We start from the raw sequence: 57,671 nt of genomic DNA on the forward strand, positions 1-57,671 counted from the left end.
AAAAGAATTTCTTAAAAAATATCCGCATTTAGAAACCCTTCCTCAGATCAGTTTATTGGATTTGAATAAAGATTTTGATGAATCCATTGATATCTGCTTTTTGGACGGAGCTTCTCTGCCGACAGATTTAGCACTGCTTAAAATTTTGGCGAAAGGTAAGAACAGTTATTTTGAAATCGGAACCTGGAGAGGAGAGAGCGTTTGGAACGTTGCAAAAGTAATTGATGACTGTACCACGCTTAATCTTTCAAAAGAGGAGATTGTTGCCTTGGGCATCGATAAAAAATATGCAGAACTTCACGGAATTGTTTCAAAAAAAAATCAGGATATTCTTCATTTGGAAGGAAATTCAAAGGTTTTTGATTTCAGAGGTTTGGATAAAAAATATGACCTTATTTTCATCGATGGCGATCATTCTTACGAAATGGTAAAAAATGATACGGAAAAGGTTTTTGGCAATTTAATTCATGAAAATTCTATCGTTGTATGGCATGATTACGCTTTTAATCCTGAAAAAATACGATACGAAGTTTTTCAGGGAATTTTAGATGGTATGCCGAGTAATTTTCATGAAAATTTGTATCACGTTCAAAATTCTTTGTGTGCGGTTTTCATGAAAGGAAATTTTAAAACGAAAAAATTTCAGAGTTTAAATGAACCTGAATTTTTATTTGAAGTTAACTTGAAAATTAAAAAGTGAGATTTTTAATCATAATTCCTGCCCATAACGAGGAGGATCATCTGCCGTTTACTTTAGAATCTTTAGAGCGTCAAAGTTGTAAAGATTTTAAAGTGATGGTGGTGAATGATGGTTCTACAGACAAAACAGCTGAGGTTATCAAAGGGTTTACTGACAGAGATTCCCGATTTGAGACCATTAATCTTCAGAAATCAGCGCATCAACCGGGTTCAAAAGTGGTAAATGCGTTCAAAAATGGTTTAAAAACTCAGAATATCAATGATTTTGACGTCATTTGTAAGTTTGATGCCGACATTATTCTCTCTGAAAATTATCTTCAGTCTGTACAAAATGCTTTTCAAAATAATCTGACATACGGTTTGGTTGGCGGATTGCTGTACATTGAAAAAAATGGCGAATGGATATATGAAGGGAATTCCAATAAACACCATGTAAGGGGGCCTATGAAGGCGTACCGAAAGGAATGTTTTGAAGCGATGGGCGGTTTGAGAGAAACCCTGGGCTGGGATAATATAGATTCTATTCTGCTTGAAAATTTAGGCTGGAAAGAAGTTGTTTTGCCTGAACTGCATGTGAAATTGATTAAAGTAAAAGGAGCAGATTACACGGTAAAAGCTTCTGATTATTACGGAAGATATTTCTACTTTTTAGGGTTAAGGAGGTTCTTAGCGTATGTGGCTTCTGCAAAGGAGGGAATGAAAAGCAAATCGGTTTCTTTTTTCTTTCAGATCGTAAAATCATACGAAGAGTGCCGCTCTCAAAAATTAGAATTAAAAATTTCTGAACAGGAAAGAAAAGTAATCAACGGTCAACGCTGGAAAATGCTGAAAAATAAGTGGTTGGGAATGTAATCGTTTATTTCATTTGTGAAAATATCTTATAAGTCCCGAAGGGACGATTTAGAGTTAGGATAGGATGATAATCCTATCATTACAACAACCAACGATGAAAGATGCTGAAAAAGAAATGGCTTAAAATGTAATGATTCGTGCCATTTGTGAAAAATTTGTGTCATTAGTGTTTAGAAATAGAATTGAGAAAAATAGCCTACATAGAAATTGATACCCACGCTGAAATTGCTCAGAGTTTCCTGGACGTAATGAAAGATTCTACGGGATTTTCTGTGGATTATTATTTTTCAAAAAAGATAAAAGATCAGATCGACGATTATAATGAAGATGTGTTTTTATCGGATAGTTCTATGATTTTGGAGCAATTGAAGGTGAAAAAATACGATCTTATTATTGTAGGAACTGTTCATCGATATTTTAATACTTTTCAGACTATCGCGGAAAAATATAATACTAGTTTTATTGTTCATAATATTAATTTTACTACAATTTCAAAATCAGACTTAATTAAAAATATTTTTAAAGAAGATCTTATTTATCGTTTAAAATTATGGTGGAAAGAAGGACTTTTTTATACTTCAAAAACGTATCGAAAAGCTAAAAATCTCTTGGTTTTAGATGAAGAATTGGCATCAGTTTCATGTCAATTTCTGCCTATTTTTTATACAAAAAACGATGCTTTCACGGAAAATAAAGTTCTGACGGTTGTTATTCCTGGCGGAGTTTCGCAGAAAAGAAGAGATTATTATTCTATTTTTAGTAAGATTAAGGAATTAGAAAATAGCATTAAAGAAGGAAAATCAGAGATTAAGTTACTGCAATTTGTCTTTTTAGGAAAGGCGTCAGGAAATGAACTTACGGAGCTTATTAATTTGGAAGGTAGCGTAGAATATATTTCAATTCAATACTTTTCCGAGCGGGTTTCGCCTGAGGGTTTTGAGGGTTGGATGCAGAAAGCGGATGTTTTATGGTGCCCGATTCAGGAGGAAACAACCTTTTTTAGTCAAAAGGAAATTTACGGAAAAACAAAGATGACCGGAAATCTTGGAGACGCGATTAAATATGGTAAATCGGCTGTTTTTCCTGCGAATTATTCATCAAAATTGGATTTCATTATTCCTGAGCAAAAAGATATTCTGGAACAATTCCGAATAGTAAAGCAAGCGTCTTTTGATTTCCAGAAGAATTATAACAAAAAGAAGGTTCAGCAGGAGTTAGAAAACGTGCTGAATCGTCTGATTTTTACTTAAATTTCAATACACTTTTAATGAATTTCATATTCAGGTAATCCTCAATCGGAAATACTTTGGTAAAATAATTTCCAATATAGATCAGAATTAAAACAACTGATGGTTTGTAGATCAGATTGATGAAATTATTGCTGAATGTCGGAAGAACAATCGCCACGGTGATTGCCAAAGTACAGATAATCGACACGAAGATCATTTCAATCGTCAAAGGTGAAACTTTAAACATAAAGTAATTGAAAGCGATTTTAATGACGTTATAAGTCGTTAATGAAATGGCTGTAGACAAGGCAATTCCGATCAGTTTCAGGTCTGTATTTTTAATGAAATAATAGTTGAGCCCAATTGTTAATCCAGCCAATAAAAGCATCACCACAATATTGAATCTGTAGTATTTTGAAAGCGAAATGATATTTCCATTGAATCCTGTTGCAAGGTCGATCAGTACGGCAGAGCCCCAAATCCAGACTACAGGTTCGTATTCTCTCAGCATCACCCCATTTTTAGGCATAAACTGAGTCAGAAAAGGGAATCCGACCATAATACATGAGAAAAGAACCGCTCCTAAAAAATATAAGGTTAAAGACGTTTTTTTATGAAATCTGTCCAGTTCTTCCATATCACCGTCAGCTAACGTTTTGCTGATAATAGGTGCGGAAATATTGAATAATCCTAATTGTGGAATTGAGATCAAAGAGATTAAAGCATATAGAACGGCATAGATTCCATTCTCTTCCATTCCCAAGAATTCACCAATCATAAAGCTGTTGATCGCTAAGTAATTTCCAAATGTTCCTAAAAATCCAAAGAAACTGTAATTGAAAAATTCTTTCCAGAAACCATCTTTCTTGAAATACTCTGTACTGAAGTCTAACTGAATTTTTTCAAGCTTATTCGTGTAATAAATGTATCCGAAAAGCATTAATGAAAACATTCCGAAGAAAAAAGCAAATGCGAGTTGTTGAGACAAAGCAAAATAAAAGAACAAACAAAATGCTCCAAGATTCGCAATTTTAGGAAAAAGATTATCGAAAATATTGGAAACTACAATTCTTTTATAATTGGAGGTGTATTTATTGAAAATAGCACAGAATGATAAAATTAAAATTAAGGGTAAAATCAGTTCCTTGATCTTCCAGGCTTCCAGATTTTTAAATTTCGGAAAGAAATAAGGAAGAATAAAAAATACGACAGTAAAAACAACAAAATTAATTAAAATAGCGATTAAAGAAAGCGAAAGCATATTCTGCTTTTTACCATCCTGATCTACTTTATGGAAAAATTTCACATTGGAGTAGGAGATCCCTAAAACCACAAAAGGTACCAGCATTTCTGCCGTAGGCAGGATGTAACGTAGTTTTCCGTAAAATTCAAAGTCATTCGGGAAAATAAAAATCGCCGAAATGGTACCCAACAAAAAGCCAATATAACCGATGATGGAATATTTGAATCCTTGTCTTGCAACTACGCTCATATTTTAGTTTTAATTGTTATTTAGGTATAAAAATAATGTTGTTTATATACTCGGTTTTGTTTTTTTCGTCGTTTATGTTTTTTATAAGAATTTCTTCTGTTAGTTTTTCAAGCCCGAAAGTATGCCTGTTGAGATATTTTGCATCATATCCCCAGGATTCAACCTCGGAAATCTCATTCCAGATCGGAGTTTCATGGTGTCTTTGTTCCATTTCCACCATTAGGGTCGGCAGAAATTGTTGAATGGTCTTTTTGGCGCCGTTCAGCGTTTTCATTTCATTGCCTTCAACATCTATTTTGATGAAATCCAGCCTGGTGAAATGCTCAATCGCCGCCCAGTCATCCAGTTTGATCACTTTTACTTTTTCGGTATAGCTTTTTTCTTCGCCCTTTTCCTTGTAAGAAGTGTTTAGAGTTCCTCTTGAGGCAATGGCTTTTCCGTTGATAACGGGAACTTTAAATTCCGCTGTCGTATTTTCGTCAGAAAGTGCGAGTGGCAGAACTCTCATCATAGGAAAAAGTCTTTTTAGCCTTCTGTAAAGCTTTTTATTAGGCTCAAAAGCATATATATTATCGCTGGTGAGTTTATTTTCCAGCTGATATAAAAATGTTCCCACATTAGCGCCAATATCAAATATTACCGCATTTTTCGGAAGAAATTCCTTTATCCATACTAATTCCGGCTCTACATTACGTTTGGAAAAATTATCCTTTGTAAGGTGATTTAAGCTCTTAAAATATCTTTTTTTGTAAAAGCTAGGACTGATGTACTGTAGCTTTTCTGCAATTTTTTGGTATAAAGACATCTCTGGAATTTTTTGACGATTCGCAAAGATAATCAAAAATGTTAAACTAATGTTAAAAGAAGGTAAATCTAATGATTTGATTTTCAATAAGAAATCAATTAGTTTGAATTTTTTATCAATTAATTTTTAATGGATGGATCGCGGCTATATGAAAGGAGTATTAAGAAAATCGTTAAATGGTTTCATTAATTTGAAGATTTTAGTTAAATTTTTAATTGTACTTTCATCTAAAACTTCTTCATCTTTCAGATTGTATACAATAATAAAGTTTTTCAGTTTTAAATATTCTGCCATGGGATCTTCTTTTTCAAACCCTTGAGGTACTTTTTTCAGCTTATCTGCCTGATCCAATTCTGGAAAATGTTTCTTGAATTCTTTATTATTTAAAATTTTAATAAAATCATCTCCATATAAAGAAATTTCTTTTCGCACTTCTTTTAAAATAGAAGATTCAGGCATGTAGATTCCTCCGGCAATAAAAGATTTTCCGGGTTCCAAATGAAGATAATATCCACCTTTCTGACTTCCTTTTCCCATCCCCAATGAGGCTCCGAAATTGGTTTTGTAAGGAATTTTATCTTTTGAAAACCGGGTGTCGCGATAAATTCTGAACAATGATTTTTTAGCATCTATTTTTCTCAGTTCTTGATCAAAATCAGCCATGTCATGAATAAGATCCTCAAGAAATGAAATGACATTCTGTTGTGATTCCAGATACAGATCTTTATTTTCATTGAACCATTCTCGATTATTATTTTTAGTAAGTTTCTTTAAGAAATCAAAAGTTTTTGGTGATAGGGTAGCGGACATGTTTTTTATTTAAACATCAAAAGTAAATAAAAGTCTGTATACTTTAAGCGATAATATTTTTAATTATCTCTAATGTTCAATAGGGAAAATAAGGAAATTGATAACAAATAAGGCTTTCAATTTTTATTAAAATAAAAATAAAAAAAATGTGGTTTTTCTGCGGAAATTATAAAAGGGTTATGGGTTTTGAATATTAAATTATTGTTTCTGTAATAATAGTTAAAAAGAAATCCAAATAATAATTGTATCTTTGCAAAAATTTTAAAATATTTAATGAATTTATTTACGGAAACCAATTTAAGTCCTGACATTCTAAAGGCGATTGGCGAACTGGGTTACGAAAGCCCGACAGAAATCCAAAAACAGACTATCCCTTTCATTCTTTCAGATATTCGCGATCTAATCGCACTTGCGCAGACAGGGACAGGCAAAACAGCAGCGTTTTCGCTTCCGATTTTGGATATGATTGACGAATCGAGTCGCAAAATCCAATTATTGGTGCTTTGTCCGACACGAGAATTATGTCTTCAGATTACAAAAGACATAAAAAATTATTCTAAGTACATGAAGGACATCAAAACTACAGCAGTTTATGGTGGAAGCAGTATTATGGATCAAATCAGATCTTTGAAGGATAAACCGCAGATTATTGTGGGAACTCCTGGGAGAGTAATTGATTTAATTAACAGAAAAGCGTTAGACTTTTCAGCAATTCATTGGTTGGTTTTAGACGAGGCTGATGAAATGCTTTCAATGGGTTTCAAAGACGAATTGGAAACAATCTTGAGTGAAACACCGGAGACAAAACAAACTTTCTTATTCTCTGCTACAATGAGCAAAGAAGTAGAAAGAATTTCTAAAAATTATCTGGATAAACCACACAGAATTTCTGTAGGTTCTATTAACGAGGTTAAGAAGAACATTAAGCATGAATATTATGTGGCTGGATACCGCCAGAAAAAAGAGGCTTTGAAGAGATTAATTGATTCAAACCCTAACCAGTATTCAATTATCTTCTGTAGAACAAGAATGGAAACTCAGGAAGTTGCTGATTTCTTGATGCAGAATGGGTATGCGGCAGATGCACTTCATGGTGATCTTTCTCAGGCTCAGAGAGATACGGTAATGAAGAAGTTCAGATTGAAGAACATTGATATTCTTGTAGCAACAGACGTTGCAGCAAGAGGATTGGATGTAAACTCTCTTACTCACGTTATCCACTATTCTTTACCTGATGATCCGGAAGTATTCGTTCACAGAAGTGGTAGAACGGGTAGAGCAGGAAGAGATGGTGTTTCAATTGCTTTGATTAAGCCTGAAGAAAGCAGAAAATTAAAACAAATCAAATCAGTTACCAAAATTGAGATCAATGAAGCCAAAATTCCAACAGGAGAAGAGGTAATCAAAGCTCAGGTGGGTGGTGTTTTTGAAAGTCTTTTAGAAGAGCATGAAGATTTCTTTGAATTTGATGATTCTTTGATTCCTGATCTTTCAGCGTTTACAAAAGAGGAATTGGTTCACAAGTTACTTCAGTTCCAATTGAAGGATTTGGCAGCTTATTATAAAGACAGACACGATCTTATCGAGCAGAAGCTGAGCAGCAGAGATGACGATGGAGGCAGAAGAGACAGAAGAGATCGTGACAGAGGTAGAGACCGCGACAGAGGTGAAAGAAGCGAGAGAGGTGACAGAAGAGAGCGTGGTGGAAAACCAAGAAGAAAAAATGAAAACATGGTAAGATTCTTCTTTAATCTTGGTAAAAAAGATCAGTTGAAGAAGCTTGATGTTTTGGATATCATCAACAAAGCGACATCAAACGGTAAAACGAAAAAAAGAGCGGAAATTGGAGATATTGAGATTTTAGAGAAATTCTCGTTCTTTGAAGTGGAAAAATCGTTCAAAGGAGACCTTTTGAGCAATATTCAATCCATGAAATTCAGAGGTAAAGATATGAGGGCTGAGGAAGCTAATTAAACTCATATTCAATAATATAAACCGGCCTTAGAGCCGGTTTTTTTGTATGCTAATGAAGTGTGAATCCAATGTTAACAAAACTTAATATTATATAGTTTCAGGTAAGGTGGTTTTTTAGGAAATTTGCAGTCAAAATTATAAAAACTTTACAATGGGAATTGGTAATATTTTCCACGCTTTTCAACCGAAAGATAAAATCTTTTTTGTGCTTTTCGAAAAAGTAACAGAAAATCTGGTAGCAATGTCTGAGGAATTCAATCACGGAATTAAAGATTTCGATCTTAACGATGATTCTATGTTGAAAAAGATGAGCGATTATGAGCATAAAAATGATGAGCTTACTCACGAGATCTTCGTGGAGTTAGGGAAAAACTTCATCACTCCTTTCGACAGAGAAGACATCCACACGTTAGCAACAGGATTAGATGATATCGCAGATTATATCTACGCATCCACAAAATATATCTTCCTTTACAAGTCGCCGGAAATGAAGGCGTATTCAGATTTCTCTTTATTGATCCATAAAGCATGTCTCGAAATCCAGAATGCCATGAAAAACCTTAAAGGGTTTAAGAACATGGAGCAGGTAAAAGAAGCTTGTATAAAAGTAAATTCTATTGAAAACATCGCAGACGACCTTCTTTCAAATTCTATGGTAGAGTTGTTCGAAACAAACGATGCGATTAACATTATTAAAATTTCATCTGTACTTAATTATCTGGAAGTAGTAACTGACAAGGCTGAAGATGTTGCCAATACGATTGAGAACATCATGATTAAATATGCTTAATTTAATAATTATAATTAAACAATGGAATTTCCGATTTTACTTATAGTTATTATTGCTTTGGCTTTGATCTTCGATTACATTAACGGTTTTCACGATGCAGCCAACTCAATTGCGACTATTGTTTCTACAAAAGTTTTAACTCCGTTCCAAGCCGTTCTTTGGGCAGCACTTTGGAATTTTGCAGCTTTTTTCATCGCTGCATATATTATCGGAGAATTTAAAATTGGTAATACAATTGCCAAAACAGTTAATGAAAATTTTATCAATCTTGAAGTAATATTTTCAGGTCTGGTTGCAGCCATTGCCTGGAATCTGTTAACATGGTGGTTCGGTATCCCGTCGTCATCATCCCATACCTTAATTGGCGGGTTTTTAGGAGCTGCTTTAATGCATGCTTTTATGATGGATTACCATGATGTTTCTGCAGCACAACCTGCTTTAGGAACCTGGGCTACTTTAAAAGAAGCCGCTCATCAGGTAACCACGCAGAGTGTAGTGAAATTTGATAAAGTAATTCCTATTTTCCTGTTCATTTTCATGGCACCGATTATAGGGATGGTTATTTCAATCATTATTACATTAATTATTGTTCACCTGTACAAGAGATCAAACCCTCACAAAGCAGACCAGTCTTTTAAGAGATTACAGCTGGCTTCTTCAGCACTGTTCAGTCTGGGGCATGGCTTGAATGATGCTCAGAAAGTAATGGGTATTATTGGGGCAGCAATGATCTATTATCATGTGAATATGCTTCAGGATCCTGTATATCTTAATATTGAATCTGCAGGTCGTTTCGACTATTTTGCAGAGCACTATATCTGGGTGCCTTTGGTTTCTTTCATCGCCATTGCATTGGGTACAATGAGTGGAGGTTGGAAGATCATTAAAACAATGGGAACCAAAATTACAAAAGTAACTTCATTAGAAGGGGTAAGTGCCGAAACAGCAGGTGCTATTACTTTGTTTATTACAGATCACTTCGGTATTCCTGTTTCTACAACCCATACGATCACCGGTTCTATCATCGGTGTTGGTTTAACGAAAAGAATTTCTGCAGTAAGATGGGGAATTACCGTAAGCCTTCTTTGGGCCTGGGTTCTTACAATCCCTATTTCAGCTATTGTGGCAGGGCTTACGTATCTTGTCGTAGCATTTTTATCCTAAAAATAAATTTTTTCAAAATAAAAAAAACTTTGCTCAATTGAGCAAAGTTTTTTTTATTTAAAATGGTTTAGTGAATATTTAATTTTTAATGGTATTGTTTTATTTATATTTTACTATAATCTGTTTATTTATGATTAATTATTGTTTTAGTACGATTTATTTGTAAATTTCTAAATTTGTTTACAGATAAAATACATTAAAATGAAAAACAGATTTATTTCTTTATTGACATTGCTTACTATTACGTTTGGTTATAGTCAGGTAGGAATTAATACTCAAAGTCCTCAAGGGGTTTTCCATGTGGATGCAGGTAAGAATAATAATGAGACCGGTGCTCCCACTATCGATCAGCAGGCAGATGATTTCACGATATTAAAGTCGGGAGACGTAGGCATAGGAACTACTGCTCCTACCGCCAGATTGCATATCGTCTCAAAGTCCGGTTCTGTAGTTAGAATAGAAGACGGTACTCAGGGGGAGAATAAAATATTAGTCTCTGACAGTGATGGAAATGCTTCCTGGCGCAGTTCTTCAGCAACCCGGCCTGTTGTTTTCGGAGTGCTTCCTGGAAGTACGCCAAACGTCACGAGTTCCACGGATGTTTATCTCAATACAAATATTACGCTGCCACCCGGTAGTTGGATGGTATCTATGGGAACCACCGTTTGGAAGGCGGTTGCTAACACAGCTGCTTCGTGGTTTATCTTTACGCTTGCTGATAGCGCAACTGCCTATGCTGCAACAGCAGATGTCGATACCGCCCATTCTGGCGCTCAGATCGGAGTTTTAGGGGCTCCAAACAGTAATACATTTTCTTTTGGCAGTGGAAGTCTAGCAATTACTAACAGCGGTACATCCAATAAAACGTATTACTTGTGGGCAAGGCGTGTTGAGGGTGATGCAACGATGAGATCTCCGATGTCTTCATCTGTACTTGAAAGATATTTTTATGCGATCCCAACTAATTTTTAATAAAAAAGAGTATTTAACAGAATCAAACTTTTTTAATTATGAGTTAGCAAATATATAAATTCAATAGTTTTATTTTATTTAAAAAAAAGCATTAAAATGAAAAGCAAATTATTTTCTATACTTGCATTGCTTATTATTAAGCTTTGCTTAGGTCAGGTAGGACTTAATACCCAAAATCCTCAAGGTATTTTCCATGTAGATTCCGGTAAAAATAATAATGACTCCGGCGTTCCGACGCCAGATCAGCAAGGAGATGATTTCACCGTATTAAAATCGGGAGACGTAGGAATAGGAACTACAGATCCTTCTGCCAGATTACATATCGTTTCAACGTCTGGTTCTGCGCTGAGAATTGTAGATGGGAGTCAGGGTGAGAATCAGATATTGGCATCCAATTCCGAGGGCTATGCCTCGTGGATAAGCTCTACAGCGGCCAGAAAAACAATTTCAGGTACGATTCCGGCAAGCTCCGCTATTTTGTCATCTAATTCCTTTGTATACCTGAATGCAAATATTATACTGCCACCGGGTAATTGGCTTGTGATGTTGGGAACCACATTAGTTAAAGCTTCTGAAGCTCCTTCTGTATCTTGGATTCACTTTGCATTATCAAATAGTGCTACCTCATTCAGTAATACTGCGGATATTGATTTAGCTCGTTCAGGAAGACAAATGGCATCGGCCTCTGCCCCTTCAGGAAGTAAATATTCTTTTGCCAAGGGCGTATTGTGTGTAAGAAATTCCGGAACAGTGGATAAAGCCTATTATGTATGGGCGAGACGCAGTGATGGTGATGTGGTTATCAACGGAATATTGTCTTCTTCAGTAGAAGAACGATACCTTTACGCCATTCCTGTCAATTAGTTTTACTCCCCAAAAATTGATTTTGTGATTTACAATAAAGTATGATATCTTAATGTAAAGGTTAGAATCAATTTTGGAATTTCCTGGATAGTGTACAAGTTAGAGTCTTTACAGATCAATCAGAATAAATTTCAGGTTGGGTTTTCTTAAAAAGCGCAAAGATTTTATCAACGATAAATTGATCATCAGCATAATAAACGAAAATATTTGATTTTCCCCCTACGTCCTAAAACAGAATATTTTTATTAAATCCCGGGTCTTTGCGTTTTGCCAATAAACTTGAACACGCTCTAAAATAATTATCAAAATCTTATTAAAGTGTTTGGACTTTCATTGACTGTCTAATTCTGTTTAAAATATGCAATTTAAAATCTTAACTTACTGAAAACGGTTATCATTTTTATTTTATAAAGCCCTGAAAAATTGTATTTTTGTTAAAACTATTAGAATTTATGGAATTTTTAGACAGATACCAACAAATTGTAGCTGATGCCATTGCCAGATATACTTTTAAAGATAAGCCTACAGAACTATATGATCCAATGAATTATATTATTTCTCATGGTGGAAAACGTCTGCGTCCGATCATGGTTTTAATGGCTTGTGATCTGTTTGGGGGCAATTTAAAAGAAGCCATCAAACCTGCTTTGGCCATTGAGTTTTTCCATAATTTCACCCTGATCCATGATGATATTATGGATGAAGCGCCTTTGAGAAGAAATAAACCAACGATTCATACCTTACACGGAATCAATGTTGGAATTCTTTCGGGAGACGGATTAATGTTGAAAGCGTATAAGTTTTTCGAAGATCTGGAGCCGGAAATTTTTAAGGCTTGTATCAGAATTTTCACGCACACCGGATTACTTTTGTGTGAAGGTCAGCAATATGACATCAATTTTGAAACTCAGGATAATGTGACTTTTGATGATTATATCAGAATGATTACCTACAAAACAGGTGTTTTAAGTGCTTCTTCATTTGAAATTGGTGCAATGATCGCAAAAGCGGATTTCAAGGATGCTAAGGCTATCTTTAACTTTGGAAAACATATTGGTATAGCCTTCCAGATCATGGATGATTACCTGGATGTATTCGGAGATCAGTCGCAATTCGGTAAAAAACATGCGGGCGATATTTACGAAAATAAAAAAACGGTATTATACCTTTTAGCGCGTGAACATGCCACAGAAGAGGAGCTGAAGGAGCTGGATTATTGGTATTCTAAAAAAACCGATAATATCGATAAAGTATACAACGTTGAAAAAATCTTCAGAAGAACAAAAGTAGACGAAAAAGCATTGCGTTTGATCGAAAAACACAACGAGATTGGTCAAAGCTATCTTCAGAAAATTGATATTCCGGAGGAAAAGAAAAAACCGTTTGCAGAATTGGCCAACTATTTATTGAGAAGAGAGAGTTAAATTAGGTTATAGTTTATAGGTTGCAGATCACAGTTTCCTGCAACCTATAAACTGCAATCTCATACCTACACAATGAAATTCAGGACAGAAGTTATTTTAAAAGAATCGGTAAAAAAAATAGAGGTTGAGGATAAAATATTTTCAATAGGTTCTTGTTTTGCTTCAGAAATGTCGGATTTGTTTCTGCAAGGGCAGCTTCAGTCGATAAACAATCCGTTTGGGACTATTTTTAACCCGTTTTCGATTAATAATTCCATTAAAAGGCTTCATGATTCAGAGTTTTATGTAGAGGAGGAATTAATTACCTTTAATGATGAATTTATTTCTTTGGATCATCACACCAGTTTTGATACGCGATATCTTCACCAGACTTTAGACAAGATTAATACTAAAATTGTTGAAGGAAATCAGTTTCTTCAGGAAGCTAATTGGATAATTATCACTTATGGAAGTTCATTTATTTATGAATTTGTTCCTAAACAAAAATTAGTGGCTAATTGTCACAAAATTCCGCAAAAATTTTTCGAAAAAAGATTATTGACCTATCAGGAAATATCAGAAGCTATTTACAATACCATTCTGAATTTGAAGGATATTTGTGTTGATGATGTTCAGATTTTATTTACGGTTTCGCCAGTTCGTCATACAAAAGATGGAATTGTTGAAAATCAATTAAGTAAGTCTAAATTAATTACTTCTATTCACGAGATGATCGATGGTTTGGATTATTGCCATTATCTTCCGGTTTACGAAATACTGATGGATGATCTTCGGGATTACCGTTTTTATAAAGAAGATATGATTCATCCCAATAACCAGGCGATTAATTATATTTTTGACAAGTTTGGGGAAGCTTATTTTTCTGATGAAACAAAAGAATTTATCAAAGAAAATTTTAAAATTTATACAGCTTTAGAACACCGGACGAACGACGAAAAAGATCCTAAATATATCGAATTCAGAGAAAAATTAAGTAAAAGAATTGAGGTTCAGCAACAAAAAGTAAAGCATTCGATATTTAAGGTTTAAAGTTCAATGTTTAATGTTATTTGTTGGAATGATTGATTTTACTAAACTTGATTATTTAAAGGTCGGAAATAATAGACAAAGAAGGGCTTATGAACTTATTACCAAGCAAAGATTCTTTGAAAAGATGGACTTCTATTCGCCGATTCTCGCGGGAACTGTCCCGATTGAAATTGATATAGAAGGAAGTGATCTTGATATTATTTTTGAACTTGATTTTAGATTCGAAGAAGATTTTTTGGAGGATTTAATGTTCAGTAAATTTATTCCAAATGATAGAGATATTAAAGTTGAATATCCAATTATCAACGGAGAAAAATGCATTATCATCAATTTTATACTGGAAGATTTCCCCATCGAAATTTTTGGTCAGAATAAACCAACATGTAAGCAAAATGCTTATCTTCACATGATCGCCGAACACAAAATATTACAGGAAAAAGGAGAAGATTTTAAACAAAAAATAATAGAATTAAAGAAAAAAGGGATTAAGACGGAACCTGCTTTTGGAATATTGCTTGGTTTAGAAAATCCTTATGAAGATCTATTGAAAATGTAAATAAAAATGATTGATACACATACCCATCTCTATGCAGAAGAATTTGATGAAGACCGAAAAGAGACTATTCAAAGGGCTTTAGATAAAGGAATTACAGAGTTTTATCTTCCTGCAATCGACTCAGAATCTCATGAAAAGATGCTGCAGCTGGAAGCAGAATATCCCAACCAGATTTTTTCGATGATGGGTTTACATCCCTGCTATGTAAAGCCCGAAAGTTGGGAAAAAGAACTGGAAACGGTTAAAAATTATCTCGATCAACGCGCTTTTCCCGCTATCGGAGAAATCGGAATTGATCTTTACTGGGACAAAACCACCCTTGATATTCAGGTAAAAGCTTTTGAACAGCAAATCGATTGGGCTATTGAAATGGATTTACCCATTGTCATTCATACCCGCGAAAGTTTTGATGAAACGTTTGAGGTATTGGAGAGAAAGAAACACCCTAAATTAAGAGGGATTTTTCATTGTTTTTCAGGAAATTTGGAACAGGCAAAACACGCCATTGACCTTAATTTCATCCTCGGAATTGGTGGAGTAGTAACCTTTAAGAATGGTAAGATTGATCAGTTTTTAGATCAGATTCCATTAGATAAAATTGTTTTGGAGACGGATTCTCCTTATTTAGCACCAGTACCCCACAGAGGAAAAAGAAATGAAAGTTCATATCTCGATCTGATTGCCGGAAAATTAGTGGATATATATAACATTAGTCTTTCTGAAATTGATAGAATAACCACGGAAAATGCAAAGAAAATATTCGTTAAAATTTAAAATAAAAGCCTTCCAAATCGGAAGGCTTTTATTTATTTCTTTCTCGTGAAATTTTTATTCTTCGGTTTTTTAAAACCAACCGAAGCTCCCGCAGAAGCTGGCTTTTTATTTCCTCCTCTTGAAGAAGAACCCGGTCTTTGTGATTTGGGTCTTTCAGAACCTGCAGAAACAGGTTTATTATTAGAATCTCTTTTCTGAGCCACAAGATTGTCTGTATGGAAAGGATGATCCTTAACAATAGGAATTTTCATCCCGATCAGTTTTTCGGTATTTTTAAGGTTTAATAAATCTAAACCATCCACAAAAGAGATAGAGTTTCCTTCCACACCTGCTCTTCCTGTTCTTCCGATTCGGTGAACATAGGTCTCAGAAACATCGGAAAGCTCGTAATTGATAACAAATTTCAATTCATCAATATCAATTCCTCTGGCCGCAATATCTGTTGCTACGAGAACTCTGGTTTTACCAGATTTAAAATTATTCAGCGCGTTCTGACGGGCGTTCTGGGACTTATTTCCGTGAATAGCTTCTGTTGAAATCCCGTCTTTCTGAAGTTTTCTTGCAATCTTATCCGCTCCGTGCTTTGTTCTTGAAAATACCAAAACAGATTCGGAGATATTATTCTTTAAAATATGGGCCAAAAGATCCAGTTTATCTTCTTTTTGCACAAAATAAACCGACTGATTGATGGTTTCAGCGGTTGAAGAAACAGGAGTAACTTCTACTTTTACCGGATTATTTAAAATTGAATCTGCCAGTTTTTGAATCTCTGTCGGCATGGTTGCCGAGAAAAATAAAGTCTGTCTTCTTTGAGGTAAAAGCTTGATGATTCTTTTCACATCATGCACAAAACCCATGTCAAGCATTCTGTCGGCTTCATCTAAAACGAAAATTTCAAGATTTTTTAAGCTGATGATGCCCTGTGAAATAAAATCTAATAATCTTCCTGGCGTTGCTACTAGAATATCAACTCCTTTTCTTAAAGCAGCTTCCTGATTTCCGGGTTTTACACCTCCAAAAATCACTAAATGTTTTAAAGGTAAATATTTTCCGTAAGCCTGAATGTTTTCTTCAATCTGTATCGCCAGTTCTCTTGTTGGAGTTAATATTAATGCTTTAATATTTCTGTTTGACGTTTTATTTTTAGAAAGGTTCTGTAAAATAGGAATGGCAAAAGCCGCAGTTTTTCCTGTTCCTGTCTGGGCGCATCCCAAAAAGTCTTTACCCTGTACAATTTCAGGAATCGATTTTTCCTGAATGGGCGTTGGGTTGGTATATCCTTGTTCCTGAATTGCCTTTGCAATAGGTTCTATTAAGTTTAGATCTGTAAAATTCAAATGAATTGTTTTTATAATTAAATAAAAATCCCTTCAAAATGAAGGAATTATGTTTGCAAAGGTAGCGTAAATATTTTTAAGCGAATTAATTCACTTTTGTCCATTGTTGATTTTTTCTCAATTCTTCGAAAAATTTGTAAACTGCTGAAAGTTTTTCACTTCCACGCTTACCGTAATCTTCTACATTTTTAGAACCTCCATCTGCAAAATTTACTCTTAAATAAGATGTCGGAAGATCGGTAATATTCTTTTCACCATATTTATCTTTTAAATTTTTTACATCTAAACCATTCAATAAAGTGATTAATTTATTATAATCTGCTTCTTTAATCGTTCCTTTAAAAGTTCCTTCTCTAGGTTTAGAAAATTCATCTTTTGAAGGTTTGTCATTAAAATTAAAGTGTTCTGCTTCAAAAACAGCCGTTCTGTCTGGATTAATGGTCATTTTAAAAACCGGACAAAACCCAAAACATGGAGTGGCCTCATATTCTATTTTCGAGTATTTTGATTTCATATTCTGTGAATTACATGAAAATAATAAAATAAAAGCGCAAAGACCGAGTAAATATTTCATAGTTTAAATTTGAATCTTGTCTTTCAATAATTGTTCCAAATCCTTTGTTAATAAAAGTTTCAGAAGAAATTTAATATTGGAAAAGACATTTAGGATAAATTTTTGTTATTTTGAAGATTGTAATACTACACATCTAATATGTACAATTTTTTAAAGTCGGTCGCTAAAAATATTATTCCTCAAAAAGCCCTTATTGAAAATGAAGAAAGGTTTAGAAGACTTTTAATTCCTTTTTATAAAGGTAAAAATAATGAGTGTACTATTTGCAGGACGAGATTGAAAAATTTTGCACAATTGGATAATGGAAACCTTCTTTGTCCTATTTGTGGAAGTCTTTCCAGAACAAGAAGACTTTATAAATTATTAAATGATGAGTTTTTACAATCTAAAATGTTTTTTTTAGATTTTTCTCCTTCGAGAATGCTGTATAAAAAATGGAAGAAAAGGAATGATATTCATTATTTTCCAACGGATTATGAAAATGAATTTTTATCTGATTATCATTATGATATTACCAATATTAATACTGAAGAGGAGAAGTTTGATTTGATTGTCTGCTATCATATTCTGGAACATATCATTGAAGATAGAAAAGCTATGAGCGAATTACACAGGGTTTTAAAAACGGGTGGAAAGGCTCTTATTCAGACCCCTTTCAAGGATGGTGAAATATATGAAGATTACTCAATTACCACAGAAAAAGGCAGATTGAAGCATTTCGGACAGGAAGATCATGTGAGAATTTATTCTGTGAAAGGATTGGAGTCAAGATTAAAGGAAACTGGTTTTAATGTGGTGGTAAGAACCTTTTCGAAAGATAATTATTATGGGTTTACTCAAAATGAAAAAGTTTTGATTTGTACGAAATAATTTAAATAAAAAATCCGCCCCAAATTATTGAGACGGATTTATATTTAAAAAAATCGTTCTGAATTTTATCCATGCAATTGCTTCCAGATCGCATCTTTCAGTTCTACAAGACCTTCTCCAGTAACGCCTGAGAAAAACAAAGGCTGCTTGTTTTCAGGGAATTCTCTGGAAATTTCCTTCTTCAGTTCATCATCCAGAAGATCTGCTTTTGAAACAGAAACAATGAAATCTTTATCCAGTAATTCAGGATTATATTCTTTCAATTCATTTTCTAAAATTTTAAACTCCTGGAAATGATCTTCAGAATCTGCAGGAATTAAAAATAATAAAATTGAATTTCTTTCAATATGTCTTAAGAATCTGTGACCAAGACCTTTACCTTCCGCTGCACCTTCAATAATCCCCGGAATATCTGCCATTACAAAAGATTTGTAATTTCTGTAATCAACAATACCTAAGTTCGGAGTTAAAGTGGTAAATGCGTAATTCGCAATTTTTGGTTTAGCTGCAGAAACAGAAGCTAATAAAGTAGACTTTCCGGCATTCGGAAAACCTACAAGACCTACATCAGCCAAAATTTTAAGCTCGAAAACCACGTAACCTTCCTGTCCGTCCATTCCCGGTTGTGCAAATCTTGGAGTCTGGTTGGTAGAAGATTTGAAGTGCTCATTTCCTTTTCCTCCCATTCCTCCTTCCATCAGGATGATCTCCTGACCGTCTTCCATGATTTCGCCGATGATCTCTCCATCTTCATTTTTAGCGATAGTCCCGATCGGAACTTCAATATAAACATCAGCTCCGTAAGCTCCGGTCAACTGGTTTTTTCCTCCGTTTTCACCACGTTCTGCTTTTACGTGACGGGTGTAACGAAGTGGAAGTAAAGTCCATTCATTTCCATTTCCTTTCATAATGATGTGTCCGCCGCGACCTCCGTCACCTCCATCAGGACCACCTTTAGGAATATACTTTTCGCGGCGAAGATGGGCAGAACCTGCACCTCCGTGACCGCTTTTACAATGAATCTTTACGTAATCTACAAAATTTGACATATTCTTTAGTTGTCAGTTAATGGTTGTCAGTTGATTGGTGAATACGATCAACCATCAACTATCAACTGTTTTTATTTTACTTTTTCTACTTCAGCGAAAAGTTTTTCAGAGATCTCGTTGATTTCGCCAACGCCGTTGATCTCTACATATTTACCTTGTTGCTTGTACAATTCGGCTACTTCTGCTGTTTTTGCGTAGTATTCTTTAATTCTGTTTTCGATGATCTCAACGTTACTGTCATCAGATCTTCCGCTGATTTCACCTCTTTTCAGCAGTCTTTCAACTAAAAGAGTGTCTTCAACAACTAATGATAGACAAACATCGATCTCATCATTCAGTTCTTCTTTTACAATCTTTTCCAAAGCTGCCGTCTGAACTGCTGTTCTTGGATATCCGTCGAAGATAAATCCTGCAGCATCCGTCGGTTTTCTGATTTCGTCAACCAGCATATCTGTCGTTACCTGATCCGGAACCAATTCTCCTTTATCGATGTAAGATTTAGCCAATTTCCCAAGCTCAGTATCATTTTTCATGTTGAATCTGAAAAGATCACCTGTTGAGATTTGTTTTAAATTAAATTTCTCGATTAAGTTTTGTGCTTGAGTTCCTTTTCCACTTCCTGGAGGGCCGAACAGAACAATGTTTATCATAATGTTGTTTTGCTTCTGGCAATTGGCAACTGGCTTTTGGCTTTTTACCTTGAGCTTACATGCTTTTTAGCCTTTAGCGTTTTTAAGTTATTATTAAATTTATTTCTTTATTTTACTTTTTAAGCTAAAAGCTATCAGCTAATAGCCAACAGCGTTTAATGGTTGATTTGTCCGTCTGCTAATTGATACAAATTCGGTAGGTTTCTTCCTAACTCATCGTAATCCAATCCGTATCCTAAAACAAATTTGTTTGGAATTTCTTTTCCGATATAATCCAACTGGAAATCTTTTTTATAAACTTCAGGTTTCAATAAGAATGAAGCGATTTTTACAGATTTCGGACGTTGCGTTTCGTTAAAATATTTGAAAAGACTTTCAACCGTATTTCCTGTATCCACAATATCTTCTACAAGGATGATGTGACGGTCTTTTACGTCCTTCGTTAATTCCATTTTCTGGTAAACGATTCCTGTAGATTCAGTTCCTGCATAAGAACTCATTTGGATAAATGCAATCTCACATTCTCCTGGATAATGCTTCAAAAGGTCTGAGAAGAACATGATCACTCCGTTCAAAACCCCAATGAAAACAGGAACTTCATCCTTATAATCCTCATAAATTTTTAAAGCCGTAGCTTTTACAATCTCCTGAATCTCGGCGTCCTCCAAATAAGGAACGAAAGTTTTGTCGTGAACTTTAATACTCTCCATAAAAATTTTTAGTAGGCTGCAAAGTTAAGGATTTTTGATGAAAGTTTTTTATGAGTTTGATTGGGTTTGTGTTTTAGGGTTTTAGAGTATTAGTGTCGGAGAGTTTTAATGTTGGAAAGTTTTTTTCTGTATGTCATTCAGAACGAAGCGTAGCACAGTGAAGAATCTATTTTTAACACAAAGACCACAAAGTTTTGTTTAAAATTATTGTGTATATTTTTCGTTCGCAAAGGCGTTTCACTCAGCAAGGATATTACAGCTTGAAAAATTCCCCTCCTTTGGAGGGGTGGCGAAAATTTCAAAGAAATTTTTGACGGGGTGGTTTTATTTCCAATGTTTTCACTTTACAGTTTTCCATTTCATTTGTTATTCCGTAGGAATCTAAGCAAAGTATTAGAAAGGTTTAGGGAAAGATTCGCGCCCAGATTCCTACGGAATGACAAACTTTGAAATAAGTTCAAACTTTGAAAAAATGACCAAAACCCTAGCCCCGATTGCAGTGGAAATCCTTTTTTGAAAAAAAAGATTGTAACGGAAAGCGGGAAATAGCTTCTTAAAAAAGAAAGGAAGATGGAGGATGGGAGCTGGAGGTTAATATAATTGAGAATATTAGATTTCTTCATCGTTGAAATGACAAACTAAATGTTTTGATATCTTGAAATATTTAAAAATCACTATCTTTGCCACTCACAAAACCCAAAACAACAGGATGTAGGATACAATTTCTTTCAGATTTTATAGACAATAACGAGCGAAGTTATTGCAGTTTTAACTTTAACTATAGAAAGAAATTATGTTTTTTTTACACCATATATCCTTTGGGTTTCCAGCGGGGAATCTGCTTTTTAATTCTATCAACTTAACGATACCTTCACACTCAAAATCGGCTTTGGTCGGGAGTAACGGCATGGGAAAATCTACCTTGCTGAAAATCATGGCGAATGAGATTGAACCTTTGGAAGGAACTGTCGGTAGTCAGGGTGATTTATTTTATGTTCCGCAAATGTTCGGGAATTTCAATGTTTTGACGGTTGCGGAATGTTTGAAAATCGATAAAAAACTTAAAGCCCTTCAAAAAATAACGAATGGGGAAGTGGATGAAATTTATTTTGAAATATTGAATGACGATTGGGACATCGAAGAACGTTGTCAACAAGCTTTACAATATTGGAAACTCGAAAATTTAAACTTAAATCAAAAGCTGGAAAGTTTGAGTGGCGGACAAAAGACGAAGGTTTTTCTGGCGGGAATTCAAATCAATCAGCCTGAAATTGTTTTACTCGACGAACCGACGAATCATCTTGATCTGGAAGGTCGGAATCTGTTGTATGATTTTATTGAAAAAACAAATTCAACGGTTGTGATTGTGAGTCATGATCGTACTTTGTTGAATTTGGTTAATACGATTTTTGAATTGAGTAATCAGGGAATTTCGACGTATGGCGGAAATTATGATTTTTATGCCGAACAAAAAGAAATTGAAAATGGAGCTCTGCAAAACGATATTCATTCCAAAGAACGGGCGCTGAAAAAAGCGAAAGAAAAAGAACGCGAAACGATAGAACGAAAGCAAAAATTGGATGCAAGAGGAAAAGGAAAGCAGGAAAAATCGGGCGTGGCGAGAATTATGATGAATACGCTGCGAAATAATGCCGAGAAAAATTCTTCGAAACTAAAGTCTGTTCATGCTGAGAAAATCAATGATATTTCGGGTGATTTACGGGATTTGCGTTCGTCGGTGAGAAATGCGGATCAGATGAAAGTGAATTTTAATGATTCCAATCTGCATTCAGGGAAAATTTTGGTTTCGGCGGAAGAAATTAATTTTAAATATGACCAAGAAAATCTTTGGAAAGAAAACCTCAATCTTGAAATCCGAAGCGGAGATAGAATTTCTATTAAAGGCTCGAACGGTTCGGGGAAAACGACTTTAATTAAGCTTTTGTTGGGAGATTTTCAGCCTTCTGTCGGAACGATTTCGAGGGCTGATTTTCAGACGATTTATATTGATCAGGAATATTCTTTGATTGATAAACAGGCAACGGTTTATGATTTTGCACAACAGTTCAACGATAATGCTTTGCAGGAATCTGAAGTGAAAACCTTATTGTCAAGATTTTTATTCGGAAAGGAAACCTGGAGCAAAAAGTGTGATGTTCTGAGCGGTGGAGAACGCCTGCGACTTCTTCTGTGCGGACTTTCCATCAGCAACAAAGCTCCCGATATGATGATACTCGATGAACCGACAAATAATTTAGACCTCCAAAACGTGGAAATTCTGACGAATTCTATTAAGGATTATCATGGAACTTTGGTGGTGATTTCGCATGATGGGGTGTTTTTGGAGGAGATTGGGGTGAGGAGTGAGGTTTTGTTGAAATAACAATTTATATTATATAAACGTCATAGGTTTCTAAAACCTATGACGTTTTGTTTTATTCCTTCAATAATATTTATTTGGATAGATATTTTTCATGAAGTCTTTTAAGAAAAAGATTGCGATTAAAATTTTCAATAAACCCAGAATTTTCACCTTTTTTTAATTCGTTGATTAATATTATTTGGTTTTTCATTTTTTAGAAATTTAAGAATGAATAGATTAATGAGTTATTTGCTCTTTTTTTTGATGAAGTTTATAAATCCAGATAACCAAAATATTCATTGGGAGGAATATTTAGATTGATAAAACTAAAATTGGGTTTTTCTCTTTCTTCTTGAAGAAGATTATAAATTTTAATACTTTCTGTGTCGGAAGATAGATAATAAATGATATTTTTTATACATCAGCCTGAGAAAATAGTTTGGAATCGTTTGGAATTACATTTCTTTCCAATAGTTTTAATTTTCCTTTTTTTGTGAAAACTATTTTAGCAATTTCTCCTGTTTTAGTAGCATGATTTAAATTAAATGGGAGAATAGCCAAATTTCTTAGAGGTAGTTCTGATATTGAGCCTCCAACACAATATTCAGCAATTGAAATTGTTGAAATATACATTTTAATATCATTGCTTAGAAAGTATTTATAATATTCTAAAGCATTTTTAAATAATGGATCAGCATCATTTAAAAATTTAATAAAGAAACTTGTATCTAGTAAAACTCCATTAACTTTCATAGCTTCCTCTTATTTGTCTTAACCATTCATCTGGATTAATATTCGAAAGCCAAGATTGTTTTGCCTTGTCTCTTAATTTTTGCAAATAACCCTCATCAAAAACGGGATTATAATCAATCAATTCAATAAACTCTAAATTTGTAAAATCAATTTCTCCGTTTTCTGAATGTTGGTTCCCCTTGGCTCTGATTCCTAAAGATTTGTACAAAATATTTTCCTCTTGCTGTTGTAGGAACGAAATAGGAGTTTGAATTCTCACTGTTCCATATTCATCAGTCAATAGATGAATATTAGCTTTATCTTTGCCGCCTGCATTCGTTATTTTTCCATAAAAATAAAATTCAGCTTCAGCCCAAATTGCTTCAGTTCTTTTAAAGTCAGAAAATTTGTCAATCCGAATATTATTCGAACCTTCAAGTGATGTAGTAATGTCGAGTGCAAAATCCTTTTTTGTTGCTAACTCTTGAAGGCTTTCAATAGCTTTAGCTGTTGCTAAATCTAAATAATCAATTGTATTAGTTTGGGAAATTAAGCCTAATACAGCATTAAAACTAACTATATATTGTATTCCTGTTTTAAAAATATTTCTGACAGAACCTTCTTTAATAGTATAAGAAATTAGGGGTCTGTTTTTTTTATCTCCGGAGTATAATAAATCATCAACATTATTTAAAATAGAAATTACCTCCTTGATATCAAAGTTATCTGGGTTTATATCTACATTTCCAAATTTACCGGAAACTTTTATTTCTATGTAACCATGTTTTTCCACTAAACAAAAGTAAACAAAATTTCATTTCAAAAGAAAATACAAAATACCTTTATAATTTTGAAATTAATGACCCCAACCCCATGATTTCCACCTACCCAAAAATAAAATCCACCACAAATTTGCGCACCCAATTTTTTAAAAGTAATTTTGCATGAATCTAAAATAAAAGTAAAATATGTCAACTTACGTAGTTGTAGGTCTTCAGTATGGAGATGAAGGTAAAGGAAAAATCACGGATGTTTTATCTGCAAAATCAGATTACGTTGTACGTTTCCAGGGTGGGGACAACGCGGGTCACACGGTTTATGTAGGTGAAGAGAAATTCGTTTTGCACCTTCTTCCATCGGGAGTTCTTCAGTGCAAAGGGAAGTGTATCATTGCCAATGGAGTAGTGGTAAATCCTAAATCTTTCATTAAGGAGGTGAATCAGATCGAGAGCAAAGGTCTTAGAACTGATCACATTTTCATCAGCAGAAGAGCGCATGTGATCATGCCTTACCACATTCTTTTGGATACTTACCGTGAAGAAGAGCACGGAGGAACGCAGATCGGAACGACGAAAAAAGGAATCGGACCTTGCTATGAAGATAAAATTGCAAGAGTAGGTATCAGAATGATCGACCTTCTGAATCCTGAAATTTTAAGAGACAAAATCGAGAAAAACTTAAAAATTAAGAATTCTCTTTTTGAAAAATATTACGGAAAACCGACATTAGACGTTGAAGAAATTTACAACGAATATTTAGAAATCGGAAGACAGCTTCAAGACAGAATTGTTGATACGGAACTGGAATTAAACGAAGCGATTAGAGACGGTAAAAATGTTTTATTCGAAGGAGCGCAGGCTTTAATGCTTGATATCGACTTCGGAACGTATCCATATGTAACTTCATCTTCTCCATCTACAGGTGGTGTTTGTTCAGGAGCGGGAGTTCCTCCAACATCACTTCAAAACTTAATCGGTGTGGCAAAAGCATACTGTACAAGAGTTGGAAACGGTCCTTTCCCTTCAGAACTAGACAACGAATTAGGAGAAAGCATCAGACAAATTGGTGGTGAATTCGGAGCTACGACAGGAAGACCAAGAAGAACAGGTTGGTTAGACCTTGTTTCTCTGAAGCATGCTTGTATGATCAACGGAATCAATAATTTGGTAATTACGAAATTAGACGTTCTTACAGGAATTGAAAACCTAAAAGTTGTGACTCATTACAAAACTGAAGACGGAAAAATCATCGATTACTTCACTTCTTCAACAGAGAAATTGTACAACTACGAACCAATCTACCAAGATTTACCAGGTTGGAAAGAAGACATTACAAAAGCAAGAAGCTACGATGAACTTCCACAAACGGCTCAGGAATACATCGAGTTTATCGAGAAGTATTTAGGGATCAACGTTTATTTGGTATCTGTTGGCCCTGAAAGAAGCCAAAACATCATCAGAAAAGAATTATTCTAAGGAATATTTTTAAATAAATTAAAAGAGACTGTCAGTTTGATGGTCTCTTTTTTTATGTCATTACTAAAAGCGAAAATCTTTATAAGACTAAAAACTAATAACCATTAACTATCAACCACCAACTATTTTAAGAAGCTATTTCCGGCTTTCCACTGTATCTTTTGGGTTACGGGCTCCGCTTCGCTCTGCCCGCAACCCAAAAGGATGTCGTTTCAATCCGGGCTAGCGTTGTAGTCATTCATTTAAAATTAGGAATATTTCACCAAGCTTGTCGTTCCATACGATTCCAAGGATCCGTTTAAAATATGATGGAAAGATTCTTGCCGAAATTCTTATTAAATAAAAAACTGAATGTTTCTTGCTGAATAATAATTTCAATAGGCAATTATACTTTGCAAGTGAAAAATAAGACTTCATAAAATTCATCATTAATGATTCAGAATTTATTTTTTCCAATGCCAAACTTGAAGATTCTGATTCCGTAAAACTCCAATTACGATAAATTTAAAAAATTACCTCTCAACCTACCCATAAATTTATAAATTCAGTTGTTAATGTGCTTTAAATTAGGTTTTTAATAAAATATTGGCAATAATTTTGAACTTACAACATCGAATATCGATGATTATTATTATCAGAGTTAATCGTCAATTTTTTTAACAGTTTAAATATTTATAGTGATGAAACAACTAGAAACAAACCAGGAATTTCGTTTTAATGAAATCTTATTTGAGCACAGAAATAAAGAATATGGTGCCTATGTTTTAAGAAACGAATCAGACAAAATTTTAACCAAAGCACTTTTTATCGGAGTGAGTTTATTGGCAGCAATTTCAATTTCTCCGTTAGTGATGTCAGCTTTTGAAAAAGAGGAAGCGAGAGTAACTGTAGAACCTGTTTATCGTCCTTTTATTATTGAAGATACTCCTTTGGAAAAAGATCCGCCAAAAGAGATTGTAAAGCCGGTTCAGCCTGTTGCTCCTCCAAATGTGAAGCAGTTTGATAGTTCTGTTCCTGAGCCCAAAAAAGATGCAATTGAAAAACCTGTGGAAAAGATTCCTGAAGATGCGGTGGCTGGTTTAACGAATAATTTCAAAGGGGAGCCAGTGAAGGATACCTATCTTCCACCACCTCCGATCATCGGAAACGGTCCTGTCGTTCCTCAAATTCCGGTAGCGCAGCCTCCTACAATAGATAAAAATGCAATTGTTGGCGGAAGTGAATTGGCGGTTGAAGCTTCTTTTGAAGGCGGTATCAACTCATTCAGAACTAAAGTGATGAATAATTTTGATGGTTCAGGTATTGAAGGAAACGGCGATGTATTGAAAACTACAGTAACCTTTATTGTTGAGATCGACGGAACGATTTCTGGGATCAAAGCCAATGGTGCAGACGCAGATTTCAACAGTGAAGCGATGAGAACGATTAAATCTATTTCCAACAAAGGAAAATGGAAACCGGGTAAAAATAAACAAGGCGAATCGGTAAGAAGCTATTTTAAATTTCCGATCTCGATGCAGTTTGAATAATTAATGTGAAATAAATTTTGGCAGTTATCCACAAAGATTTTTTTTTGTGGATAATTTTTTTTATTCTTAAATTGCTTGTTAACAATATTTTAACTCAATATTCGTTTTACCCGTTCATGGAGAGCAAGGAAAAATGTGTATTTTTGAATCTTAAAGTTCGAATAATGGCAAAAATCATAGGTATCGCTAACCAAAAAGGAGGAGTAGGTAAAACTACAACGGCTGTAAATCTTGCTGCCGCGCTAGGAGTATTGGAGAAAAAAATACTAATTATAGATGCTGATCCACAGGCAAATGCAACGTCGGGATTGGGTGTAGATAATGTTCAGTATTCCACTTATAATTTGCTGGAACACAGTGCTGAAACCAGAAGCTGCATCAAGCAGACGGCAACTCCGAATCTGGATATTGTGCCTTCTCATATTGATTTGGTAGCTGCAGAGATCGAGCTGGTAGACAAGGACAATCGTGAATATATGCTTAAAAAAGCATTGGAAAGCGTAAGGGATGATTATGATTATATCATCATCGACTGTGCTCCGAGTTTAGGTTTGATTACGGTAAACGCCCTTACAGCGGCAGATTCTGTGATTATTCCTATTCAATGTGAGTATTTTGCTTTGGAAGGACTTGGAAAATTACTGAATACGATTAAAAATGTTCAGAAAATTCACAATAAAGACCTTGATATCGAAGGGTTGCTTCTGACGATGTACGACAGCCGATTAAGATTATCTAATCAGGTAGTGGAAGAGGTGAATTCTCACTTCCCGGAAATGGTTTTCGAAACTATTATCAGCAGAAATGTGAGATTAAGTGAGGCGCCAAGTTTTGGAGAAAGCATCCTGAATTACGATGCCGAGAGTAAGGGGGCGGTTCAGTACATTCAGTTGGCAGAGGAAGTTCTGCTGAAGAACGAGAAATTAGTTAAGAATTAAAATTAGAATTTAAGCGGGAGGTATAACAAAAGATGATTGTAAATCATTGATAATATATCACTTATTATTTATATTATGAAGGACAAAAAAAGAGCTATGGGGCGTGGTTTGGGTGCTATTTTAAGTGCTGAATCCAAAGCATCTGTCAATTCTGCGACGGATGAAGGGGCAGACAAATTTGTGGGAAATATCGTGGAGGTTGCTCTTGAAGATATTTATCCTAATCCGGCCCAGCCAAGAACTTATTTTGACGAAAAAGCATTAAACGAACTCGCTAAATCTATCGGGAGTTTAGGGGTTATTCAGCCTATTACTTTAAGAAAAGATGGCGAGAGGTTCGAAATCATATCAGGGGAAAGACGTTTCAGAGCAACGAAAATTGCAGGTTTAACCTCTATTCCGGCGTATATTCGCTTAGTAAATGACCAGGAGCTGCTGGAGATGGCTCTTGTTGAAAATATTCAGAGGGAAGATCTTGATGCGATAGAAATTGCATTAACGTATCAAAGATTGATGGATGAAGTGGGATTGACTCAGGAAAATCTTAGCCAGAGAGTAGGTAAGGACAGAAGTACAATTACCAACTCGATCAGATTGTTGAGATTAAGTCCGGATATTCAGAATTCTATCCGTAGCGGAGAAATTTCCGCGGGACATGGTAGAGCGATTATCAGCCTTGAAAATGAAGAACATCAGCAGATTTTATTTGATATCATCATTAAAGAAAAACTGAATGTTCGTCAGGCTGAACAGGCAGCAACTGCCTTGAAAAATCCAAAATCACCAGCTGCAAAAAGAGCAAAAGCTGAGCTTTCAAATAATTTTAAAAGAGCACAGAAAACGATTGCAGATATTTTAGATGTAAAAGTAGAAATCAAAACAGCCGGAAACGGTAAAAAAGGTAAAATTGTTCTGGACTTCAAAAATGAAGATGAACTGGAATACATTTTATCTCATATAAAATAAATGAAGAAATTACTTTTCACTTTTTTCTTGTGTATTTTTGCGTTGGCCTACTCACAAGTCAATCCCAACGATACTATTCGGGTAGAAAACCATCCGAAAGACAGTATCTCTGCAGAAAAGCCTGCAAAATCCGAAGCGTCTATCGTTCAGGATATTGAAAAGGTGAATGCAAAAACCCTGAAAAAAGCCAAAATCACAAAGCTTAATCCTACAAGAGCAGGTTTATATTCTGCTGTATTGCCGGGATTGGGACAATATTATAATAAAAAATACTGGAAAATCCCTATCGTTTGGGGAGCGGTTGGAGTAGGAGCAGGAATTGCCATCTGGAATGATAATCAGTATAAAAAGTATCGTGGGTATTACGTTGCCAAGCTCAATGGTACACCCAATGAATTCGTGGACAGTAATCCAAACCTTGATAAAGTAGCATTGGGGAACGCACAGGACAGATCGAAAAGGCAAAGAGACTATGCCATTGCGATCACAGGATTAATCTACATTCTAAACATTGTGGATGCTGTGGTAGATGCCCATCTTTATGAAGGTCGTCACGATCCGGATCTTGCGCTAACGCCTGCCGTAATTCAGGATAATTTTGGGATTACCCCTCCAAAAACGGGGTTAAGTTTAAGTTATAGATTCTAGACAATTAATAAATAATAATTAATAATGAATTCTGTTCTCCCAATCATCGCGGACTTTGTTAAGTCAGACGCCTTTGCGAACTTAAAAACGTTTAGTCGTTAAGAAAAAATCTTTACGATCTTTGCGATAAAATAGAATAGAATTTTAAATAAATAAGCTGTTTAAAAAGCAGATAAATAAAATATGAAAATAGCATTAGTAGGATATGGGAAAATGGGCAAAATCATTGATGAGATTGCCACAAAGAGAGGTCATGAAGTGGTTGCCCGATTAAAAGAAACTCCTACTGCTGAAAATTTGAATGGTGCTGATGTTGCTATCGAATTTTCTTTGCCGGAAGTAGCTTACGAAAATGTAAAAGCTTGTCTTGAAAATAAAGTTCCTGTGATCTGCGGAACAACAGGTTGGCTTGAAAGAAAAGCTGAAATAGAACAAATCGCAGTTGATAACGGAACTGCATTTTTATACGGGTCGAATTTTAGTTTAGGTGTTAATTTATTTTTCGCTTTAAACGAGAAACTTGCTGATCTTATGAAGAATGTGAACGAATATTCTTGTCAGTTGGAAGAAATTCATCATGTACATAAAAAAGATGCTCCAAGCGGAACCGCAATTTCTATCGCAGAAGGGATTTTTAAACACAATCCAAAATTTGAAGCCTGGAAACTAGAAGAAACTCAAGGTAATCAATTAGGAATTTTTGCTATTCGTGAAGATGAAGTTCCTGGTACCCACAGTGTTTTCTACAGAAGTGAAGTAGATGAAATCGAGATTAAGCATACAGCCTACAATAGAAACGGTTTTGCTCTCGGTGCTGTAGTTGCTGCAGAATGGATCATCGGAAAGAAAGGAAATTTCGGAATGAAAGACGTTTTGGGACTTTAATTTGTAACAAAATCGCTACATTGCAAACTAATTGGTAACAATAGGAGGCAGTAAAAATTATTCATTGCTTATTACCAATTATTCATATTATAGATTAGGCACAAAAATTTATGAACTATTTTTTAACTTATACAGTCTACGTTCTCATTTTATCTGTATTAATGGGAATTTCAACTTGGAAGCTGTTCAAGAAATTAGGATATAATCCGCTTTTTGCTTTTATACCTTTTTATAATTATTTCATTGTTTTAAAAGAGACAAAACATCCGAAATGGTGGGCAATTTTATCATATTTGCCAATCGTGGGACCCATTATGATGTCTGTTTTTCATTTATATTTAATGAAAAAATTCGGGAAGACTCTTTTTAAAGATCAGCTTCTTACGGTAATTCTTCCGTTCATTTATATGGCAACAGTAAATTATGGTAAAGACGTAGAGTTAGAAGATGAAAACGCAAACGAGCTTTTCTTAACAGATGAAGAGAAGAATTCAAAAAAGAAAGATACTTTCGTTGGATCTATTACTTTCGCGGTAGTTTTTGCAACCATCATCCACGTTTTTGTAACGCAGCCTTTCGGGATTCCAACGGGGTCTATGGAAAGAACTTTGCTTGTTGGTGACTTCCTTTTCGTAAATAAATGGAGCTACGGTTACAGATTGCCAATGCGTCCTGTAGCAATTCCTTTCTTACAGGGAACAATTATGGATACTGGTGAAAAAGGAAATCCTAAAGATGATCCTAAATCTTATGTTGACGGAATCAAACTTCCTTACGAAAGAATTTTCCAGTTTAGCAAGCCCCAGAAAAATGATGTAGTTGTTTTCAATTACCCTCGTGACTCTGTGCATACAGCAATTGACAGAAAAGATCCTTATGTAAAGAGATTGGTAGCTGTTGCGGGAGATACTTTCGAAATGAGAAGCGGAAGACTTTTCGTAAACGGAAAGCCTGAAACAGTTTTGGGAGATCAGGAGGTTCAGCATGCTTATACCGTGAATACAGGAACTCAACTGGATATTCCTAGTTTATATAATACTTACGGGTTTTTACCGGTAAGAGAAATGCAGACTGATAAAGGATTTTTATATGCTTTCCAAGGATTAACAGATAAAACGGCTGCTGAAATCAAAACTTTACCGAACGTGGTAAGTATGGAAGAAAGTATTTTCCCTAAAGATTCAGCAACAGTTTCTTATAAATTAAATGCTGATAAAACTGCTTATACAAAAAGTATTGATACCACTCAATCTATTTTCCCAATCAATAAACCTTGGAATCAGGATTGGTACGGACCATTGAAAATTCCTAAAAAAGGAGATGTTGTAGCGATCAATCAGGAAACTTTGCCTGAATATCAGTGGATCATTTCTGAATACGAGCACAACAAATTAGAAAATAAAAACGGAAAGATTTTCATCAACGGAAAAGAAACCAACCAATATACTATTCAGCAGGATTATTATATGATGGTTGGGGATAACAGAGATGCTTCTTTGGATGCCAGATTCTTTGGTTTCGTTCCTGAAGAGAATATCGTTGGAAAACCAATGTTTACCTGGATGAGTATTCAGGGGGCGTTCAAAGATGCTAGTTCTTCTTATCAGGCGCCTTGGAAAATTCGTTGGGATAGGATGTTTAAAGCAACCAACACAGGAGAAGCCAATAAAACTTCATACTGGTGGATCGCAGCAATGATTTTGATTTTATTCTTCGGATGGGATTACTTCGTGAAAGTTTTCAGAAAGAAGAAATCAGAAGACGATTAAGAGCTAAAATAAATTTAAAAATAGAATGAAGTATTTGAAAAAATACTTCATTTTTGTATGATGAATATGCAGAATATATTATTACCGGTATTTTATTTACCGCCAATTTCATGGTTTTCAGAGTTTTTAAATCCTGAAAATGAAGTTGTTTTTGAGCAGTTTGAAAATTTTCCAAAGCAAACGTACAGAAACAGAGCCAATATTTATGGGGCAAATGGGAAGCTTTCATTAATTATTCCCATTCAGCATAACGGAAAAAGAGAATTCAAAGATATAGAGATCTCTTACCGTGAAGATTGGCAGAACCTTCATTGGAAATCGATCAAGACAGCTTATCAGAGTTCTCCTTATTTTGAATATTACGAAGATAAATTCAGGAAAATATTTGATCTGAAAGAAAAATTTCTGTTAGATTTTAACCTTAAAGGTTTAGAAATCATTCAGCAGATCTTAAAAACGGAAAAGGCACACTCTTTGAATGTAGAATATATCAAAAATCCTGACGAGATTAATTTTCGTGAGAAATTTTCTGCGAAATTACCGTCCGAATATGAAATGGATGAATATTATCAAACATTTACGGATAAATTAGGGTTTTTAAAAGATCTGTCGGTTCTTGATTTAATATGTAACAAAGGACCGGAGTCTTTGACTTATATTAAAAATATTAAATAATTAACTCACATGAAAAAGGTATTATTAGCTGCTGTTTTTTTGACGGGATTAAACCTTGCGTTCGCTCAGGATGCTCAAGGTAAAACTGCTGACACGAAAGAGGATAAAGACCTGATGACCTGGTATCATAAGGATTTTGCAACTTCTAAAGTATATGGTGTAAATACAGAAAATGCCTATAAATATTTAGAATCTAAAGGTCTTAAAGCAACTCCGGTTGTGGTGGGCGTTTTGGATAGTGGAGTACAGGTAGATCACCCAGGATTGGTGAAAAATATCTGGTCAAATCCTAATGAAATTCCTGGAAACGGTATAGATGATGATGGAAACGGATATATTGACGATGTTCACGGATGGAATTTCATCGGTGGAAAGAATGCCGATATTGATGTCGATAATATGGAGGTAACCCGTGTTGTTGCTAAGTACAAACCTATTTTCGAAGGTGACGATTCTACAAAAAATAAAGCCAATCAAGCTAAAATGCCTGAAGAGTTTGCCATGTACATGAAGTCTAAAGACAAGTTTACTAAAAACAGTGTCGAAGGGAGACAGGGATTGCAGACATTTACTATGATAAAAGAGCTTATTCCTAATATGGTGCGACTGCTGGGTGGAAAACCTTTAACGTCCGAAACATTGAGTACTGTAAAACCTAGTGATCAGAAAGATGCTATTGCCTTTGAGGTCTTGCAAAGACTATTGCAGGATCCCGGAATGAAGGGGAAATCAGGTGCGGATTTTGAGGCTAAGATTACAAAAGATATGAATGATGCTTTGGAAGAATACACTCCTAAAGCTCAGCAATATGACCTTAGTTTTGATCCGAGAAAAGAAATTGTAGGCGATAACTACGATGATTATTCTGAAAGAATTTACGGAAACAACCATTATGAAGGTCCTGATGCAAGACACGGAACACACGTTGCAGGTATTATCGCGGGTCTTCCGCAAGGAAAAGAAGTTCAGTATGGGGTAGCTTCTAAAGTGGCTAAGATCATGTCGGTAAGAACAGTTCCTAATGGTGATGAAAGAGATAAAGATGTTGCCAACGCGATTCGTTATGCTGTTGATAATGGTGCTAAAGTTTTAAATATGAGCTTTGGTAAACCTGTTTCTCCAGGAAAAAATGTGGTTTGGGATGCCTTTAAATATGCTGAAGACAAGGGCGTTCTTTTGGTAAAAGCAGCTGGTAACGAAAACGAAGATGTTGCAGAACATTTAGCGTATCCTACCAACTTTAAAAATATTACTGATGATAAACCATTTGTAAGCAATGTTTTGGTAGTAGGAGCTAGTACAAATAGAAACAATGAACTGAGAGCAAGTTTTTCTAATTTCAACAAGAAAATGGTCAATGTTTTTGCGCCGGGTGAAGAAATTTATTCCACTGTTCCGCATGATAAATATGAATATTTACAGGGGACTTCCATGGCTTCTCCCGTAGTGGCAGGTGCTGCAGCGGTATTATTGGCTTATATGCCGGGCCTTACGCCGGCGCAGGTAATTGAGTCTTTGGAAAAATCTAGCAACGCAAGTACAGAAAACGGTTTTGGAGATCTTTCACAGGCAGGCGGGGTTATTGATGTAAAGAGAGCAGCAGAATATGCTTTCACTAATTTCTATCAGGGAAAATCTTCAGCAGTGAAGAAGCCTGCAAAATCCGTAAAAAAGACTGTTAAAAAGTAATATATCTTCCTGTATTTAAGGTTGAAAGATAGAAAGTCCGAATTTTTCGGGCTTTTTTTATTTTTATTTTTCAATTTTGGCACACTTTTTTATAACTTTATGGTATATAAAATAATAAACAACAATTATGAAAAAGTTACTATTTGCAGGAATGTTGGGAACATCACTTTTTGCAGTGTCGTGTTCCGCCGTTAATAATGCAAAGACAGCACAAAGCCAAAGATCGGAGTTTTTAAAAATGAAGGGAGACTGGCAGATCGTAAGCATTAATTACGATAAGAAATTTAAGATCAAGCCTTTTGACGAAGGATTGGATGCTCAGTGCTTCGTAGGTAGCCATTGGAGACTGATTCCAAATAACTGGACCGGTGCTTATACGGTGAGTGGAGGTGGAAATTGTGGAGCAGGATTTACTCAACCCATTAAAATTGATTCAAAAAACGGAAATACTTTCGGATTTAAGAAAATTGCTGACGGTACAAAAGCAAAACAAAATATTGCAGGCTACGAATTGACATTAACAAATCAATCTACAGATCAATTTACATTAGAACAAAATATTCCTTTTGATGGAGAAAATGTAAGAGTTGTTTACAACTTTGAAAGAGCAGGAATGAAATAATTAATATAAAAAGACAAAAAAATGAAATTTACAAAAACATATATAGGAGCCCTTTTCTTATCATCAGCTTTATTATTAACAAGCTGTGAGGCCGTACAGAATTCTAACCACCAGCAGAGAGGTACAGCAGTAGGTGCTGCTTCAGGTGCGGTTATCGGAGGTATTTTGGGTAATAACGTGGGTAAAGGTAAAAATGCTGCGTTAGGGGCAGTTTTAGGTGGTATTATCGGTGGTGTTACAGGTAATGTGATCGGTAATAAAATGGATAAGCAGGCCAGAGAAATTAAAGAAACTTTGCCGGGTGCTGAAGTGGAAAGAGTAGGGGACGGTATTAAAATTACCCTGAATGAAAGTATCGTTAACTTTGATTTTGATTCTTCTGCGCTTACAAGTTCCGCAAAGACAAATCTGGATAAGTTAGCACAGGTGCTTGTGAATAACCCGGATACCAATATCAATATCTACGGGCACACGGACAGCAAAGGAGCGGACGACTACAATATGAAACTTTCTGAAAGAAGAGCAAATTCTGTAAAAGCTTATTTGTCTGGTAAAGGAATCGCTTCTTCAAGATTATTTGCATTGGGTGAAGGGAAAAACCAACCGGTTGCCTCCAATGATACAGAAGCCGGAAGAGCGAAAAACCGAAGAGTGGAGTTCGCCATTACCGCAAATGAAAAAATGATTAACGATGCTCAACAAGGGCAGTAGTTAATTTAATATATAAATATTTTCGTAAATAACCGCTTCGGCGGTTTTTTTTGTATTTTTATGGAATAATTTTGAATTGACTACTTTTGTAACTGATATCACATAAATGAAGAAATATCTAAAACTGCTTCGCGTAGAACAATGGGTGAAAAACCTCTTTGTATTTGTCCCTCTATTTTTTTCAGGCAGTATTCAAAACTCAGATTTACTAAGTAAGAGTATTTTTGCTTTTATTATTTTCTCTTTGGCAGCAAGTGTTGTTTATATTTTAAATGATTATAATGACATTGAAGCCGACAGAAAGCATCCCGAAAAGAGAAGAAGACCTTTGGCTAGTGGAGCTATATCAAAATCTACAGCTATAGGCATTCTTATGGGAATTATCATTATAGATGTTGCTTTAATATTCTTAGCTCAAAACTGTTTTCAGGAAAATCTTTGGAAGTTTGCCGCCATTATTGCGACCTATTTCGTGATGAATCTAGCGTACACGTTTAGATTAAAACATGTTCCAATCATTGATATCTGCATCATTGCAATTGGTTTTGTACTGAGAGTTTTGGCAGGAGGCTATATTACGGGAATCAATATTTCACAATGGGCTATTTTGCTGACCTTTGTTTTAGCATTGGTTTTAGCCATCGGGAAAAGAAGGGGAGAACTGATCAATGCGCAGGTTTCAGGTAAAACAAGAAAGGCACTGGATGGCTATAATGTACAGTTCGCGGATATCGCTCTTTCAATATCGGTGACATTGGCGATTATTTGTTATCTGATGTTTACTTTGTCTCCTGAAGTACAGGCAAGATTTCATGAAAGGGTGTTCTACACTGTAATTTTTGTAGTATTTGCCTTTCTGAGGTATTTACAGCAAACTTTAGTGTACAACCGTACCGAATCGCCTACGAAAATTGTGTACAGAGACCGTTATATCCAGATTACCCTGATATTATGGGTCGCTGCATTTTTAATCCAAATCTATTTTAAAAAATAATGAAGCCGAATTTTGTACAGAAAGTCACCAACTGGGGCAATTTTCCAATTGTGGAAAAAGAAATGAAGTCTGAAGACAGCTTCAAAAATATACGAGATTTTGTTTTAAACCATAATGAAGTAATTGCTCGCGGAAATGGAAGATGTTACGGAGATTCTTCATTGGGTGAACATATATTCTCAACCAAAAGATTAAATAAATTTATAAGTTTTGATCGCCTGAACGGAATTATTGAATGCGAATCCGGGGTTTTGCTTTCCGATGTTCTGGAAATATCTGTTCCTCAGGGATATTTTTTATATGTTACTCCGGGGACGAAATTTGTCTCTGTCGGAGGTGCTATTGCTTCTGATGTTCATGGTAAAAACCATCATGCAGAAGGCTGTTTTTCAGAATATGTGATCGATTTTAAACTGATGATCGAAAACGGGGATATCATCACATGCTCAAGAGAAGAAAATTCAGATAAATTCTGGGCTACCATTGGTGGAATGGGGCTTACGGGAATTATTCTTTCAGCAAAGTTTAAATTGAAAAACATTGAGTCTGCTTATATTCGTCAGGAAAGTATTAAAGCTGAAAACCTTGACGAGATCTTCAGATTATTTGAAGAAAGTGAAAGCTGGACATACACCGTTGCATGGATCGACTGTCTTCAGAAAGGGGGGAATATCGGAAGAAGTATTTTGATGAGAGGTGAACATGCCTTTCAGCATGAGCTTCCAGAGAATCTTAAGAAGAATCCTTTACGATTGAAGAAAAAGTTTGAACCTACCGTTCCTTTTTACTTTCCGGGATTTGTTTTAAACGCGTTAACCGTTAAGATTTTTAATTTTCTATATTATAAAAAACAGTCTAAAAAGGAGGTGAAAAGCTTTACCGATTTTGAAACCTTTTTTTATCCTCTGGATTTCGTGAACGACTGGAATAAGATCTACGGAAAATCGGGATTTATCCAATATCAGATGATGATCCCGAAAGAAACGGGAAAAGAAGGAATGAAAAAGATCTTGGAAACAATTGCCAATAGTGGTAACGGCTCTTTTCTGGCTGTATTAAAGCTTTACGGAAAAGAAAATCCACAGGCATACAATTCTTTTCCTTTTGAAGGATATTCTCTGGCGCTCGATTTTAAAGTAAATTCAAAACTGAAGAAATTAATAGATAAATTAGACGACATTGTTCAGGAATATAACGGGAAGATCTATCTTACAAAAGACAGCATGAGCAGATCGTCTCTTACCAATTATCTTAAAAATGTTCAAAGCTCAAAATTTGTGTCTTTGCAGCACAAAAGAATTATAAATAACAGCTAATGATAGTTCTAGGAAGTACGTCGGAGGTGGCGCAGGCTTTTGTTGAAAAAGCTCTACAGGAAGGCGAAAAGTTTGAAAAAATTTATCTATTTACCTCAAATAAAGAAACCACAGAGAGGTTTGCAAGGCATATTGATGTGAAATTTCTGCAACAATCTGAAGTGATAGAGTTAGATCTCATGAAACCTATTGATTATAATCAGCTGGACTATGTCAACTCAAATCTTATTTTCTGTGCTACAGGTTATTTGGGTGAAGGAACAGAAGAAGGCCTTTATGATAATAAAAATACGGAAAGAATTATTGATATCAATTACGGAAAACTGGTTCCGCTGATGAATTATTTCGCTCAGAAGTTTGAAAGTAAAAGATCGGGAACCATCATCGGTTTGTCATCAGTAGCAGGTGAGAGAGGAAGGCAGAGTAATTTTATTTACGGAAGTGCCAAAGCCGCTTTTACCGCTTATTTAAGTGGTTTAAGAAATTATCTTTTCGATAAAAAAGTGCATGTTCTCACCATAAAACCGGGATTCATGGCAACTAAAATGACAGAAGGGCTGCCTTTAAATCCGAAATTGACCGCTACGCCTAAACAGGCTGCTGACTGCATTTTTAAGGCTTATAAAAAACAAAAAAATGTAGCTTACGTTTTACCGATCTGGGCTATTATTATGATGATTATCAGAAATATCCCTGAATTTATATTTAAAAAATTAAAGCTTTAAAATAATTTCATTAATTTAATACAAAATTTACTAACGCTTCTGTTTTATTGTTTTTTATTGAATACTATCTTTGAAATCTTTGCGTTAGAATAATTTGATTATGAAATTTAAACCAGACAAAAAACTCCAATGAAAAAATTGTATTGCTTCGACTTCGACGGAACGCTTACATATAAAGATACCATGTTTATGTATCTTAAGTTCTATGATTCTGCTAAGTTTCGTGTACAATTTTTGAGACACGTTCCGCTTTTTATTTTATTAAAATTAAAATTAGCTGAGACTGAAAAGGTAAAGAAAAGCTTTATCGGTTCAATTCTTAAAGGTCAGTCTCAGGAAAAAATCGAGAAAAAAGCAAAACAGTTTTTTGAAGAACACTATCCTAAAATCGTAAGAGAGAACGCATTAGATTTTATAAATAATATGGATAGAAACAATACACAAAGCTTACTGGTAACCGCTTCGCTGGATATTTGGACCCAGCCTTTCGCAGAAGCTTTCCAGATGCAGCTGGTTTCTACCCGTGCAGAGTTTAAAAACGGTTTTTTTACGGGTAATTTCATTGGAAGAAACTGTAATGGAAAGGAGAAACTGGTAAGGATAAAAGCAGAGATTAACGACCATAAATACGATAAAATCATAGCATTCGGAGATACCTCGGGCGACAAGCAGATGCTGAAATGGGCAAATGAAGGTCATTACCAATTTTTTCACTAATTTTGGGTGATAAAAATGTAAAAATGAAAAGACTAATTATTTTGTCTTTTGCAACTTTTTTGAGTTGTGCAAGTACAGGCAATACATCCCAAAAGTCATCAGACATGCAGACAAAAACAGAGATCATTGCTTCCGAATCACAAGGTGGTGCGGATCAGGCTGGTTTTAAAATTATCAAAAATGAATCAGAACTGCAGAAAGCCATGCAGGGAAATTCTGTTCGGCTGATCGTTGAAGGTAGTAATACGGAACCTGCAAAAACCACTAAATTTCCTAAAGATAAAAAAGTAGTTTTATATAATCTGGGAATGTTCAGATCGGGGGATCATAGGATTGCCACGATCAAAAGTGTGTCTGTAAAAGATAATGTGCTGTATGTTGAGGTTCCTTATGTAGAACAGGGCGAGATGCAGATACAGGTGATTTCTAATCCTTATATCATCTTTACTGTTCCTTCAACGTACAATTTCACCTCTGTAGAATTAAAATCTTCAAAATAAAAATGAACAAGATATATTTAGATAACGCTGCAACTACACCACTTTCAGAAGAAGTTATCGATGCCATGGTAGGTACCATGAAGATGAACTTCGGAAATCCTTCTTCCACCCACAGTTTTGGACAGGAAGCCAAGATTTTGATTGAGAATGTGAGAAGGCAGGTTGCTGATTATCTTCATGTAACTCCCGCGGAAATTATTTTTACGTCTTGCGGAACAGAGTCGAACAACATGATTATAAAATCAAGCGTTGAGCACCTTGGAGTAGAAAGAATTATCAGTTCGCCTTTGGAGCACAAATGTGTTTCTGAAAGTATTCTTGATATGAAGGCGAGAAAAGGAGTAGAGGTAAACTATATCCGCCCGAACGAAAAAGGGGATATTGATCTTAATAAATTAGAAGAACTTTTAAAAGCTTCAGATAAAAAAACATTGGTAAGCCTAATGCACGCCAATAACGAGATTGGAAATATTGTTGACATTAAGAAGATGGCAGAATTGTGCAAGGCACATAATGCACTTTTCCATTCGGATACGGTACAGACTATGGCTCACATGAATTTAGATCTGTCTGATATTCAGGTTGATTTTGCTTCTTGCAGTGCACATAAATTCCATGGTCCAAAAGGAGTTGGTTTTGCCTTTATCAGAAAATCCAGCGGTTTGAAAGGAATTATTACCGGAGGACCTCAGGAAAGAAGCTTAAGAGCAGGAACTGAGAACGTAGCAGGAATTGTAGGATTGGGTAAAGCACTGGAACTTTCATTAAATAATATGGAAGCTTACACCAACCACATGCAGGAAATTAAAAACTATACTGCAGAAAGGCTTTTAGCGGAAATTCCGGGCATTAAATTCAACGGAAGAAGTGCTGAGCAGGAAAATAGTCTTTACACGGTTTTAAGCGCTTTATTGCCGTATAAAAACCCGTTAATCGGGCTTCAATTGGATATGAAAGGTATTGCCATTTCACAGGGAAGTGCATGCTCTTCGGGGGCATCTAAGCCTTCAATGGTAATGATGATGGTTTTATCTGAAGACGAAATGGATCTTTGTACACCGCTTCGTATTTCGTTCAGCCACATGACAACTAAAGAGGATATTGATGTTTTTGTAAATGCTTTGAAGGAGATCTCTAAAGATTTCGTTATAGAAAATACAAATGTTGAGCATAGATAGTCTTATTACTCAAAAACAGTAATTTTGAATATCCAATTAAGGATAAAAAAGAGAATATAATATTAATTTAAATAAAAGAAACAAAATGGCTTTAGAAATTACAGATAGCTCATTTCAGGAGGTTTTAAAATCAGACAAACCGGTATTAGTAGACTTTTGGGCAGTATGGTGTGGACCTTGCAGAACTTTGGGACCAATCATTGAAGAGATAGCAAACGATTTCGAAGGAAAAGCAGTAGTAGGAAAAGTAGATGTAGACAACAATCAGGAAATTTCTATGCAATATGGTATCAGAAATATCCCTACAGTTCTAATTTTTAAGGGCGGTGAGGTTGTTGATAAAATCGTTGGAGTAGCTCCAAAAGACGTGATCGCTGAAAAATTAAGCGCGCACTTGTAAAATAATAAATTTGATAATGAATGCTTTCCGTTTTTGGAAGGCATTTTTTTTGAAATAAATTTGCAGGTAAGGAAAAAAGTTGTACTTTTGCAATCACAAAAAAGAAACGAAGTTCTTACAACAAAACGAAAATGATCCGGTAGTTCAGCTGGTTAGAATGCCGCCCTGTCACGGCGGAGGTCGCGGGTTCGAGTCCCGTCCGGATCGCAAAAGTTTATAATTTACTTTTAAAATAAAATTAGATCCGGTAGTTCAGCTGGTTAGAATGCCGCCCTGTCACGGCGGAGGTCGCGGGTTCGAGTCCCGTCCGGATCGCAAAAGTTTTTCTTCAATTTACTTTTAAAACAAAATTGATCCGGTAGTTCAGCTGGTTAGAATGCCGCCCTGTCACGGCGGAGGTCGCGGGTTCGAGTCCCGTCCGGATCGCAACTACAATATCAAAGTAGTACAAAAAGCTTTAAAACATATGTTTTAAAGCTTTTTTCATTTTATGTCTATTCGATAAGAATCAAAAATACACAATCTGAATGTGACGAATCAAGTACAAAAGTTGGCGACTAGGCAAAAAAGTTTAGATCATGTAAGATGAAATTTTTTGCTCTCGCAGATTTTGCGAATGATGCAGATTCTTTTCCTTACACTTTACATAGTGAACACAAAGCCTCACCAAGTTTTTTGACAACTCCCGTTTTAAGTATCACCAAGCCATTCTACTTATAAAAGATCACGAAGATTAAGCAAAAATAGATCAGCAGCATCATCTGTGAAAATCCTTGTATCTGTGGGAAACAAAATTAGTGCATTCGTGGCGATATTAAGACCCCTCCATTTTATCTTTGATAAAATCCTTGCGTCTTAAAAACATAGAGTATTAAAAAATATCTTTGCGGCTTTGCGAAAAACCAACAAATAGAGCAGCATCTGTTAAAATCTGCACGATCTGTGGGGAATAAAAATATTCGAGTATCTGTGGAGATAATATGCAGCCCTCAATTTTATCTTTGATAAAATCCTTGCGACTTAAAAACATAAAGCATTAAAAAATATCTTTGCGGCTTTGCGAAAAACCAACAAATAGAGCAGCATCTTTGAAAATCTGCACGATCTGTGGGGAATAAAAATATTCGAGTATCCGTGGCGATAATATACTGCCCTCAATTTTATCTTTGATAAAATCCTTGCGCCTTAAAAACATCAAGTATTAAAAAAAATCTTTGCGTCTCTGCGAAAAACCAACAAATAGAGCAGCATCTGAAAATCTGCGATCTGTGGGGAATAAAAATATTCGTGCATTCGTGACAAAAAATACATCTAAACAATTTCTCCCCAAGTTTTGAAACTGATCCACAATCTGAAAGTGACCTATTCAGTGACCTCTTGAAAAGGTGTTAAAAGGTCACTGAAAAAGTAAGACCAAGCCTATCCATGGGCTTATTCAGAAATTGAACATCTTGTGGGGAGTTTTTAATGTATTTAATTTGAAATTTTTAAAAATGGGACTCTATGAATAGTACATTCAATTTGCTTTATTATCTCAAAAAAGCTAAAATCAATACTAGGGGAGAAGCACCCATCTATATGAGAATTACCATTGATGGTAAAATTTCTGAGATCAGTACAAAACGCGTTATAATACCATCGAAATGGAACAGTAAAGCCCAAAACGTAAAAGGAATTTCAGAAGAATGCAGATCAATTAATTTTTATCTTAAAACATTTGAGCAGAAAGTTTATGATACCTATCATCTTCTCATAAGGGAAAATGAAAAGATAAGCTGTGAATTGCTTAAAAATAGATTATTGGGCAAAGACCAAAACAGACGTGTAATCTTCCCGAAAAACTGGAACATTTAAAAATATAGTTTTTAAATTTGGAAGACTATGAAAAACAGTAAATTTTCAGAAGTTCAGATTATTAAGATCCTATCTGAACAAAATCAAGGTAAAACAGTGAATGAGATCTGCCGGGAGCATGGCATCAGCCAGCCGACATTTTACAAATGGAAGAGTAAATATGGAGGTTTGGATGTGCAGCAACTCTCCAAAATGAAGGAACTTGAAAAGGAACTTTCGCAGTACAAAAAAATCGTAGCGGAACTTACGCTGGAAAATGTGGTGATGAAAGATGTGATCGCAAAAAAGCTTTAACACCTTCCGAGAAGCGGGAACTGGTTGTTTATTCCGGATCAGAACACGGGATAAGCACTCGGAATGCGTGTAGACTTTTTATCATAAACAGTTCGGTATTTTATTACAAGAAGAAGAAAAACAATGAAGACGACAAAATTCGGGAGGAACTATTCTTGCTTGCAAACCAGCACCAGACCTGGGGATTTTGGACGATGCATCACCGTTTGAGAAACTTGGGTTTTGGGTGGAATCACAAGCGGGTTTACAGGATTTACAAATCGATGAAGCTGAACTTGAGAAGCAAACGAAAAAGACGACTTCCGGCAAGGATAAAGGAACCCTTACTTCGTCCGATGTATCCCAATGTGACGTGGAGTATGGATTTTATGCACGACACTTTGGAGAATGGTAAAAGCGTGAGAAGCCTTAATATCATTGATGATTTTAACAGAGAAACTTTGAATATTACCATCGATACCAGTTTGCCGTCAGCAAGAGTAGTTTCACAACTGGAACAACTGATCGACTGGCGTGGGAAACCTGAAAAGAAAAGAGTTGACAACGGTCCGGAGTTTATTGCAGAAAAATTGAAAGACTGGTGCGAAAAAAACGGAATTATCATCCATTACATTCAGCCCGGAAAGCCAACGCAAAACTCTCTGATAGAAAGATTCAACCGAACTTTCCGTACAGAATTCTTAGATGTTTATCTATTTGAAAACTTAAAAACAAATGAGAAATTATTCAGAAACCTGGATGTGGATGTACAACAATGAGCGGCCTCACAGTGCGCTACAATACCTCACGCCCAGAGACTTTTTATTGAAATATGGAAAAATCAAAAACAATAACTCTAAGGATTTTCCCACATTCCAACAAAATTTTAACAATGACAACAGTAAATTAATAAAGAAAAACTCTACTTTTGAGTGTGCCTAAGTTGGGTAAGATTACAAATACTATAAAATATGACTGAAAAATTAATTCCGCAGGAACTATTAGATTATATAAAAGAAAATACTCTTATCGGAATAAAAGGAGGGAAAAGCGATCGTGCTTTTCTTGATATATGGATGGTTTCTGTGAATCAAAGAGTTTTTGCAAGAAGTTGGGGGATGAGTGAAAGAAGCTGGTTTACAACATTTCGAGAACTAGGAGTAGGGCAAATAAAGTTTGGTGACCAGATTATTGATGTTGAAGGAAAGATCATAGTTGATTCAGAAACTAATGCATTAATTAATAAAGCATATAAAACAAAGTATACACAGAAAGAAAATGAATACTATGTGGAGGCTATAACGGAACCAAAATATAATGATTATACCATGGAATTTATCATGAGAGATTCATCAAACTCTTAATTAGTATTGAAATCATTTCAAAGAAGTCATTTAAAGACACTCTCCCATAAAGTGTGTAAGTTAAAAAGTCAGGCTTGGATTTTATAATGTGAGCCTATCTTCAAAAATAAGCATAAATTGATTAAGAACAATCCCCCAATTCTGAATGGGCATAGTCCATTTTTTAGTTGCTTCTTTTAAAGCCAGATAGACTGATTTCATTACAGCATCATCTGTTGGAAACGACATTTTATTTTTGGTGTATTTACGGATTTTCCCATTGAGATTTTCAATTAAATTAGTGGTATAAATAGTCATTCCTTAAAAACCAAGTAATATTTTGATTATCAGTTTTTATGCACTTATATTTCGTAAAAAATCGTTGTAAAAAATTGCAATAAATTGTATTTTTAGGATATAAAAAGTGGCAAAATGTTAGGCAAAATAAGAGAGGATTTACAGCAGAATTTATTCAAGACCAGGCTTACGGAGCTTATTAATATGGAGCATCCGGTGGTAAAATTAGCTGGGGAGATTTCCTGGGATAAAATGGAGTCAGAGTTTGAGAAATTATTTTCAGAAAACGGAAGACCTTCTATTGCTATCCGTAAAATAGCAGGAATGCTTTTGCTCAAGGAAATGTTTAAAGAAAGTGATGAAAGTGTAATAGAGAGATGGATTGAGAATGCGTATTGGCAATATTTTACCGGAGAAACCTTTTTCCAGACAGAGCAGCCTTTCGATCCGAGCAATTTTGTACACTTCAGAAAAAGAATTGGAGATAAGGGTTTGGAATTTCTTTTGGGACAAAGCGTTTCTCTCCATCCCAAAGCCAAAACAGAAGATGAAGTTCAGGTAGATACGACGGTTCAGGAGAAGAACATTACCTTTCCTACCGATGCCAAATTAGCAAAAAAAGTAATCGACAATTGTAGAAAAATAGCAGAAAAAGAGAGCGTTGTACAAAGACAAAGCTACAGAAGAGTGAGCAAACAATTATTGCGGGACGCTTTTTTTGGACATCATCCCAGAAGACAGAAGAAGGCAAAAATGGCGAGGAAAAAGCTCAGGACGATTGGTAAAAGAGTTCTTCGGGAATTGGAAAGAAAACTTCCTAAAGATGTTTTGAAAGGCTACGAAGACGTTTTTAAAATTTACCTTAAAGCACTCACCCAAGAACGTACCACGAAAGATAAAATTTACAGTCTTCACGAGCCACAAGTTGCGTGTATTGCGAAAGGAAAATCGGGAAAAGCATACGAGTTTGGGACAAAAGTAGCAGTAGTAAGAGGTCGGAAAACAGGGATCATCAGCTCGGTAAAGAGATTTTCTGGCAATCCTCACGATAGTAAAACTCTTGAAGAATCATTGGCACAGAGTGAGAGGGTAAGAAAATCCGTTGGCGGAACAAGACCTACGAAAGCCACTACAGACAGAGGATTTAAAGGAATCAAAGAAGTGGAAGGAACAGCAATTTTGCTTCCCGCAAAAAAAGAAAAAACAAAATATGGGCAACAAGTAGCCAGATTAAGATTCCGGGCAAGAGCAGCCATAGAACCTTGTATCTCTCATTTAAAAAGAAACCACTCCTTAGGATTAAACTTCCTGAAAGGAGTGGCTGGAGATATTAATAATGCATTATTAGCAGGGATTGGATACAATTTGAAGATGAGATTGAATCAAATCAAACAACAAATTCTTCTTTGGCTCGAACTTGTTCTCCGAATCTTTTTAGGCAAATATAATTTTCAAAGTCAAAAAACAGCTTTTTAAGGAGCGACTAAATAATTTTACGGATCTCCAGAGGAAATTCAAAAAAAACAGTAAGCTCATCCCAATTGTTGCGCCAGGATGCTATAGCATAAGAATATTTACTTTCCCATTTTGCTGCAAAATCATTTAAGGCAGCTTCAGCGGCCTGTTTTGTTGGCGCTGTATAAATATGCTTCATATCGGCAGAAAATTCTTTTCTATCCTTCCAAACAACATATTTACATGCATTTCTGATTTGATGAACGACACAAATCTGGGTTTGAGATTCAGGAAAGACAGAACGGATCGTTTGGGTAAACCCATTTAAATTATCGGTTGCTGTAATGAGGATATCTTCCACGCCACGTGCTTTTAAATCCGTGAGAACGCCCATCCAAAAGGCAGAGCTTTCATTTTTTCCAAGCCACATTCCCAAAACTTCCTTTTTACCATCGCGGTTTAATCCTACAGCCAGATAAATGGTTTTATTAATGACTTTGGAGTTTTCTCTTACTTTGAAAACAATCCCATCCATCCAAACAATGAGATATAGATCTTCAAGGGGACGGTTCTGCCAGGTAATCATTTCGCTGGCTTACGGCATTGGTAATCCTCGATATGGTAGAGGTAGAAACCTCAAAATCATACATTTCCCTAATCTGCTCTTCGATATCGCTCACACTCATTCCCTTGGCGTAGAATGAAATAATAATATTCTCCAGACCTTCGATAATGTTGTGTCTTTTTGGGACTAGTACAGGCTCAAAACTACCTTCTCTATCTCTGGGAACTTTGATTTCAGATTCGCCAAAAGAAGATTTTATCTTTTTGGTCCCATGTCCGTTTCGGTAATTTCCTGTAGTTGTTTTACCGTGCTTTTCGTTGTCCAGATGGCTATCCAGCTCTGCATCCAGCATATGCTCCACGGCTTTTTTGTGTAGTTCCCTGAAGAAAGAGGTCAAATCTTCTCCACTCTTGAAGGATTTATAGAAATCCTTGTTGTTTAATAATTCTTCTTTGTCCATTATAAAACTATGTAGGTTTAAAATTAATAAAAAGTTATTTCCGTAAAATTTCTGAGCTCTAAGGGCTCAAATTTTCCAGAATAACTTTTTAACTTACACAGTTAGTGAGACACTACCTATTTTATTCCTTTGATTATCCCTTTACTAGTTATTTTTGTTGTGTTTATAGGTGCTTTATTTACTATTATTTCTAAAAAAGGAAAAATAAATGTGAATGTTTTTCTACTATTTTTAACATCTTTACTCCTAATAGCGTTTACAATTTCTTTAGGATTAGGAATTAATAGTACACTTAAGGATAATTTTTACTTATTATCCTTTGGATTATCTTCAAAATGGAATTTTGCTTTTCAATTATATAAAGTATCATTACTCCTTTCTATCATTACTTTTGTTATTTCATTAATCAAAGTGTTCAAAAGCAGTATTCCTTTATATATTATGATATTTTTGGCGATTGGAATTATGCATTTTTATTACCTTGATTGGTTTGGGCTATAGCTATATATAATTAATTTGAGCTATTTCAGAGTGCCAAAAATTCTTTAAATTAATTAGGCACATTCGTAAAATATTCAATTTATTGTATATCAGTAAATTAATTTGTATTTTTAAACAAAGTAAACCCCGAAATTTAGCATTTTAGCTGAAAATCGGGGTTTTTAATTTTCAAGTTATTGTAATACCGTGTAACCTGTAATTTCATAATTATATCCAGGAGTTGATGTTCTCCCCCATAAGAATTTATAACACATCGCTCCAGGCTTTTTATACGGCCATAATTTGAAACAGCATAATTTTCAAAACCTTCTACCAGCTTCCATTCTTCATTCGAAAGATCGTTCAGAGAAAGATTAGAAAGAACTGTGTTTACATATTCATCTCCTAATTCGGTAGATAGTTTCATTATTGGAAATTTTTATTGTAAATTATTTTGAGATCATCCAAAAACTAATTTAAAACAAAATTTTTTTAGTACATGACAAAAAAACATAATCTGATAAAAATCTGCAAATTAACTCGTTTTAAATTTATGTAAATAGATGATTTTAGTGAATTAGATGATGTTTCCTAGGCAATCAACTAACCACACCAATATCAGTCAAGACTATAAAAATAGAGATTTAACTTCAGTTTTAGAAGAAAATTTTGAATAAAAAATCAATAAAGCCAGATTACATCTTATTTCGATAATGATTTTGGCTTTCTGCAAAATGAAAACATTCAATTATATAGAGCTGGCTGGTTTGGGGAACTTGAGCAATCTAAAGAAGGTGAGATCAAGTACGGAGATAAAATATTGAAAATAAACGGAATAAAACTAAATGCGAACGATCCGATCCATGAAGATATTAATAATGTTTACCGGAAAAAATAAGATCAGGAGTACAATTTTGAATATGCCCAGGCTATTTCACAAGCTGAGTATTCAGATTACACTATTGAATTTACCTTAGTATAAGCATACATCAGAGATACTCAATTTTTGGAAAATCGGATATGTGCAAATATCTATTATATTTTATGAGAAATCTTAATTTTATAATTTCAATCTTTTCTACATTTTTTACACAGCTTAAAGTCAAAGCGAAAATTAGATGTACTGAGTGATCTCCCTTTAAGCAGACAACTGCTTCAATAAAAATGAGGCTGTCCAAAAAGTTTGGACAGCCTCTTTATATTTTTTTTATGAAATTCAATCACTTGGCGATTTTGAAGTTTTAGATAATGGCTTTAGAATCTCTAATTTTTGAAAACCAGCTACTTTTTAAGTATCCACGTCTATGGTTTTACTTTCTTTAATAAGGATAGATAAGAAGAAGGAAAGAGTGGTTATTTTCATACAGAAAATAGTGATTTTGATTCAACAGATAAATTTTGGAAAAATCCTAATTTAAATTTGAGGGAAGTTGATTAATCTTAAGAAGCATTTCTTGTGAGTTATTATTTTTCGGATTCAGCTTAAGTGATTTCTGATAATTCAAAATGGCTTTATCATAGACTTTGTTCACAAAATATGCTTCCCCAAGACTGTCAAATAAATTGGCATTTTTTGGATATTCTTTTGTTGCAAATTCAAATATTTCAATCGCCTTATTGACGTTTTTATCATCATACAATATATCATATCCTAGACTATTTAATAAATCTTGAAGATTTGAGTTAAAATAATGATCCTTCTGTTTGCTAAGGGTATTGAATTGCTTTTTAGCAGCTTGAGGATCTTTTAAAAATTGATTTTTTAGTACTGATTTTAAATTGATTTTTGGAAACTTAATCAAATCCGTTTCTATTTTATTATACAGCGTTTCCCAATCTGCAAGAGCTTTGTCAGATTGATTATTAATAATGATAATTTGACCGTAATTACTATCCGGACAAATTAAAATGCCACTTCTGACACCATAAGAATCACCGGTTTTTGAATAGTAAAAACCTTCTTCTTTACCCACGCCCATATCCTGCCACAAATAACCCATCACATTATTTTCCGCATCTTTATACAAGATACGTCTCGATTCTTTTACTATTGGATGATCACTTTCTAACTGAAATTTCATCAGCTTTATTAAGTCAGGTAATGTGGTGATCATTCCGTAGCCCCCTCCTAATAAAGGATTTTTATCCAATGGAGCTAATTGATCAGAGCTGTCATAACTGTTTGCCAGATATTGGGCATGTTCCTGATAATTTTGCAGAAATGTGTTGTTCATATGTAGCTCATTTAAAAAATTTTGTAGCAGGATTGTATACGATTTATGATGAACCTGTTCTAATATATAAGCAACCAGTTCGGAACCTATCGAATTATAATCATAGAATGTGCCTGGCTTTTTATCTAATTCTACCGTCTGTAGTTCTTCTAAAAAATCAGACATATTATAATCAAACGCTTTACCTCTATAATAGCCTTCAGATGTTTTTTTGTTGATTTCTTCCAGTTTTTTTGTTTTTTTTGTTTTAAATCCCAGGGTATGAGTCAACAGATTCTTAATTGTAATTGGTGTATTTTCAAATTCTAAATTTTTGTAGTCTCCTCTTAAGTAGATTCTGATGTCATCATCTAATCTGATCTTTTTCTCTAAAACTGCTTGCGCGGCTAATGAACCAACGAATACTTTTGAAATGGAAGCTATCTCATAAAGCGTTTTATCGTTGGGTTTGTTGCCGGAATTCTTGTCTAGCTCACCATAGTAATTGCGAAAAACGTCACCATCTCTATAAATGGCCAAAGCAATCGAGTTGATATTACCTTTTTTCATCTCATTTTCTGCATACTGATTGATTAGATGAGTTAATTTTTCAAAAGATTTTCCATATATACCCAGGCTATCCCCAACAATTGTTTTATCATTCACCGTGATTGGATACAGCGTGTTGGAAATTGCCATTTGGGGAAAGAACACCAAGAGGATTAGTAGGAGAGTGATACTATATTTCATATTATGTATTTTATGATTTTGACCTATTATTTTTTTTGTTAAATTGTTGTAACGTGGCATTCTGTCCGGACTTTTTCATTTTTAGATCTCCCGTGGAAATATATTGACTGATTGCATCAACATTCAAAACCCAACCATAAATAATATGTCTTACAACCAATTTTATATTAAACTATTTCTCCGGGCATAATATTCTTCGATCCCGGATACAACAGTTGGGTGGTGCGCTTCCAGAGTGAAATACATTCTGTTTTTTGAGCTTTTCTCATTTGTCTGCCCATTCCGGATTCTCTTATACATCTTTAGATTTTTTGTTAATGGTATGAGTAAACTGAGGCTAAATAATTGTTTAAGAAGTATCTCTATCGAAGAAAAAAAACTTTTTTTCTTCAATAAAAACATCGATCTTTATGATACTTTCAATATGAGATGTAAGCTTAATCATATCTCGTACAAATGTTTGAATTATCGTGCTGAAAAATGAAATATTATATTTCTTTACCCTATTTATTACTTCTATTCTTTACTTATTCTGAGATTGCAACCAGGTAAGCATGGTATCCATACCGACTAAATTATTTTCGGCAAGTAATTCTGCGGCTCTGATTAATTGTCCTTCTTGTAATTGAAGAATGATATTTTCGTGTTGATGACTGGATTTTTGTACTGTTTTTTTCATCGCCATATACGCATATTCGTAACGTTGTGACTGACGGTGCAGTGTTTTTATTATTTTAAGCAATCTTTTATTGGGACAGTTTGCAATCAATAACATGTGCCAAGATTCATCTAGTTCAACAACTTCTCTGGGGGACTTTGTATTGAGGATTTTTAAATTAATTTTTTTGAGTTCATCCAAAACCCCTTTGGCAGGAATACCGGACAGTTCCAAAGCAAAAGATTCCAATTTCGCTCGTAATGGATAAATTTCAGAAATATCAGTTTCTGAAAATTTTGACAGACGAAATCCTTTTCTTGGTTCGGAAATTACTATTCCTTCCCATTCCAGTTGTTGAAGTGCATCTCTGAGAGGTGTGCGGCTAATATTCAGTAACGATGCAAGTTGAACTTCCCGCATGGGTTCGTTAGGCATTATCTTACCCTCAATAATCAATTGCCATAGCTCTTTTATTATCTGACTTTTAAGTAGTTCCTGTGTGATCATAAATTGTATATTGTATACAAAAATCAAATATAGTCATTCTTTTTAGATAATTTAATTTTTCGTTATATTTTAAAATAGCTTTAATAAAATTCAATATCAATTACAGTTTTGGTTTTCCTGAAAAAGGATGAATATAGCCATCTCTTTTAACTGTAAGTATATGTATGAGGCATCGCAAATCTCCAACATCTGGGAGCCAGCGTTTACCGTATCGAAGTCATTTCCCAAGGATAAAAAGCTTTAAAAAAAGCGTGGAAGCTTCTTGTAACCATTCAGAAAGTTCGTCGGCTGCTATCGATGTCGTGAATTTTAGACCGAGAGGAAGCTATATGCCGTGGAAAAAGTACAGTTTTGATCTTAATTCTATCCTGATATTAAGAAATTCAGATCAGGACGTTGAAAATCTCAATGTCAATGAAATAATTTATACTGTTGGCTATCAGTATAGTTTTTAAATCTATCTGAATTTTAAAACTATGGAGAGGTGACCCCGGACTACATGAGCTGGAAATGGGGAAGGGAAAAATTTGAAATTGACCGAAGACAATGGTGAATTGGTTAAAAAAGTTTTTTATTAGCAGTCCATTTTAGCTTGAAAAATAAATTTTATCACAGGTTTTAAGTTCAGTTTTGAATATTGGGGGAAGAATTTGGGATCACTGATTCATAATGATTGCTGTCAATAATTATATTTTAGCATGAAAGTATATAAAATTTTGTGTTTGACAACCTGTGTTTTAAGGAAAATTGAATAATAAACTTTTGAAATTATTTGCAAAAAGGGAAAATATACATATATTTGCACCAGTTAAAACAAACACTCTTCATCTTATTTAAAAGAAATCTGTAGATTGATAAGATAAAAGAACAGTAAAGAGTCCATGAATGAGGTTTTTTAATGAATAAAAAAATCAATTCAGATCTCATAAGTTTTGGCATCTAAAAATGATCCGGTAGTTCAGCTGGTTAGAATGCCGCCCTGTCACGGCGGAGGTCGCGGGTTCGAGTCCCGTCCGGATCGCAACTATTAAATCAAAATAGTACAAAATGCTGTAAAATAGATGTTTTACAGCATTTTTTGTTTTGTGCCTGTTCCAAATGGAGCTAAAAAACCACAACCTGAAAGTGACCTATTCAGTGACCTATTAGAAAGGTTGAAAAAAGGTCACTGAAAAGTAAGAAGAAAGCTTGTTCATAAATTGAACATCTTGTGGGACGTTTTTAATGAATTTAATTTAAAATTTTTAAAAACGGCACATATGAATAAGACATTCAACCTGCTTTTTTATCTCAAAAAAGCTAAAATTAACACTCAGGGAGAAGCACCCATCTACATGAGAATTACTATTGACGGTAAAATTTCTGAAATCAGTACAAAACGCACCGTATTGCCTTCAAAATGGAACTGCCAAGCTCAAAGTGTAAAAGGATCTTCAGAAGAATGTAAATCACTTAATTTTTATCTTAAAACATTTGAACAGAAAGTTTATGATACCTATCATACACTAATAAGGGAAAGTGAACCGGTAAGCTGTGAAATTCTTAAGAACAGACTATTAGGCAGAGATCAAAAAAATCGAATGCTGATACCAATATTTCAGGATCATAACGACAGAATGGAGAAGTTAGTAGGGAAGGAGTACGCTAAGGGAACCTTAACCCGCTATAAAACCTGCTTAAGCCATACCAAAGAATTTTTGCAGTGGAAATATGATATTTCTGATATTGATATTAGAAAAATTAATTATGCCTTTCTCAATGATTTTGAATTTTTTCTACGAACTGAAAATGTTTGTGGTAACAATACAGCCGTAAAGTATGTTATGAACTTTGGGAAGATCATCAGAATTTGCTTGAATCATGGTTGGTTGGAAAAAGATCCATTTATGAATTATGATTCAAAATTTGATGAAGTAACAAGAGTATTTCTTAATGAGCAGGAGTTAGAAAAACTTTTTACCAAAGATTTCAAAAATATGAGACTATCAATGGTCAGAGATATCTTTTTATTTAGCTGCTATACGGGGCTGGCATATATTGATACTCGAAAGTTAACTACCAACAACATCAATATTGGATTAGATGGAACCCGATGGATTTTTACCAAGCGACAAAAAACGAAAACAACCTCTAACATTCCATTGCTTGCCCAAGCAGAATGTATCGTTGAGAAATATAAAAATCATCCGACCTGTGTAAATAGTGGAAGATTACTTCCTATTCTTAGCAACCAAAAAATGAATGCTTATCTGAAAGAAATTGCTGATCTGTGTGGCATCAATAAAGAATTAACCTATCATATAGCACGTCACACCTTTGCGACTACAGTTACCTTATCAAATGGGGTTTCCATCGAGAGTGTGAGTAAAATGCTCGGTCACAAAAATATGAGAACAACTCAGCATTATGCCAAGATTCTAGATAGTAAAGTGAGTGAAGATATGATTTCTTTAAAACAAAAATTCCTTGATAAGATTCTTCAACAAAACTACAATATTATAACTACTTAAAGGGTCACGCTTATGTAAGAGAAAATGCATCAATTTGACAAATGGTAAATCAAAAATATATTGACCGCATAATTTATTATTTGCTTGTTAAGGATTGTTAAGTTCTTCTTGGAGGGTTTCAAACTGTCTCTTTAAATCTCTTTATTTATCAACCTTTTTAAAAGATGAGGCTTCGGCTACTCACCGAATTACTCACTTTGAAAATGTAGGTTTTTGATTCGTTTTGTATGTCAAATATAATAACTTCCATTGTATTTTAAGGAATAACCACTGAGGTTTTTAAGATTACAATTTGATCGAACTCACGATTGCAAGTTTTTTGCTCCAATAATTGTATGAAGCAAGGTTTGAAAAATTCTCTGGAATGCATCTTATATACTGCTTTACTTTCTATGTAATATTAGCTGATCTGTCAGATCAGAAAGATTTTGTGAAATGTTCCTATTCTACTTTTTGATTATCGTTTTATTAAATGCATCCGCAATAGAGCGTAATGATAACTTTGATAGATCTATATCCCAGAGAGGCTCATTTTCATTAATTACCCGCAATGTTTTATCATTAAGATCAAATTGTTCGACAAAGCAATAGTAAAGCAGCCGTAAAAGCATTTTGGGATTTGTATCTTCCTTTGGGTGCAACTTAAAATAAAGGTAACCGGATTTATTTTTCTTTATTACATTGAGAGAGATAATTTGCTCTTCTCTGAAAAATTGATACCCCGCACACCAGTCACTTAATCGTTTTATTCTTCCTTTATTTGAAATTACATATTTCCCTTCAAAGCCGGGTAACGATCTCCAATATTCATCCTGTAAGTCTTTTATCGATAAGTTGAAAATGGCAGGTGGATTCTTTTTATTAATTTGTGGTTTATCCAGTTTTTTCCAAAGCGAATCATTAAATACTTTTTTGGAATTACATATTGTTCTCACCTTAATCACGCCAAACTCTTTATTTCTTTCTCGAAGAACATAAGAAACGGGACGTAATGAAAGTTTTGACAAGTCTATATCCCATTGCGGATTACTCTCATTTACTACAGCAAGCCTTCTGTCTTTAATATCAAATTTTTCTACAAAACAATAATAAAGTAATTTGCTCATTACGGGTTGGACTTCTTTGCCTTCATTATTTAATCTGCAATATAAAGAATACGTTGTATTGCTGTTGCGTATCATGAACTGAGATAATATCTGTTCTTTCAAAAATATTTTTCTTCCTTTTGAAGTCCAGCTTTCTAACCGTTTTATTCTACCTTTGTTAGAAATCATAAAACGATTTTCAAAGTCTTGGATTGGTATTGGAATCCAATATTCTCCGGGAAGATTTTCAAGCGACAGATTCATACATGGAGGAGGATTACCTTTGTCAATTAAAGGTTTACCCAGCTTCTCCCAAAGAAACTGATTAAATGAGTCAGCTGAAATATCTGATGGTGTAGCGATGATAAAGTCTTCTTTTTTAGGAGGATTACTTTGCAAAAACCATCGAAATGTTGAGGGCACTGAAAAAGTAAACTTCATTAAAAAAAATAAGCAAAACTTTAAAAGTTTTGCTTATTTTTTTATCTTCAATGTAAATTTCAATAGCAAAGCAAATGTTAATACAGCAAGAAAAACTTCCGTTGAGTGCCTATTCCGGTTTGTATGATTTAATTGTACCGAAGGAAAACCTTCTTAGAAAAATTAATGAGCTGATTGATTTTTCTTTCATCTATGATGAGCTTTTGAGCAAATACTGCTTAAACAATGGTCGCAATGCTGAAAGTCCGGTACGGATGTTTAAATACCTGCTTTTAAAAAGTATTTATACAGTTTCTGATGTAGATGTGGTAGAGCGTTCCCGGTATGATATGTCCTTTAAATATTTCTTGGATATGACTCCGGAAGAAGATGTAATCAATCCCAGTTCCCTTACAAAATTCAGAAAACTGCGTTTGAAAGATAGTGATCTTTTAAGCTTGCTCATTGGTAAAACCGTGAGTATTGCGATTGAAAAAGGCATCATCAAATCCAGATCCATCATTGTAGATGCCACTCACACCTTGTCGATGAGCAATCCTTTTTCA

At 34.7% G+C, this 57,671-nt stretch carries 52 protein-coding genes, 4 tRNA genes and 3 pseudogenes (2 of these 59 only partly in view); 43 read left to right on the forward strand and 16 right to left on the reverse strand.

Annotated elements, in window-relative coordinates:
- From VUJ46_RS20715 to VUJ46_RS20725, 3 genes are all read left to right on the forward strand, one after another.
- Window positions 1-700: the 3' portion of a class I SAM-dependent methyltransferase gene (locus VUJ46_RS20715; RefSeq protein WP_326982564.1), read on the forward strand. It extends 95 nt beyond the left edge of the window; the window shows 700 of its 795 coding nt (coding positions 96-795); its start codon lies beyond the left edge, outside the window; it ends in the stop codon at window positions 698-700.
- Window positions 697-1,551: a glycosyltransferase gene (locus tag VUJ46_RS20720; protein ID WP_326982565.1), complete on the forward strand. Its 855-nt coding sequence runs from the start codon at window positions 697-699 to the stop codon at window positions 1,549-1,551. The genes VUJ46_RS20715 and VUJ46_RS20720 overlap by 4 nt, the downstream gene beginning before the upstream one ends.
- Window positions 1,552-1,733: 182 nt before the next feature.
- Window positions 1,734-2,801, forward strand: coding sequence for a hypothetical protein (locus VUJ46_RS20725; protein ID WP_326982566.1), 1,068 nt, complete (start codon window positions 1,734-1,736; stop codon window positions 2,799-2,801).
- Here the strand turns inward: VUJ46_RS20725 and VUJ46_RS20730 are convergent.
- The 3 genes from VUJ46_RS20730 to VUJ46_RS20740 form a co-directional block, all read right to left on the reverse strand.
- Entirely contained in the window at window positions 2,794-4,272 is a 1,479-nt protein-coding gene (locus VUJ46_RS20730) for a lipopolysaccharide biosynthesis protein (protein ID WP_326982567.1), read from the reverse strand. The genes VUJ46_RS20725 and VUJ46_RS20730 overlap by 8 nt on opposite strands.
- A gap of 16 nt (window positions 4,273-4,288) precedes the next feature.
- Complete coding sequence (locus tag VUJ46_RS20735) at window positions 4,289-5,077, reverse strand: FkbM family methyltransferase (protein WP_326982568.1); 789 nt, start codon at window positions 5,075-5,077, stop codon at window positions 4,289-4,291.
- Between the two features lie 144 nt (window positions 5,078-5,221).
- Window positions 5,222-5,887 (reverse strand): DUF2461 domain-containing protein, encoded by a 666-nt coding sequence (locus VUJ46_RS20740; RefSeq protein ID WP_326982569.1) that lies wholly within the window; start codon window positions 5,885-5,887, stop codon window positions 5,222-5,224.
- Between the two features lie 273 nt (window positions 5,888-6,160).
- On the opposite strand from VUJ46_RS20740, the gene VUJ46_RS20745 reads away from it, so the two are divergent.
- From VUJ46_RS20745 to VUJ46_RS20785, 9 genes are all read left to right on the forward strand, one after another.
- Window positions 6,161-7,861, forward strand: a complete 1,701-nt coding sequence (locus tag VUJ46_RS20745) for a DEAD/DEAH box helicase (protein WP_326982570.1) — start codon at window positions 6,161-6,163, stop codon at window positions 7,859-7,861.
- A 151-nt stretch (window positions 7,862-8,012) separates the two neighbouring features.
- A complete protein-coding gene (locus VUJ46_RS20750; RefSeq protein WP_267405118.1) occupies window positions 8,013-8,651 on the forward strand; it encodes a DUF47 domain-containing protein in 639 nt (212 codons plus the stop codon).
- Window positions 8,652-8,672: 21 nt separating this feature from the next.
- The gene (locus VUJ46_RS20755; protein WP_326982571.1) at window positions 8,673-9,815 is read left to right on the forward strand and encodes an inorganic phosphate transporter; all 1,143 of its coding nucleotides are present in this window, start codon (window positions 8,673-8,675) and stop codon (window positions 9,813-9,815) included.
- A 225-nt stretch (window positions 9,816-10,040) separates the two neighbouring features.
- Window positions 10,041-10,787, forward strand: a complete 747-nt coding sequence (locus VUJ46_RS20760) for a hypothetical protein (RefSeq protein WP_326982572.1) — start codon at window positions 10,041-10,043, stop codon at window positions 10,785-10,787.
- Between the two features lie 96 nt (window positions 10,788-10,883).
- Entirely contained in the window at window positions 10,884-11,651 is a 768-nt protein-coding gene (locus tag VUJ46_RS20765; RefSeq protein ID WP_326982573.1) for a hypothetical protein, read from the forward strand.
- 452 nt (window positions 11,652-12,103) lie between these two features.
- Window positions 12,104-13,075 (forward strand): polyprenyl synthetase family protein, encoded by a 972-nt coding sequence (locus VUJ46_RS20770; protein ID WP_326982574.1) that lies wholly within the window; start codon window positions 12,104-12,106, stop codon window positions 13,073-13,075.
- 72 nt (window positions 13,076-13,147) lie between these two features.
- On the forward strand, window positions 13,148-14,104 hold the full coding sequence (locus VUJ46_RS20775; protein ID WP_326982575.1) for a GSCFA domain-containing protein: 957 nt from the start codon (window positions 13,148-13,150) through the stop codon (window positions 14,102-14,104).
- A 13-nt stretch (window positions 14,105-14,117) separates the two neighbouring features.
- Entirely contained in the window at window positions 14,118-14,660 is a 543-nt protein-coding gene (locus VUJ46_RS20780; protein WP_326982576.1) for a DUF4269 domain-containing protein, read from the forward strand.
- 6 nt (window positions 14,661-14,666) lie between these two features.
- Window positions 14,667-15,434 carry a TatD family hydrolase gene (locus VUJ46_RS20785; protein ID WP_326982577.1) on the forward strand — a complete coding sequence of 256 codons (768 nt, stop codon included), beginning with the start codon at window positions 14,667-14,669 and terminating at the stop codon, window positions 15,432-15,434.
- A 32-nt stretch (window positions 15,435-15,466) separates the two neighbouring features.
- On the opposite strand, the gene VUJ46_RS20790 is transcribed toward VUJ46_RS20785, so the two are convergent.
- Window positions 15,467-16,771: a DEAD/DEAH box helicase gene (locus VUJ46_RS20790; RefSeq protein ID WP_326982578.1), complete on the reverse strand. Its 1,305-nt coding sequence runs from the start codon at window positions 16,769-16,771 to the stop codon at window positions 15,467-15,469.
- Between the two features lie 85 nt (window positions 16,772-16,856).
- Entirely contained in the window at window positions 16,857-17,345 is a 489-nt protein-coding gene (locus VUJ46_RS20795; RefSeq protein WP_326982579.1) for a DUF6438 domain-containing protein, read from the reverse strand.
- A 138-nt stretch (window positions 17,346-17,483) separates the two neighbouring features.
- On the opposite strand from VUJ46_RS20795, the gene VUJ46_RS20800 reads away from it, so the two are divergent.
- A complete protein-coding gene (locus tag VUJ46_RS20800) occupies window positions 17,484-18,215 on the forward strand; it encodes a class I SAM-dependent methyltransferase (protein ID WP_326982580.1) in 732 nt (243 codons plus the stop codon).
- Between the two features lie 65 nt (window positions 18,216-18,280).
- Here VUJ46_RS20800 and obgE read toward each other — a convergent pair whose 3' ends face one another.
- The 3 genes from obgE to VUJ46_RS20815 all read right to left on the reverse strand — a co-directional run bounded on the left by obgE (window position 18,281) and on the right by VUJ46_RS20815 (window position 20,624).
- A complete protein-coding gene (gene obgE, locus VUJ46_RS20805; protein ID WP_326982581.1) occupies window positions 18,281-19,264 on the reverse strand; it encodes a GTPase ObgE in 984 nt (327 codons plus the stop codon).
- 71 nt (window positions 19,265-19,335) lie between these two features.
- Window positions 19,336-19,914, reverse strand: coding sequence for an adenylate kinase (locus VUJ46_RS20810; RefSeq protein ID WP_326982582.1), 579 nt, complete (start codon window positions 19,912-19,914; stop codon window positions 19,336-19,338).
- Window positions 19,915-20,069: 155 nt separating this feature from the next.
- On the reverse strand, window positions 20,070-20,624 hold the full coding sequence (locus VUJ46_RS20815; RefSeq protein ID WP_326982583.1) for a phosphoribosyltransferase: 555 nt from the start codon (window positions 20,622-20,624) through the stop codon (window positions 20,070-20,072).
- Window positions 20,625-21,417: 793 nt separating this feature from the next.
- On the opposite strand from VUJ46_RS20815, the gene VUJ46_RS20820 reads away from it, so the two are divergent.
- On the forward strand, window positions 21,418-23,007 hold the full coding sequence (locus tag VUJ46_RS20820; RefSeq protein WP_326982584.1) for an ABC-F family ATP-binding cassette domain-containing protein: 1,590 nt from the start codon (window positions 21,418-21,420) through the stop codon (window positions 23,005-23,007).
- Between the two features lie 393 nt (window positions 23,008-23,400).
- Here VUJ46_RS20820 and VUJ46_RS20825 read toward each other — a convergent pair whose 3' ends face one another.
- A complete protein-coding gene (locus VUJ46_RS20825; protein ID WP_326982585.1) occupies window positions 23,401-23,739 on the reverse strand; it encodes a hypothetical protein in 339 nt (112 codons plus the stop codon).
- Complete coding sequence (locus VUJ46_RS20830; RefSeq protein ID WP_326982586.1) at window positions 23,729-24,511, reverse strand: hypothetical protein; 783 nt, start codon at window positions 24,509-24,511, stop codon at window positions 23,729-23,731. Before VUJ46_RS20830 ends, VUJ46_RS20825 begins: the two co-directional genes overlap by 11 nt.
- A 175-nt stretch (window positions 24,512-24,686) precedes the next feature.
- Here VUJ46_RS20830 and VUJ46_RS20835 point away from each other — a divergent pair, with 175 nt between their 5' ends.
- The 24 genes and pseudogenes from VUJ46_RS20835 (at window position 24,687) to VUJ46_RS20950 (ending at window position 45,726) form a co-directional block, all read left to right on the forward strand.
- The gene (locus VUJ46_RS20835) at window positions 24,687-25,973 is read left to right on the forward strand and encodes an adenylosuccinate synthase (protein ID WP_326982587.1); all 1,287 of its coding nucleotides are present in this window, start codon (window positions 24,687-24,689) and stop codon (window positions 25,971-25,973) included.
- A 680-nt stretch (window positions 25,974-26,653) separates the two neighbouring features.
- Window positions 26,654-27,502 carry an energy transducer TonB gene (locus tag VUJ46_RS20840; protein WP_326982588.1) on the forward strand — a complete coding sequence of 283 codons (849 nt, stop codon included), beginning with the start codon at window positions 26,654-26,656 and terminating at the stop codon, window positions 27,500-27,502.
- 164 nt (window positions 27,503-27,666) lie between these two features.
- A complete protein-coding gene (locus tag VUJ46_RS20845) occupies window positions 27,667-28,440 on the forward strand; it encodes a ParA family protein (RefSeq protein WP_326982589.1) in 774 nt (257 codons plus the stop codon).
- 75 nt (window positions 28,441-28,515) lie between these two features.
- Window positions 28,516-29,406: a ParB/RepB/Spo0J family partition protein gene (locus VUJ46_RS20850; protein WP_326982590.1), complete on the forward strand. Its 891-nt coding sequence runs from the start codon at window positions 28,516-28,518 to the stop codon at window positions 29,404-29,406.
- A complete protein-coding gene (locus VUJ46_RS20855) occupies window positions 29,407-30,054 on the forward strand; it encodes a DUF5683 domain-containing protein (protein ID WP_326982591.1) in 648 nt (215 codons plus the stop codon).
- Window positions 30,055-30,237: 183 nt separating this feature from the next.
- Complete coding sequence (gene dapB / locus VUJ46_RS20860) at window positions 30,238-30,939, forward strand: 4-hydroxy-tetrahydrodipicolinate reductase (protein ID WP_326982592.1); 702 nt, start codon at window positions 30,238-30,240, stop codon at window positions 30,937-30,939.
- 110 nt (window positions 30,940-31,049) lie between these two features.
- Window positions 31,050-32,708, forward strand: a complete 1,659-nt coding sequence (gene lepB / locus VUJ46_RS20865; protein WP_326982593.1) for a signal peptidase I — start codon at window positions 31,050-31,052, stop codon at window positions 32,706-32,708.
- Window positions 32,709-32,768: 60 nt separating this feature from the next.
- The gene (locus VUJ46_RS20870) at window positions 32,769-33,383 is read left to right on the forward strand and encodes a WbqC family protein (protein WP_326985115.1); all 615 of its coding nucleotides are present in this window, start codon (window positions 32,769-32,771) and stop codon (window positions 33,381-33,383) included.
- Window positions 33,384-33,392: 9 nt separating this feature from the next.
- Window positions 33,393-35,072, forward strand: coding sequence for a S8 family serine peptidase (locus tag VUJ46_RS20875; RefSeq protein WP_326982594.1), 1,680 nt, complete (start codon window positions 33,393-33,395; stop codon window positions 35,070-35,072).
- Window positions 35,073-35,199: 127 nt separating this feature from the next.
- On the forward strand, window positions 35,200-35,694 hold the full coding sequence (locus VUJ46_RS20880) for a hypothetical protein (RefSeq protein WP_326982595.1): 495 nt from the start codon (window positions 35,200-35,202) through the stop codon (window positions 35,692-35,694).
- A gap of 21 nt (window positions 35,695-35,715) precedes the next feature.
- Window positions 35,716-36,405, forward strand: a complete 690-nt coding sequence (locus VUJ46_RS20885) for an OmpA family protein (protein WP_326982596.1) — start codon at window positions 35,716-35,718, stop codon at window positions 36,403-36,405.
- Between the two features lie 106 nt (window positions 36,406-36,511).
- On the forward strand, window positions 36,512-37,399 hold the full coding sequence (locus VUJ46_RS20890) for a decaprenyl-phosphate phosphoribosyltransferase (protein ID WP_326982597.1): 888 nt from the start codon (window positions 36,512-36,514) through the stop codon (window positions 37,397-37,399).
- The gene (locus tag VUJ46_RS20895) at window positions 37,399-38,715 is read left to right on the forward strand and encodes an FAD-binding oxidoreductase (protein ID WP_326982598.1); all 1,317 of its coding nucleotides are present in this window, start codon (window positions 37,399-37,401) and stop codon (window positions 38,713-38,715) included. Before VUJ46_RS20890 ends, VUJ46_RS20895 begins: the two co-directional genes overlap by 1 nt.
- Window positions 38,715-39,440: an SDR family NAD(P)-dependent oxidoreductase gene (locus VUJ46_RS20900; protein ID WP_326982599.1), complete on the forward strand. Its 726-nt coding sequence runs from the start codon at window positions 38,715-38,717 to the stop codon at window positions 39,438-39,440. The genes VUJ46_RS20895 and VUJ46_RS20900 overlap by 1 nt, the downstream gene beginning before the upstream one ends.
- Window positions 39,441-39,569: 129 nt before the next feature.
- Complete coding sequence (locus VUJ46_RS20905; protein WP_326982600.1) at window positions 39,570-40,157, forward strand: HAD family hydrolase; 588 nt, start codon at window positions 39,570-39,572, stop codon at window positions 40,155-40,157.
- A gap of 23 nt (window positions 40,158-40,180) precedes the next feature.
- Window positions 40,181-40,657 carry a protease complex subunit PrcB family protein gene (locus VUJ46_RS20910; RefSeq protein ID WP_326982601.1) on the forward strand — a complete coding sequence of 159 codons (477 nt, stop codon included), beginning with the start codon at window positions 40,181-40,183 and terminating at the stop codon, window positions 40,655-40,657.
- A 2-nt stretch (window positions 40,658-40,659) separates the two neighbouring features.
- Window positions 40,660-41,835: a cysteine desulfurase family protein gene (locus VUJ46_RS20915; protein ID WP_326982602.1), complete on the forward strand. Its 1,176-nt coding sequence runs from the start codon at window positions 40,660-40,662 to the stop codon at window positions 41,833-41,835.
- A gap of 85 nt (window positions 41,836-41,920) precedes the next feature.
- Entirely contained in the window at window positions 41,921-42,235 is a 315-nt protein-coding gene (gene trxA / locus VUJ46_RS20920) for a thioredoxin (protein WP_326982603.1), read from the forward strand.
- Window positions 42,236-42,368: 133 nt separating this feature from the next.
- Window positions 42,369-42,442, forward strand: a tRNA-Asp gene (locus VUJ46_RS20925).
- Between the two features lie 34 nt (window positions 42,443-42,476).
- Window positions 42,477-42,550, forward strand: a tRNA-Asp gene (locus VUJ46_RS20930).
- A 37-nt stretch (window positions 42,551-42,587) separates the two neighbouring features.
- Window positions 42,588-42,661: transfer RNA gene (locus VUJ46_RS20935), tRNA-Asp, on the forward strand.
- Window positions 42,662-43,738: 1,077 nt separating this feature from the next.
- Window positions 43,739-44,089, forward strand: a complete 351-nt coding sequence (locus VUJ46_RS20940) for an Arm DNA-binding domain-containing protein (protein WP_326982604.1) — start codon at window positions 43,739-43,741, stop codon at window positions 44,087-44,089.
- Window positions 44,090-44,116: 27 nt separating this feature from the next.
- Window positions 44,117-45,304: pseudogene (locus VUJ46_RS20945) on the forward strand (IS3 family transposase).
- A gap of 29 nt (window positions 45,305-45,333) precedes the next feature.
- Entirely contained in the window at window positions 45,334-45,726 is a 393-nt protein-coding gene (locus tag VUJ46_RS20950) for a DUF2255 family protein (protein ID WP_326982605.1), read from the forward strand.
- Window positions 45,727-45,807: 81 nt separating this feature from the next.
- Here the strand turns inward: VUJ46_RS20950 and VUJ46_RS20955 are convergent.
- A pseudogene (locus VUJ46_RS20955) lies at window positions 45,808-46,017 on the reverse strand (transposase); the annotation flags it as partial.
- Window positions 46,018-46,137: 120 nt separating this feature from the next.
- Between VUJ46_RS20955 and VUJ46_RS20960 the strand changes: the two are divergent.
- Window positions 46,138-47,478 carry an IS5 family transposase gene (locus VUJ46_RS20960; protein WP_326981209.1) on the forward strand — a complete coding sequence of 447 codons (1,341 nt, stop codon included), beginning with the start codon at window positions 46,138-46,140 and terminating at the stop codon, window positions 47,476-47,478.
- 10 nt (window positions 47,479-47,488) lie between these two features.
- Here VUJ46_RS20960 and VUJ46_RS20965 read toward each other — a convergent pair.
- The 4 genes and pseudogenes from VUJ46_RS20965 to VUJ46_RS20980 all read right to left on the reverse strand — a co-directional run.
- Window positions 47,489-48,482, reverse strand: a pseudogene (locus VUJ46_RS20965) (IS256 family transposase); the annotation flags it as partial.
- Window positions 48,483-49,116: 634 nt separating this feature from the next.
- Window positions 49,117-49,389 (reverse strand): NUMOD4 domain-containing protein, encoded by a 273-nt coding sequence (locus tag VUJ46_RS20970; RefSeq protein WP_326982606.1) that lies wholly within the window; start codon window positions 49,387-49,389, stop codon window positions 49,117-49,119.
- Window positions 49,390-50,371: 982 nt separating this feature from the next.
- Entirely contained in the window at window positions 50,372-51,985 is a 1,614-nt protein-coding gene (locus VUJ46_RS20975; protein WP_326982607.1) for a serine hydrolase, read from the reverse strand.
- Between the two features lie 463 nt (window positions 51,986-52,448).
- The gene (locus VUJ46_RS20980; RefSeq protein WP_326982608.1) at window positions 52,449-53,090 is read right to left on the reverse strand and encodes a GntR family transcriptional regulator; all 642 of its coding nucleotides are present in this window, start codon (window positions 53,088-53,090) and stop codon (window positions 52,449-52,451) included.
- A 164-nt stretch (window positions 53,091-53,254) separates the two neighbouring features.
- Here VUJ46_RS20980 and VUJ46_RS20985 point away from each other — a divergent pair, with 164 nt between their 5' ends.
- The 3 genes from VUJ46_RS20985 (at window position 53,255) to VUJ46_RS20995 (ending at window position 55,600) form a co-directional block, all read left to right on the forward strand.
- Window positions 53,255-53,545 (forward strand): hypothetical protein, encoded by a 291-nt coding sequence (locus tag VUJ46_RS20985; protein WP_326982609.1) that lies wholly within the window; start codon window positions 53,255-53,257, stop codon window positions 53,543-53,545.
- Between the two features lie 492 nt (window positions 53,546-54,037).
- Window positions 54,038-54,111: transfer RNA gene (locus tag VUJ46_RS20990), tRNA-Asp, on the forward strand.
- Window positions 54,112-54,349: 238 nt separating this feature from the next.
- Complete coding sequence (locus VUJ46_RS20995) at window positions 54,350-55,600, forward strand: site-specific integrase (RefSeq protein WP_326982610.1); 1,251 nt, start codon at window positions 54,350-54,352, stop codon at window positions 55,598-55,600.
- A gap of 446 nt (window positions 55,601-56,046) precedes the next feature.
- Here VUJ46_RS20995 and VUJ46_RS21000 read toward each other — a convergent pair whose 3' ends face one another.
- On the reverse strand, window positions 56,047-57,126 hold the full coding sequence (locus tag VUJ46_RS21000; RefSeq protein ID WP_326982611.1) for an NUMOD4 domain-containing protein: 1,080 nt from the start codon (window positions 57,124-57,126) through the stop codon (window positions 56,047-56,049).
- 74 nt (window positions 57,127-57,200) lie between these two features.
- On the opposite strand from VUJ46_RS21000, the gene VUJ46_RS21005 reads away from it, so the two are divergent.
- Window positions 57,201-57,671: the 5' end (the start) of an IS1182 family transposase gene (locus VUJ46_RS21005; RefSeq protein WP_326980898.1), read on the forward strand. The gene runs 978 nt beyond the window's last position; 471 of the gene's 1,449 nt are visible here — the first part of the coding sequence; the start codon lies at window positions 57,201-57,203; its stop codon lies beyond the right edge, outside the window.

Source organism: Chryseobacterium sp. MYb264 (genome assembly GCF_035974275.1).
In the GTDB taxonomy this organism is placed as follows: domain Bacteria; phylum Bacteroidota; class Bacteroidia; order Flavobacteriales; family Weeksellaceae; genus Chryseobacterium.

Bases quoted from the DNA above. Each gene is read 5' to 3' on its own strand.
- VUJ46_RS20730 (WP_326982567.1), bottom strand. From the start codon at position 4,272: ATGAGCGTAGTTGCAAGACAAGGATTCAAATATTCCATCATCGGTTAT.
- VUJ46_RS20735 (WP_326982568.1), bottom strand. From the start codon at position 5,077: ATGTCTTTATACCAAAAAATTGCAGAAAAGCTACAGTACATCAGTCCT.
- VUJ46_RS20740 (WP_326982569.1), bottom strand. From the start codon at position 5,887: ATGTCCGCTACCCTATCACCAAAAACTTTTGATTTCTTAAAGAAACTT.
- VUJ46_RS20745 (WP_326982570.1), top strand. From the start codon at position 6,161: ATGAATTTATTTACGGAAACCAATTTAAGTCCTGACATTCTAAAGGCG.
- VUJ46_RS20750 (WP_267405118.1), top strand. From the start codon at position 8,013: ATGGGAATTGGTAATATTTTCCACGCTTTTCAACCGAAAGATAAAATC.
- VUJ46_RS20755 (WP_326982571.1), top strand. From the start codon at position 8,673: ATGGAATTTCCGATTTTACTTATAGTTATTATTGCTTTGGCTTTGATC.
- VUJ46_RS20765 (WP_326982573.1), top strand. From the start codon at position 10,884: ATGAAAAGCAAATTATTTTCTATACTTGCATTGCTTATTATTAAGCTT.
- VUJ46_RS20770 (WP_326982574.1), top strand. From the start codon at position 12,104: ATGGAATTTTTAGACAGATACCAACAAATTGTAGCTGATGCCATTGCC.
- VUJ46_RS20775 (WP_326982575.1), top strand. From the start codon at position 13,148: ATGAAATTCAGGACAGAAGTTATTTTAAAAGAATCGGTAAAAAAAATA.
- VUJ46_RS20780 (WP_326982576.1), top strand. From the start codon at position 14,118: ATGTTATTTGTTGGAATGATTGATTTTACTAAACTTGATTATTTAAAG.
- VUJ46_RS20785 (WP_326982577.1), top strand. From the start codon at position 14,667: ATGATTGATACACATACCCATCTCTATGCAGAAGAATTTGATGAAGAC.
- VUJ46_RS20795 (WP_326982579.1), bottom strand. From the start codon at position 17,345: ATGAAATATTTACTCGGTCTTTGCGCTTTTATTTTATTATTTTCATGT.
- VUJ46_RS20800 (WP_326982580.1), top strand. From the start codon at position 17,484: ATGTACAATTTTTTAAAGTCGGTCGCTAAAAATATTATTCCTCAAAAA.
- obgE (WP_326982581.1), bottom strand. From the start codon at position 19,264: ATGTCAAATTTTGTAGATTACGTAAAGATTCATTGTAAAAGCGGTCAC.
- VUJ46_RS20810 (WP_326982582.1), bottom strand. From the start codon at position 19,914: ATGATAAACATTGTTCTGTTCGGCCCTCCAGGAAGTGGAAAAGGAACT.
- VUJ46_RS20815 (WP_326982583.1), bottom strand. From the start codon at position 20,624: ATGGAGAGTATTAAAGTTCACGACAAAACTTTCGTTCCTTATTTGGAG.
- VUJ46_RS20820 (WP_326982584.1), top strand. From the start codon at position 21,418: ATGTTTTTTTTACACCATATATCCTTTGGGTTTCCAGCGGGGAATCTG.
- VUJ46_RS20825 (WP_326982585.1), bottom strand. From the start codon at position 23,739: ATGAAAGTTAATGGAGTTTTACTAGATACAAGTTTCTTTATTAAATTT.
- VUJ46_RS20835 (WP_326982587.1), top strand. From the start codon at position 24,687: ATGTCAACTTACGTAGTTGTAGGTCTTCAGTATGGAGATGAAGGTAAA.
- VUJ46_RS20840 (WP_326982588.1), top strand. From the start codon at position 26,654: ATGAAACAACTAGAAACAAACCAGGAATTTCGTTTTAATGAAATCTTA.
- VUJ46_RS20845 (WP_326982589.1), top strand. From the start codon at position 27,667: ATGGCAAAAATCATAGGTATCGCTAACCAAAAAGGAGGAGTAGGTAAA.
- VUJ46_RS20850 (WP_326982590.1), top strand. From the start codon at position 28,516: ATGAAGGACAAAAAAAGAGCTATGGGGCGTGGTTTGGGTGCTATTTTA.
- VUJ46_RS20855 (WP_326982591.1), top strand. From the start codon at position 29,407: ATGAAGAAATTACTTTTCACTTTTTTCTTGTGTATTTTTGCGTTGGCC.
- dapB (WP_326982592.1), top strand. From the start codon at position 30,238: ATGAAAATAGCATTAGTAGGATATGGGAAAATGGGCAAAATCATTGAT.
- lepB (WP_326982593.1), top strand. From the start codon at position 31,050: ATGAACTATTTTTTAACTTATACAGTCTACGTTCTCATTTTATCTGTA.
- VUJ46_RS20870 (WP_326985115.1), top strand. From the start codon at position 32,769: ATGAATATGCAGAATATATTATTACCGGTATTTTATTTACCGCCAATT.
- VUJ46_RS20875 (WP_326982594.1), top strand. From the start codon at position 33,393: ATGAAAAAGGTATTATTAGCTGCTGTTTTTTTGACGGGATTAAACCTT.
- VUJ46_RS20880 (WP_326982595.1), top strand. From the start codon at position 35,200: ATGAAAAAGTTACTATTTGCAGGAATGTTGGGAACATCACTTTTTGCA.
- VUJ46_RS20885 (WP_326982596.1), top strand. From the start codon at position 35,716: ATGAAATTTACAAAAACATATATAGGAGCCCTTTTCTTATCATCAGCT.
- VUJ46_RS20890 (WP_326982597.1), top strand. From the start codon at position 36,512: ATGAAGAAATATCTAAAACTGCTTCGCGTAGAACAATGGGTGAAAAAC.
- VUJ46_RS20895 (WP_326982598.1), top strand. From the start codon at position 37,399: ATGAAGCCGAATTTTGTACAGAAAGTCACCAACTGGGGCAATTTTCCA.
- VUJ46_RS20900 (WP_326982599.1), top strand. From the start codon at position 38,715: ATGATAGTTCTAGGAAGTACGTCGGAGGTGGCGCAGGCTTTTGTTGAA.
- VUJ46_RS20905 (WP_326982600.1), top strand. From the start codon at position 39,570: ATGAAAAAATTGTATTGCTTCGACTTCGACGGAACGCTTACATATAAA.
- VUJ46_RS20910 (WP_326982601.1), top strand. From the start codon at position 40,181: ATGAAAAGACTAATTATTTTGTCTTTTGCAACTTTTTTGAGTTGTGCA.
- VUJ46_RS20915 (WP_326982602.1), top strand. From the start codon at position 40,660: ATGAACAAGATATATTTAGATAACGCTGCAACTACACCACTTTCAGAA.
- trxA (WP_326982603.1), top strand. From the start codon at position 41,921: ATGGCTTTAGAAATTACAGATAGCTCATTTCAGGAGGTTTTAAAATCA.
- VUJ46_RS20940 (WP_326982604.1), top strand. From the start codon at position 43,739: ATGAATAGTACATTCAATTTGCTTTATTATCTCAAAAAAGCTAAAATC.
- VUJ46_RS20950 (WP_326982605.1), top strand. From the start codon at position 45,334: ATGACTGAAAAATTAATTCCGCAGGAACTATTAGATTATATAAAAGAA.
- VUJ46_RS20960 (WP_326981209.1), top strand. From the start codon at position 46,138: ATGTTAGGCAAAATAAGAGAGGATTTACAGCAGAATTTATTCAAGACC.
- VUJ46_RS20970 (WP_326982606.1), bottom strand. From the start codon at position 49,389: ATGAAACTATCTACCGAATTAGGAGATGAATATGTAAACACAGTTCTT.
- VUJ46_RS20975 (WP_326982607.1), bottom strand. From the start codon at position 51,985: ATGCCACGTTACAACAATTTAACAAAAAAAATAATAGGTCAAAATCAT.
- VUJ46_RS20980 (WP_326982608.1), bottom strand. From the start codon at position 53,090: ATGATCACACAGGAACTACTTAAAAGTCAGATAATAAAAGAGCTATGG.
- VUJ46_RS20985 (WP_326982609.1), top strand. From the start codon at position 53,255: ATGAGGCATCGCAAATCTCCAACATCTGGGAGCCAGCGTTTACCGTAT.
- VUJ46_RS20995 (WP_326982610.1), top strand. From the start codon at position 54,350: ATGAATAAGACATTCAACCTGCTTTTTTATCTCAAAAAAGCTAAAATT.
- VUJ46_RS21000 (WP_326982611.1), bottom strand. From the start codon at position 57,126: ATGAAGTTTACTTTTTCAGTGCCCTCAACATTTCGATGGTTTTTGCAA.